At 56.4% G+C, this 56,285-nt stretch carries 55 protein-coding genes and 1 pseudogene (2 of these 56 cut by a window edge); 30 read left to right on the top strand and 26 right to left on the bottom strand.

Going from position 1 to position 56,285, the window contains the following annotated elements; genetic code table 11:
• Together K1718_RS25940 and K1718_RS25935 are read right to left on the bottom strand one after the other, a co-directional pair.
• Nucleotides 1-346: the 5' portion of a GNAT family N-acetyltransferase gene (locus tag K1718_RS25940; RefSeq protein ID WP_265680319.1), read on the bottom strand. The gene continues 161 nt to the left of window position 1, outside the view; the window shows 346 of its 507 coding nt (coding positions 1-346); it begins with the start codon at nucleotides 344-346; its stop codon lies beyond the left edge, outside the window.
• A gap of 94 nt (nucleotides 347-440) precedes the next feature.
• Nucleotides 441-2,714, bottom strand: coding sequence for a nitrate- and nitrite sensing domain-containing protein (locus tag K1718_RS25935; RefSeq protein WP_265680320.1), 2,274 nt, complete (start codon nucleotides 2,712-2,714; stop codon nucleotides 441-443).
• Between the two features lie 519 nt (nucleotides 2,715-3,233).
• Here K1718_RS25935 and K1718_RS25930 point away from each other — a divergent pair.
• From K1718_RS25930 to K1718_RS25915, 4 genes are all read left to right on the top strand, one after another.
• Nucleotides 3,234-4,244, top strand: coding sequence for an ABC transporter substrate-binding protein (locus K1718_RS25930; protein WP_265680321.1), 1,011 nt, complete (start codon nucleotides 3,234-3,236; stop codon nucleotides 4,242-4,244).
• 42 nt (nucleotides 4,245-4,286) lie between these two features.
• Nucleotides 4,287-5,081: an ABC transporter ATP-binding protein gene (locus K1718_RS25925; protein ID WP_152503821.1), complete on the top strand. Its 795-nt coding sequence runs from the start codon at nucleotides 4,287-4,289 to the stop codon at nucleotides 5,079-5,081.
• Nucleotides 5,078-5,845, top strand: coding sequence for an ABC transporter permease (locus K1718_RS25920; protein WP_152503820.1), 768 nt, complete (start codon nucleotides 5,078-5,080; stop codon nucleotides 5,843-5,845). Before K1718_RS25925 ends, K1718_RS25920 begins: the two co-directional genes overlap by 4 nt.
• A 239-nt stretch (nucleotides 5,846-6,084) precedes the next feature.
• Entirely contained in the window at nucleotides 6,085-7,479 is a 1,395-nt protein-coding gene (locus K1718_RS25915) for an adenylate/guanylate cyclase domain-containing protein (RefSeq protein ID WP_152503819.1), read from the top strand.
• 55 nt (nucleotides 7,480-7,534) lie between these two features.
• Here K1718_RS25915 and K1718_RS25910 read toward each other — a convergent pair whose 3' ends face one another.
• From K1718_RS25910 to K1718_RS25900, 3 genes are all read right to left on the bottom strand, one after another.
• Nucleotides 7,535-7,915: a VOC family protein gene (locus tag K1718_RS25910; protein WP_152503818.1), complete on the bottom strand. Its 381-nt coding sequence runs from the start codon at nucleotides 7,913-7,915 to the stop codon at nucleotides 7,535-7,537.
• A gap of 71 nt (nucleotides 7,916-7,986) precedes the next feature.
• Complete coding sequence (locus tag K1718_RS25905) at nucleotides 7,987-8,730, bottom strand: helix-turn-helix domain-containing protein (RefSeq protein ID WP_265680322.1); 744 nt, start codon at nucleotides 8,728-8,730, stop codon at nucleotides 7,987-7,989.
• Between the two features lie 182 nt (nucleotides 8,731-8,912).
• Complete coding sequence (locus tag K1718_RS25900) at nucleotides 8,913-9,722, bottom strand: CE1 family esterase (protein ID WP_265680323.1); 810 nt, start codon at nucleotides 9,720-9,722, stop codon at nucleotides 8,913-8,915.
• Nucleotides 9,723-9,955: 233 nt separating this feature from the next.
• Here K1718_RS25900 and panC point away from each other — a divergent pair, with 233 nt between their 5' ends.
• The 3 genes from panC to K1718_RS25885 all read left to right on the top strand — a co-directional run bounded on the left by panC (nucleotide 9,956) and on the right by K1718_RS25885 (nucleotide 12,796).
• Nucleotides 9,956-10,804 carry a pantoate--beta-alanine ligase gene (gene panC, locus K1718_RS25895; protein ID WP_265680324.1) on the top strand — a complete coding sequence of 283 codons (849 nt, stop codon included), beginning with the start codon at nucleotides 9,956-9,958 and terminating at the stop codon, nucleotides 10,802-10,804.
• Nucleotides 10,805-10,848: 44 nt separating this feature from the next.
• Entirely contained in the window at nucleotides 10,849-11,658 is an 810-nt protein-coding gene (panB, locus tag K1718_RS25890; RefSeq protein ID WP_265680325.1) for a 3-methyl-2-oxobutanoate hydroxymethyltransferase, read from the top strand.
• 73 nt (nucleotides 11,659-11,731) lie between these two features.
• Nucleotides 11,732-12,796, top strand: a complete 1,065-nt coding sequence (locus K1718_RS25885; protein ID WP_265680326.1) for a bifunctional transcriptional activator/DNA repair enzyme AdaA — start codon at nucleotides 11,732-11,734, stop codon at nucleotides 12,794-12,796.
• A 29-nt stretch (nucleotides 12,797-12,825) separates the two neighbouring features.
• Here K1718_RS25885 and K1718_RS25880 read toward each other — a convergent pair whose 3' ends face one another.
• Nucleotides 12,826-13,434 (bottom strand): hypothetical protein, encoded by a 609-nt coding sequence (locus tag K1718_RS25880; protein WP_152503812.1) that lies wholly within the window; start codon nucleotides 13,432-13,434, stop codon nucleotides 12,826-12,828.
• Nucleotides 13,435-13,829: 395 nt separating this feature from the next.
• On the opposite strand from K1718_RS25880, the gene K1718_RS25875 reads away from it, so the two are divergent.
• Entirely contained in the window at nucleotides 13,830-14,501 is a 672-nt protein-coding gene (locus tag K1718_RS25875; RefSeq protein WP_247649306.1) for a response regulator transcription factor, read from the top strand.
• 61 nt (nucleotides 14,502-14,562) lie between these two features.
• Here K1718_RS25875 and K1718_RS25870 read toward each other — a convergent pair whose 3' ends face one another.
• Together K1718_RS25870 and K1718_RS25865 are read right to left on the bottom strand one after the other, a co-directional pair.
• Nucleotides 14,563-15,921, bottom strand: coding sequence for an ATP-binding response regulator (locus K1718_RS25870; RefSeq protein WP_265680327.1), 1,359 nt, complete (start codon nucleotides 15,919-15,921; stop codon nucleotides 14,563-14,565).
• Nucleotides 15,918-17,114, bottom strand: a complete 1,197-nt coding sequence (locus tag K1718_RS25865; protein ID WP_265680328.1) for an FIST N-terminal domain-containing protein — start codon at nucleotides 17,112-17,114, stop codon at nucleotides 15,918-15,920. Before K1718_RS25865 ends, K1718_RS25870 begins: the two co-directional genes overlap by 4 nt.
• A gap of 181 nt (nucleotides 17,115-17,295) precedes the next feature.
• On the opposite strand from K1718_RS25865, the gene K1718_RS25860 reads away from it, so the two are divergent.
• The 4 genes from K1718_RS25860 (at nucleotide 17,296) to K1718_RS25845 (ending at nucleotide 22,098) form a co-directional block, all read left to right on the top strand.
• On the top strand, nucleotides 17,296-18,018 hold the full coding sequence (locus K1718_RS25860; protein ID WP_265680329.1) for an SRPBCC family protein: 723 nt from the start codon (nucleotides 17,296-17,298) through the stop codon (nucleotides 18,016-18,018).
• A gap of 124 nt (nucleotides 18,019-18,142) precedes the next feature.
• Nucleotides 18,143-18,634 carry a (2Fe-2S)-binding protein gene (locus K1718_RS25855; protein ID WP_152501626.1) on the top strand — a complete coding sequence of 164 codons (492 nt, stop codon included), beginning with the start codon at nucleotides 18,143-18,145 and terminating at the stop codon, nucleotides 18,632-18,634.
• Between the two features lie 219 nt (nucleotides 18,635-18,853).
• Entirely contained in the window at nucleotides 18,854-21,214 is a 2,361-nt protein-coding gene (locus tag K1718_RS25850) for a xanthine dehydrogenase family protein molybdopterin-binding subunit (protein WP_152501627.1), read from the top strand.
• Between the two features lie 83 nt (nucleotides 21,215-21,297).
• On the top strand, nucleotides 21,298-22,098 hold the full coding sequence (locus K1718_RS25845) for an FAD binding domain-containing protein (RefSeq protein WP_265680330.1): 801 nt from the start codon (nucleotides 21,298-21,300) through the stop codon (nucleotides 22,096-22,098).
• Between the two features lie 104 nt (nucleotides 22,099-22,202).
• Here K1718_RS25845 and hemA read toward each other — a convergent pair whose 3' ends face one another.
• Nucleotides 22,203-23,426 (bottom strand): 5-aminolevulinate synthase, encoded by a 1,224-nt coding sequence (hemA, locus tag K1718_RS25840; protein ID WP_265680331.1) that lies wholly within the window; start codon nucleotides 23,424-23,426, stop codon nucleotides 22,203-22,205.
• Between the two features lie 194 nt (nucleotides 23,427-23,620).
• Here hemA and K1718_RS25835 point away from each other — a divergent pair, with 194 nt between their 5' ends.
• Both K1718_RS25835 and K1718_RS25830 read left to right on the top strand, forming a co-directional pair.
• Nucleotides 23,621-24,328, top strand: coding sequence for a Crp/Fnr family transcriptional regulator (locus K1718_RS25835; RefSeq protein WP_152503806.1), 708 nt, complete (start codon nucleotides 23,621-23,623; stop codon nucleotides 24,326-24,328).
• The gene (locus tag K1718_RS25830; RefSeq protein WP_265680332.1) at nucleotides 24,325-24,885 is read left to right on the top strand and encodes a DUF4202 domain-containing protein; all 561 of its coding nucleotides are present in this window, start codon (nucleotides 24,325-24,327) and stop codon (nucleotides 24,883-24,885) included. The genes K1718_RS25835 and K1718_RS25830 overlap by 4 nt, the downstream gene beginning before the upstream one ends.
• Here the strand turns inward: K1718_RS25830 and K1718_RS25825 are convergent.
• From K1718_RS25825 to K1718_RS25800, 6 genes are read right to left on the bottom strand one after another with little or no spacing between them, the layout of a single operon-like run.
• Nucleotides 24,875-25,147 (bottom strand): nitric oxide reductase F protein, encoded by a 273-nt coding sequence (locus K1718_RS25825; RefSeq protein WP_152503804.1) that lies wholly within the window; start codon nucleotides 25,145-25,147, stop codon nucleotides 24,875-24,877. The genes K1718_RS25830 and K1718_RS25825 overlap by 11 nt on opposite strands.
• Nucleotides 25,148-25,154: 7 nt before the next feature.
• Nucleotides 25,155-25,721: a cytochrome c oxidase subunit 3 family protein gene (locus tag K1718_RS25820; protein ID WP_265680333.1), complete on the bottom strand. Its 567-nt coding sequence runs from the start codon at nucleotides 25,719-25,721 to the stop codon at nucleotides 25,155-25,157.
• Between the two features lie 2 nt (nucleotides 25,722-25,723).
• The gene (locus K1718_RS25815) at nucleotides 25,724-27,661 is read right to left on the bottom strand and encodes a nitric oxide reductase activation protein NorD (RefSeq protein WP_265680334.1); all 1,938 of its coding nucleotides are present in this window, start codon (nucleotides 27,659-27,661) and stop codon (nucleotides 25,724-25,726) included.
• 10 nt (nucleotides 27,662-27,671) lie between these two features.
• The gene (locus K1718_RS25810) at nucleotides 27,672-28,481 is read right to left on the bottom strand and encodes a CbbQ/NirQ/NorQ/GpvN family protein (RefSeq protein WP_152503802.1); all 810 of its coding nucleotides are present in this window, start codon (nucleotides 28,479-28,481) and stop codon (nucleotides 27,672-27,674) included.
• A 5-nt stretch (nucleotides 28,482-28,486) separates the two neighbouring features.
• Nucleotides 28,487-29,857, bottom strand: coding sequence for a cbb3-type cytochrome c oxidase subunit I (locus K1718_RS25805; protein WP_152503801.1), 1,371 nt, complete (start codon nucleotides 29,855-29,857; stop codon nucleotides 28,487-28,489).
• 23 nt (nucleotides 29,858-29,880) lie between these two features.
• The gene (locus K1718_RS25800; protein ID WP_152503800.1) at nucleotides 29,881-30,333 is read right to left on the bottom strand and encodes a c-type cytochrome; all 453 of its coding nucleotides are present in this window, start codon (nucleotides 30,331-30,333) and stop codon (nucleotides 29,881-29,883) included.
• A 332-nt stretch (nucleotides 30,334-30,665) separates the two neighbouring features.
• Here K1718_RS25800 and K1718_RS25795 point away from each other — a divergent pair, with 332 nt between their 5' ends.
• The 15 genes and pseudogenes from K1718_RS25795 to K1718_RS25725 all read left to right on the top strand — a co-directional run bounded on the left by K1718_RS25795 (nucleotide 30,666) and on the right by K1718_RS25725 (nucleotide 43,611).
• Nucleotides 30,666-32,342, top strand: a complete 1,677-nt coding sequence (locus tag K1718_RS25795; protein ID WP_152503799.1) for a cytochrome D1 domain-containing protein — start codon at nucleotides 30,666-30,668, stop codon at nucleotides 32,340-32,342.
• A gap of 180 nt (nucleotides 32,343-32,522) precedes the next feature.
• Nucleotides 32,523-33,077, top strand: a pseudogene (locus K1718_RS25790) (NapC/NirT family cytochrome c); the annotation flags it as partial.
• Nucleotides 33,078-33,515: 438 nt separating this feature from the next.
• Nucleotides 33,516-34,334 carry an ethylbenzene dehydrogenase-related protein gene (locus K1718_RS25785; protein ID WP_470424751.1) on the top strand — a complete coding sequence of 273 codons (819 nt, stop codon included), beginning with the start codon at nucleotides 33,516-33,518 and terminating at the stop codon, nucleotides 34,332-34,334.
• A 57-nt stretch (nucleotides 34,335-34,391) separates the two neighbouring features.
• Complete coding sequence (locus K1718_RS25780) at nucleotides 34,392-34,811, top strand: cupredoxin domain-containing protein (RefSeq protein WP_265680335.1); 420 nt, start codon at nucleotides 34,392-34,394, stop codon at nucleotides 34,809-34,811.
• Between the two features lie 212 nt (nucleotides 34,812-35,023).
• A complete protein-coding gene (gene cobA, locus K1718_RS25775; protein WP_265680336.1) occupies nucleotides 35,024-35,818 on the top strand; it encodes a uroporphyrinogen-III C-methyltransferase in 795 nt (264 codons plus the stop codon).
• On the top strand, nucleotides 35,811-36,116 hold the full coding sequence (locus tag K1718_RS25770) for a c-type cytochrome (RefSeq protein WP_265680337.1): 306 nt from the start codon (nucleotides 35,811-35,813) through the stop codon (nucleotides 36,114-36,116). Before cobA ends, K1718_RS25770 begins: the two co-directional genes overlap by 8 nt.
• Entirely contained in the window at nucleotides 36,113-37,261 is a 1,149-nt protein-coding gene (locus K1718_RS25765; RefSeq protein WP_265680338.1) for a cytochrome D1 domain-containing protein, read from the top strand. Before K1718_RS25770 ends, K1718_RS25765 begins: the two co-directional genes overlap by 4 nt.
• Before the next feature lie 3 nt (nucleotides 37,262-37,264).
• Nucleotides 37,265-38,254: a siroheme decarboxylase subunit beta gene (ahbB, locus tag K1718_RS25760; protein WP_265680339.1), complete on the top strand. Its 990-nt coding sequence runs from the start codon at nucleotides 37,265-37,267 to the stop codon at nucleotides 38,252-38,254.
• Nucleotides 38,251-38,706: an Lrp/AsnC family transcriptional regulator gene (locus K1718_RS25755; RefSeq protein ID WP_265680340.1), complete on the top strand. Its 456-nt coding sequence runs from the start codon at nucleotides 38,251-38,253 to the stop codon at nucleotides 38,704-38,706. The genes ahbB (K1718_RS25760) and K1718_RS25755 overlap by 4 nt, the downstream gene beginning before the upstream one ends.
• Nucleotides 38,703-39,191, top strand: a complete 489-nt coding sequence (gene ahbB, locus K1718_RS25750; RefSeq protein ID WP_152503792.1) for a siroheme decarboxylase subunit beta — start codon at nucleotides 38,703-38,705, stop codon at nucleotides 39,189-39,191. The genes K1718_RS25755 and ahbB (K1718_RS25750) overlap by 4 nt, the downstream gene beginning before the upstream one ends.
• 3 nt (nucleotides 39,192-39,194) lie before the next feature.
• Nucleotides 39,195-40,415, top strand: a complete 1,221-nt coding sequence (gene nirJ, locus K1718_RS25745) for a heme d1 biosynthesis radical SAM protein NirJ (RefSeq protein ID WP_265680341.1) — start codon at nucleotides 39,195-39,197, stop codon at nucleotides 40,413-40,415.
• On the top strand, nucleotides 40,390-41,922 hold the full coding sequence (locus tag K1718_RS25740) for a nitrite reductase (protein WP_265680342.1): 1,533 nt from the start codon (nucleotides 40,390-40,392) through the stop codon (nucleotides 41,920-41,922). The genes nirJ and K1718_RS25740 overlap by 26 nt, the downstream gene beginning before the upstream one ends.
• Nucleotides 41,879-42,868 (top strand): hypothetical protein, encoded by a 990-nt coding sequence (locus tag K1718_RS25735; protein ID WP_265680343.1) that lies wholly within the window; start codon nucleotides 41,879-41,881, stop codon nucleotides 42,866-42,868. Before K1718_RS25740 ends, K1718_RS25735 begins: the two co-directional genes overlap by 44 nt.
• A gap of 42 nt (nucleotides 42,869-42,910) precedes the next feature.
• Nucleotides 42,911-43,159, top strand: coding sequence for a hypothetical protein (locus K1718_RS25730; RefSeq protein WP_152503788.1), 249 nt, complete (start codon nucleotides 42,911-42,913; stop codon nucleotides 43,157-43,159).
• A 53-nt stretch (nucleotides 43,160-43,212) separates the two neighbouring features.
• Nucleotides 43,213-43,611 (top strand): hypothetical protein, encoded by a 399-nt coding sequence (locus K1718_RS25725; RefSeq protein ID WP_265680344.1) that lies wholly within the window; start codon nucleotides 43,213-43,215, stop codon nucleotides 43,609-43,611.
• Between the two features lie 67 nt (nucleotides 43,612-43,678).
• Here the strand turns inward: K1718_RS25725 and K1718_RS25720 are convergent, their stop codons facing one another.
• The 8 genes from K1718_RS25720 to K1718_RS25685 form a co-directional block, all read right to left on the bottom strand.
• Nucleotides 43,679-44,689, bottom strand: coding sequence for an FAD:protein FMN transferase (locus tag K1718_RS25720; protein ID WP_265680345.1), 1,011 nt, complete (start codon nucleotides 44,687-44,689; stop codon nucleotides 43,679-43,681).
• Nucleotides 44,686-45,234, bottom strand: a complete 549-nt coding sequence (locus K1718_RS25715) for a nitrous oxide reductase accessory protein NosL (protein WP_152503785.1) — start codon at nucleotides 45,232-45,234, stop codon at nucleotides 44,686-44,688. The genes K1718_RS25720 and K1718_RS25715 overlap by 4 nt, the downstream gene beginning before the upstream one ends.
• Entirely contained in the window at nucleotides 45,231-46,061 is an 831-nt protein-coding gene (locus K1718_RS25710; RefSeq protein WP_265680346.1) for an ABC transporter permease, read from the bottom strand. The genes K1718_RS25715 and K1718_RS25710 overlap by 4 nt, the downstream gene beginning before the upstream one ends.
• 3 nt (nucleotides 46,062-46,064) lie before the next feature.
• On the bottom strand, nucleotides 46,065-46,970 hold the full coding sequence (locus tag K1718_RS25705) for an ABC transporter ATP-binding protein (RefSeq protein WP_152503783.1): 906 nt from the start codon (nucleotides 46,968-46,970) through the stop codon (nucleotides 46,065-46,067).
• Nucleotides 46,967-48,250, bottom strand: coding sequence for a nitrous oxide reductase family maturation protein NosD (locus K1718_RS25700; protein WP_265680347.1), 1,284 nt, complete (start codon nucleotides 48,248-48,250; stop codon nucleotides 46,967-46,969). The genes K1718_RS25705 and K1718_RS25700 overlap by 4 nt, the downstream gene beginning before the upstream one ends.
• Before the next feature lie 3 nt (nucleotides 48,251-48,253).
• Nucleotides 48,254-50,164: a TAT-dependent nitrous-oxide reductase gene (gene nosZ / locus K1718_RS25695; RefSeq protein ID WP_265680348.1), complete on the bottom strand. Its 1,911-nt coding sequence runs from the start codon at nucleotides 50,162-50,164 to the stop codon at nucleotides 48,254-48,256.
• Nucleotides 50,165-50,193: 29 nt separating this feature from the next.
• On the bottom strand, nucleotides 50,194-52,401 hold the full coding sequence (locus K1718_RS25690) for a NosR/NirI family protein (protein WP_265680349.1): 2,208 nt from the start codon (nucleotides 52,399-52,401) through the stop codon (nucleotides 50,194-50,196).
• Between the two features lie 139 nt (nucleotides 52,402-52,540).
• Entirely contained in the window at nucleotides 52,541-53,770 is a 1,230-nt protein-coding gene (locus tag K1718_RS25685; RefSeq protein ID WP_265680350.1) for an NnrS family protein, read from the bottom strand.
• Between the two features lie 213 nt (nucleotides 53,771-53,983).
• On the opposite strand from K1718_RS25685, the gene K1718_RS25680 reads away from it, so the two are divergent.
• Nucleotides 53,984-54,658, top strand: a complete 675-nt coding sequence (locus K1718_RS25680) for an NnrU family protein (RefSeq protein ID WP_265680351.1) — start codon at nucleotides 53,984-53,986, stop codon at nucleotides 54,656-54,658.
• Nucleotides 54,659-54,695: 37 nt separating this feature from the next.
• On the opposite strand, the gene K1718_RS25675 is transcribed toward K1718_RS25680, so the two are convergent.
• The 3 genes in view from K1718_RS25675 to ubiU are tightly spaced (at most 4 nt apart) and all read right to left on the bottom strand, a layout consistent with a single transcriptional unit that may run on beyond the window.
• A complete protein-coding gene (locus K1718_RS25675; protein ID WP_152503778.1) occupies nucleotides 54,696-55,076 on the bottom strand; it encodes a hypothetical protein in 381 nt (126 codons plus the stop codon).
• On the bottom strand, nucleotides 55,049-55,960 hold the full coding sequence (gene ubiV, locus K1718_RS25670) for a ubiquinone anaerobic biosynthesis protein UbiV (RefSeq protein ID WP_265680352.1): 912 nt from the start codon (nucleotides 55,958-55,960) through the stop codon (nucleotides 55,049-55,051). Before ubiV ends, K1718_RS25675 begins: the two co-directional genes overlap by 28 nt.
• 4 nt (nucleotides 55,961-55,964) lie before the next feature.
• Nucleotides 55,965-56,285: the 3' end of a ubiquinone anaerobic biosynthesis protein UbiU gene (gene ubiU / locus K1718_RS25665; protein ID WP_265682465.1), read on the bottom strand. The gene runs 666 nt beyond the window's last position; the window shows 321 of its 987 coding nt (coding positions 667-987); its start codon lies off the right edge, out of view — the gene reads right to left on this strand; it ends in the stop codon at nucleotides 55,965-55,967.

Below are 56,285 nucleotides of genomic sequence, written 5' to 3'. Positions count from 1 at the left end.
GGCTGCAAGCGGCAGACACGAATTCTGTTGCATAGCCTTGCCGCCAATGGTCCACATCAAGGGCGTATTTGATTTCAGGAGTTTTCTGATTGCCGGGATGCACCAGACCTCCAAAGCCGATCGTTGCGCTGGTGTCTTTTGCCGTCAGAGCCCACATTCCATACCCGCGCTTTTCATAGTTGGTCTGGGTAACCGACAACCATGCCCTGGCCTCGTCCGCGGAGAGTGGCGATCCGTCATCAATGTATCTGCAGACTTTCGGGTTGCCGTAGACAGAAAGCAAGGTGTCAAAGTCGTCGCGCCGCCATTTCCGGACCTTTAGTCGCGAAGTCTCAAAAACAATCATGAAGAGGCACTTCTATTGGAAAGGCGTCAAATCGCTTTTACGGTGTGGGTCAATGCGTGTCTTGTGAAAACGTCCGACCTTTATTTGTGATGATCTAGATCTTGGCAATCCGCTGGTCGACATGATCGATCAGCTCCTCCTTGACCCTATCAAAATCGACGGTTGGCTGATCTGGAACTTCCTTGGCCAAATTGGCTATGGTGACCTGGTTCCGTCCAGCCGCCTTTGACTTGTATAGGGCATCGTCGGCCGTCTGCATAAGATCCTGCGGCAGTGATCCGTGCTCAGGATAGGCTGACAGTCCGACGGAGATGGTAATCTTCGGCAGTGACTTTTCGCCATAACGCACGGTGATCTTTTCGATCAGTTGACGGATTTCCTCGGCGCGGTTTTCGGCTGCCTCCAACGTCGTGTCGGACAGCAGCAGCATGAACTCCTCACCGCCAATACGACACGGCAATTCTTCAACACCACATGCCTGTTCCAGCGTCGACCCGACAGCGCGCAGAACCATGTCGCCTGCGTCATGCCCGTGATTGTCGTTGAACCGCTTGAAGTGATCGACGTCTATCGATGCCAGCACAAAGGGCGCTTTCGTGCGCTTTGACGTCTCGACATTTCGCCTCAGAACTTCAATGAAATGCCGCCGGTTAAAGAGGCCGGTCAGTGGATCCCGAATGGATTGCTGGTGCAATTGATCACGCATCTTGCTGTTGGCAATGGCAAGGCTGATTTGTTCTGCGGCAAGCTGGGCGAGGCGGTAGCTTTCGAAAAAAGTATCCGTCGAAATGTCCGGCAAAGGTTTCAGATGCATCATGCCAACGGTTTCGCCATGCGCCAGGATCGGGATGCAATAGTAAGGGCCGTCGTCATGAGGCTGCGTGTGTTCACAGGCGAACTTGATATCATCGGTCTTGAACGAGTAGCCGCGTCCACGACGCAGCGACCAGCAGTCGTCGGGACGAATGTGCTCATGCAGCTCTCCGCCATTCCATGCGCAGGTCCCGTCCAGAACGTCGCGCGAATTGGAAAAGACGTAGACGCTGCCGCTGCTCTCCGGAAGCAGCTTCGCCATGAATGTTTCAATCATCGCGTAAAGTTCGTCGGTTGATGTGCTCGACTGAAGCCATTCATTGAGATCGGAAAGCAGCTTCATTTCTTGTGTTTGTGCCCGCTCCCGGGCATTGCGTTCCAATTCGATCTTCCGTGTGTCCTCCAACCGGTGACGCAGGTCGTTCAAGGTACGTGCAAGCTCGCCGATCCCATCCCGACGCTGCGCTTCTTTTAGATCGGGAATAGCTCCGTCACTTGCCCAGCTGGCCATCGATGAGTTGATACGCGCGATTGGTGGTTGGATTTCCCGATAAACCAGCAGCGAAACGAGAGCGGCACCAGCCACGAGTGCAACAAGAAACGCCGTCAATGTAAGGAATGAAGTCCAGGCCTTTTGACAAGCTTCCAATGCCCAGTCATGCAGCGATCGGGACAACCGGTCTTCGATGGATTTGAGCGCGTCGATGCGGGCAGTCGTTGCGTCCCACCAGTCCTTCCCGGATACGAGCGCCGAACTGGTGCCGTAGGGACTCTGCTGCGCGATTTCCCGATACTCCTGGACGCGTGTTTCCAATGGTCCGTGCTGCAGCTTGCTCAAGAGGACGAGAGCTTCGGTCGGCGCATTCTGGCGGAACTGAGAAAACATGTAGTCCTGTTGCGCGACGAGGCTCAAAAAGCGCTGGTAGGTCTCGGGTTCAAAGTTCCCTGATCCAAAGCCGACAGCACCCATGGCGCGTTCAAGACCCGCATGTTCCTTGGCATGCTGAAGTGCGATATAGGCCGAGATCTGGTGCAGAACTTCCGCATTGTCGACCGAGAGCTTCATTTTTTCTATTGCTTCGAGAAGCTGAGCGACGATGCCCGTATAGTAGTTTGCAATGTCCGGCACTGTAATCTGAAGAGCATCGACTTCCTGTCGAATCTTCGTCAGGTTCTGAAGGTCAGCGAGCGCCCCGTTGTAAGGGTCTGTGAAGTTGGAGGCGGCAAGTTTACCGGAGGGCGCTCCAACTGTCGCCTGGAGCCTTTTCAGGTCGGCATCTGTTTCGGATCTTTCATCTTTGATCGACTGCTTGAACGCCAATCCTCGAGAGCCGACTAATCCAGCAGACGTTCCCCTTTCGCGCTGAATATCGTGAACCAGATCTGACAATATTGGTGCCACATTGAGAACTTCTCCGATGGCTTCTGCCCTTTGCCAGGCTTGATATTCAACGTGGATCTTCTGTGCGCTTATGGCGATCAGGGCCAAGACCGGTACCCAGCACACAAGGGCGAGCTTGAATGCAATCGATCGATTGGCAAGAAATGATGACATAAGGCGCCTCTTCACGATGAATGCCTCTGATTGTGGGCGACAGATCTACAATTTGGGTAAAGCGCGGCCGATTAATGTCAGCTGATTGCCCAAATGAGGCGTCTGGTATGGCAAGAGGTGAATTTCCAGACACACTCATGCTGGGGTCATCTGGATAGTGGATTGAGAAACAACAACTTTAAGAAGCGGCGGCTCCAGGTAGCATTTGGTTAAGTAAAACCGGAGAAAGCGCCTTTGATGGAGCCGAGGTTGGCAAATCTTCAGTCGGTGTGGCCGGCTCCTGGTTGGAGCACCCTTCCCAGGCGAGGTAAAGTGGGGCTGCAACTTATGGAATTTAAGCGTGTTTTGGCCCTCGAAGCACTTTCCGATCCGGCTCTCGGACCCATCTGCTATTTCTGAGGGTGTGCTCAAAAAATAAACGTGCCAAAAAGATTTGCAAATCGCGATTTCACTCTCTAACGTTTGGCGCAGTAGAGACCCAGCTTATCGCTGGCACAGTTGAAGTAACGGGAGACGTTCATGTTCTACAGCAAAATCGTCGCGGCTGCGGTCGTGGCATTCGGAGCAACGGCCGCGGTGGCCAGTGACAAGACCTCTGTCCCTTTTGCTCTGGACTGGAAATTTGAAGGACCGTCCGCGCCCTATTTTGCCGCCATTGACAATGGCCATTTTGATGAGAAGGGCTTGAGCGTTGAGGTCACCGCGGGGTCCGGGTCCCTGGATGCAATTCCGAAGGTCGCAACAGGTGCATTTCCGATCGGGTTTGCGGATATCAACAGTCTGATCAAATTCCTCGACCAGAATCCGGGTGCACCCGTCATTGCTGCGATGATGGTTTATGACAAACCCCCTTTTGCCGTCATTGGGCGTAAGTCACTGGGCGTTGAAGGTCCGGCAGACCTTGCGGGCAAGGTTCTCGGCGCACCGCCACCGGATGGTGCCTGGGCGCAGTTCCCGATTTTTGCTGCCGAAAACAACATCAACATGGATGACATCAAGGTTGAGCCGGTCGGGTTCCCGACCCGCGAACCGATGTTGGCTGAAGGAAACGTTTCGTCCATCACGGGCTTTTCGTTCAGCTCCTATTTGAACCTCGTTCGTTTGGGTGTGCCGGAAGAAGACATTTCGACCATTTTGATGGCAGACCACGGTCTCGATCTTTACGGCAACGCGGTCATCGTCAACACGGAATTCGCAGCCGCGAACCCTGAGGTGGTCAAAAACTTCCTTGAGGCTGTTGCCATGGGCTGGAAAGATGCAATCGCTGATCCCGAAGCTGTCATTCCTGCGCTGGTCAAGCGCAACCCGGCAGCCGATGCCGCGCTGGAACAGCGCCGCCTGCAGTTGGCGATCGATGCCAATGTCGTCACGGACTATACGAGCGCGAACGGTATGGGCGGTATCGACGCGGATCGCATGGCCAGTGCCATTGAGCAGATCGGTACTGTCTATGACTTCCAGAATGAGCCTGACGCGAGCCTCTATTTCACGGACGCCTACCTGCCTGAAGGCGGTTTTTCTTTGAAGTAAAAAAGGCAGGGGGCTTCATGCCCCCTGGCCATCAAGGATCTCATGACAGCATTGATTGAAATAAAGGGCGTGCGGCATGCCTATCCGACGGCTGCCGGGCCACTGCCAGTTCTGGACGGACTTGAACTGTCGGTCGAGGAAGGCGGTTTCTGCGCCGTTGTAGGTCCTTCCGGCTGCGGCAAGTCGACATTGACGCGCCTCATTGCCGGACTGATGCGTCCTGATGAAGGCGAAGTCTGGCTTCATGGCGAACGCGTGCGAGGGCCTCGCTCGACAGTCGGCATGGCATTTCAAAATCCGGTTCTACTGGAATGGCGCTCAATCTTGAAGAACGTCATGCTGCCCCTTGAAATCGTTCCGAACGGCTTGAAAGGCGAAGCCGCGAAAGACCGGGCGCGGCATTTGCTGTCATTGGTCGGACTGGAAGGATTTGAGGACAAACGTCCGTCGGAACTGTCGGGAGGCATGCGGCAGCGCGCGTCTCTGTGCCGGGCTCTGGTGCATCAGCCGGAAGTGCTCATTCTGGATGAACCTTTTGGCGCGCTTGATGCCTTCACCAGGGAAGATCTTTGGCAAACGATGCATGACCTGAAAGCCAAGGAACCGTTCACCGGAGTGCTGATCACCCATGACCTCAGAGAATCCATTTTTCTGGGGGATCAGGTTGTTGTGTTGTCCGGTCGGCCCGCACGCACGCAATATGTCATGACCATCGACCGGTCAGCGCCCGCAAATCTGGAAGAACTCTACACGGCAGAAGCAGCCGAGAGGCTTACAATCCTGCGGCATCAGATTGAAATTGCCCAAGGGCGCGTTCCCGAAGAGGTTGCATCATGAACGGACGCTTGCGCAATGTGATCGTACCGATGTTTGCGATGCTGGTTTTCCTGCTGCTGTGGGAAGCGCTTGTCTGGGTGAATGACTGGCCCAACTACAAGATGGCGTCGCCGAGTGATCTATGGCCTGCCTATGTGCGGTACTGGGAACTGTTCCTTGTCATGGGCTGGCAGACGCTTTGGCGCACAATCGTGGGGCTTTTGCTGGCAGTTCTCGTCGGTATCGCATTTGGAATGGTGATGGGGTTCTCACGCACCATGAGGGATGCTCTCTATCCGCTGCTGGTCGGCTTCAACGCAATCCCGAAGGCAACGGTTGTTCCCATCGTCGCGCTTATGTTTGTCGGCGCCCACGACTTCAATACGGTTCTGATCGCCTTCATGATCTCCTTTTTCCCGATTGCCGTTTCTGTGTCGATCGGGTTGTCCACCCTGGAGCCTGAATATCGCGACATCCTGAGATCTCTCGGAGCATCGCAAACAACGATTTTCTGGAAAATCGCATTGCCGAAAACGCTCCCTGAGTTTTTCGGAGCTTTGAAGGTGTCGGTGACACTGGCTTTCATCGGGACCAATCTGATGGAGATCGTCAGCCCTCATGGAAGGGGACTGGGTGCGCTGTTCGACAGTGGGAAAACCAACTCGGACTATCCGCTCATGTTCGCGGTTCTAATTGCTTTGGCCCTGCTTGGCATCGTTCTCTATTACATCGTAGTCGGTCTGGAGAAAATTTTCGCAGGTTGGGCTGAGCGCACGCCAAGCTGAGCGGCTTGGCGCAAGTCTGCGCAATTTGCCGCCTCCCACGTGAACTTGGAGGCAGATCACTCACGCTGGCCGAGGGTGTGCGGGTCTGGCATGCGCTTCCGAAGCCGCAGCTTGCGATTATGTGCAACGCGGTTTCAATTCACTGACCGGCTTTTTCGGAACAGGGCATAGGAATTCCTTTCCTTCATTACCAATTGTGAGGATAGCTACTGGAACGATTGAGATGACACGGAGTGAGTATGTCGGCTCTCAGAATGCCCTCACCGTTCAGGTTTATCGCGCGTCTTCGTCAATTGCGCGACGATGAAAGGCAGCAGGCCAGTTCAAACCAGTTCCTGGCACAGGCTCTTGAAAACGAAAAAATGGAGGGGCACCGCCTCGCTGTGATTGCCAGAACGGTGGCGATGTCCATAGTCGCGCTCCTTCTGCCCTTCCTCAATCCGAGCCTGAGCGTGCTTTATTATGAAGCATGGGTCGCGGTGTTTATCGCTCTCGGCTGGCTGCAGCTGCGGCTGGCGCGCGTCGGTTATTCGCGCACGGAACTTGGCCTCATCTTCCTGGATGTTAGCCTGCTGACACTTCTCTTCATCACACCCAATCCCTTTTTCAGTGAGGACGTGCCGACCGCGTTCATCTACAGGTTTGACAATTTCATCTACTTTTTCATTTTCCTGGCGGCTGCCACACTGGCCTATTCCTGGCGGACGGTTTGGGCGATTGGCACCTGGGTGGGTGTGCTCTGGTTGGCCGGTTTCATCTATGTTGCGGTTTTCGGACAGAAAATTCCCGAGCTAAGCGAAGCGACTGCAATCGCTTTTGAAGGCCATTCGATTGTCGGAAGCGAACTGGATCCCAATAGCGTCCGCCCTTCAGTACGCATTCAGGAAATTGTCGTTTTCCTGATCGTTGCGGCCATGTTGGCGCTCAAGGGCTGGCGATCGAACCAGCTCCTGATGCGACAGGCCAATCTCGCGGCGGAGCGTGCGAACCTGTCGCGTTACTTTCCCTCCAGTCTGGTCGATGTTCTGGCCTCGACGGATCGCGATATCGGGGCTGTTCGAACACAGGAAGTGGCAGTGCTGTTCACGGACATTGTCGGCTTCACCCAGTTTGCCGAGCATCATTCACCTGAGGAAGTCATGGACCTCCTGCGCCATTATCATGCCTTCGTGGAACGCTCCATTTTTCAAAATGGAGGTACGCTTGATAAATACCTGGGTGACGGCGTCATGGCGACTTTCGGAACGCCGGAAACCAAATCCGGCGACGCCGCCAATGCGTTGAAAGCAGCGTTGCAGCTCATTGACGAAACCGAGGCCTTCAACAAGGACCTGCAATCCAGAGGCATTGAACCCATCAAGGTCTCTGTAGGTGTTCATTTCGGCCCGGTGATCCTGGGTGACATAGGACCGTCGAGACGGCTGGAATTTGCGGTTGTCGGCGACACAGTGAATGTGGCCAGCAGGCTGGAAGCGTCCACACGCGAACTTGGGTGCAAGTGCGTCGTCAGTGAAGAACTGATGCGCCGTGCGGGTCTTGACGAGAACGCGTCCAATCCGGACTTCAAGTTCTCGGCCAAAAATCAGATAAAGCTGAGAGGCCGGGAAACGTCGATAAACGTCTGGACCGTGTGAATTCTTTCCATGGCCGGTTTGCGGGGTCCTCGGGTATGCACCCCGCAAGCCAAAGTCATTTCATGGAACTGATGCCAAAGAAGTTGCCTTCGGTATCCTGACACAGGCTGACCCAGCCATAGTCTCCAATGGAGAATTTGGGTCTTATGATCTTGCCACCGGCAGCGCTGACGCGGCTCTCCTCGACAGCACAGTCTTCAGCTGAAAAGTAGACAACGGTACCACCAGGGCCCGGGGATGCGTTTTCAGATTTCGACAAGGCTCCACCGGCACCGTAGGCGCTCATGTCGGCTGGGAAACTCATCATCTGATTTTCGCCAGTCGGGTCGCCTATCGGCTCCAGCGTCTGGTCGAATACCCTCTCATAAAATGCAACTGCGCGATCCATATCCTCGACATAAATATCAAACCATCCAACGGCGTTCATCTTCGACATTTTCAACTCCATCCGGTCGTGTTGAACATGCCGGTTACCTAGCAAGCCGCTATTTGCCTGTATTGTAGATTTCAGACATCGAACTTGCGGGAATATCGGGCCGGCGTGTATCCGGTCGCCTTTCGAAAAGAATGAATGAAGTGAGATTGATCCGCATAAGACAGCGATGGCTCACCTTTCAATGACTGCTGCAATCGAAGCACTTTCAGAAAATCATGAGGCGCGAAACCCAATGTCTTTTTTAAGACGCGTTGAAGCTGCCGTGGCGACATTTGCGCAACCGAAGCCATATCGGCAACAGAGTGTATCTGTTCAAGCTGACGAAAGATCTTCTCGGTCACCGGGTTTGCAACAACGTGCTCGCTGACCAGAAGCCTCTCGACAAATTCGGTGAGCAATACGCGTTTTCCGGCAAAGTCACTCTGTTTGACAAGTTGATGGTTGAGTTCGGCCAGTTGAAGGTCGCCCGAATAAGGCTCCGCAATCATTCCGTAGGAACTCTTTTCCCTTGCGGATTGCCAGACACCCGGCAAAAAACGGATATTGACGTAGTGAAACTGTTTTCCAAGATTGAGTTCTTCGGAGGTCGCTTGCAGTCGCGTCACGCCGGAAATGGAACCATCAAGCTGGTCAAAGACAGCGTAGGTGCATGCATCGGGCAGGGCGTGAAAGCTGTAGTCCTCTTCAAGGCTCTCATTTGTTTTGAGCTCGAGGAAGCGATGCACAACATCTTGCAGGTGTTCCGGGGGTTCCACCTCGGTAAACGTCACGGATTGTACGGCCCTTGCTTTGCCGTTTCCTCTGGGCTCGTACATGATGGCGCGTTTCTCACGACTGGGGGAGTGCGATGTGTCTCATCATTTTAGCGAGCCAGCGTTCAATGAGAAAGACCAGTAACTGTCCTTCTTCGGATGTCACCAGCGCTGAAAGGCGCATCCAGACGTGTGCCGTTTGACATCTCATTAGCGCAGTTCAATTTGATGCAATTGTTTCGGCGTCATGAACCTTCGGGAAGGTTTTCAAGCCAATCTAAACCCTGCGCAACCCATTCGGCGGGAATCGAATGACCGCGTTGGTGAAGGCAAAGTTCAAGAACCCGTCCGCTGTCGCTTTTGTCCCAGCGTGAGCAAGTGAGCCGTTGATCGCCGCTCGCCACTTCGCGTGCTTCGCCCGCAACCCCGTTTGTTTGAGATAGAATGTCAAAGCCTTCGGTGATCGGCATGGAGTTGTAAATCCCGATTTCGTCAAAGGCGACCACCCCATCTGAGAGGCCGTGAATATGACGCAAATTGACCGGACCGGCCGGGCATGTCTCCGGATTCGATCGCCAAAAGCCACCGGCAATGGGCGCATAGGCACGGAAAAGATCGCCGCTGTAGCAGGCAATGTTCCAGACCATTGATGCTCCGCGTGAAAAACCGGAGGCCAAAGTCTGCCTTTCATCGATCGGCCAGCGTTTGCGAACGTCGTCGACAACAGCGCGAATATAGGCAGCTTCATCGCGTCCACTTTCAGCCCGACCCTCACCGATCTGACGCCAATATCCGGTTTCGGCAAACGGAGCCACAAACAGTGCATTGCGCAGGGTCGCACCATTGACCATGGCCTTGTTTCGAAAAGTTGCCTCGGGTGAGCTGTTCCAGCCATGAAAATAGACCACCAGACGAAGCGGCGTCTCGTTGTCCCAGTCTTCTGGAACCGCTGCCAGATAGTAACCGCCAGGAACTTCGCACGGCGTTTCAGACCCGCACGCATGCGCAGCCTGTGGCAACAGCAACAAGAGGAATGAAAACAGGAAAATACGCATCTATAAGCCTTGGTCACAACACGTGACGATCTTTCGCGCATGACATGAAGGCTGCAAGGCACATGTCCGTGAGCCGTTGAATTTATGTGGCTTCAGACACCGAATTTGTGGCAGGCAAACCTCATTTGGCTTGCTTCCTTTGGCCACTGGACCTTCCGAAACTGTCCCCCTATGTTGCACCTGCGAAAAGAAAGGTGCCGCGGAGAGCAGCCGTGGTCCAGGGAGGGTGCATAATGATCATCTGCCGGTCAAAGGCGGACATGCGGGCGACTGTGCGAGATTGGAAACGAAGCGGCCAGAGCGTCTCGCTGGTGCCGACGATGGGATATTTGCACGAAGGACACTTGAGCCTTGTGCGGATGGCGCTGAAAAGATCCGACAGGGTTGTTACCAGCATCTTTGTCAATCCCACGCAGTTTGGCCCGAGCGAGGATCTGGACACTTATCCGCGCAACGAAGAACGCGATCTGGCGTTGCTGACTTCCGAAAATGTGGATGCTGTTTTTGTACCGGATGTCAACGAAATGTACGGCGCTGGAGGAGACACATTTGTCGAGGTGCCCGGACTTTCGGGTATTTTGCAAGGCGCGTTGCGGCCGGGACATTTTCGCGGTGTTTCGACGGTCGTTAGCAAACTCTTCAACATCGTCGCTCCCGATATCGCGGTGTTTGGTGAAAAGGACTATCAGCAACTCACCCTGATCCGACAGATGGTCCGGGATCTCGACATGCCAATTGATGTTGTCGGCCACCCGACGGTGCGCGAACCGGACGGACTGGCAATGTCTTCGCGCAATGTTCGTTTGAACGCGCGGCATCGTCAGGAAGCCCTTGCCCTTTCGAATTCCCTTGATCTGGCTGAAGGGCTTGCAAAGTCGGCTCCCGACATTGCCGTTCTTGAAAAAACGATCCGGCAAGAGCTTTCAAAGGCACCGTCAGCGGAAATCAGGAGTGTCGACATCCGGGATGCTGAAACGCTTGCAGAACTGGAAGGACGCGTAGATCGGCCTGCAGTTGTGTTGCTGGCTGTTCGGTTCGACACGGTGTTGCTGATCGACCAGCGCGTGGTTGCTCCCGACTGAGAAAGCGTCCCCAAAAAGATCAAGCTCCTTCGAAAGGAAATCGTATGAGCGCGCAAAAACCCGTTCGCCGGATCACGGCTCCTCAGATAGCCAAGCGCAAAGGTGGCGAGCCCATCGTCTCTTTGACCTCTTATCATGCGCACACTGCCGCGATCGTCGACAAATACGCGGATTTCATTCTCGTCGGCGACAGTCTCGGCATGGTGATGCACGGCATGGAATCGACTGTCGGCGTGTCGCTCGACCTGATGATTATGCATGGAAAGGCCGTGGTGCGCGGCACCAGGCAGGCTCTCGTTGTGGTGGACATGCCCTTCGGCACTTACGAAGAAAGCCCGTCTGAGGCTTTCCGGAATGCTGCACGTGTCATGAAAGAGACCCAATGCGGAGCGGTGAAGCTGGAGGGCGGAGTTAGAATGGCAGAAACCATCCGCTTCCTTACGGAACGCGGCATTCCGGTCATGGCACATATCGGCCTGACCCCGCAGTCTGTTCATGTCATGGGCGGGTTCAAGACACAGGGGCGCGAGCAGGATGACTGGGAACAGCATTTTGAGGACGCAAGGGCGGTCACCGAAGCCGGTGCATTCGCGTTGGTGCTGGAAGGAATGGTGGAGCCGCTGGCTGCACAGATAACAAAAGACATTCCCATCCCGACCATTGGGATTGGCGCTTCCGCAACGTGCGACGGTCAGATCCTGGTTTTGGAAGACATGCTCGGCCTCAATCCGGCACCACCAAAATTCGTCAAGGTCTATGGCAATCTGGGGGGGCAGATCGAGGCAGCGGTCAAAGCGTATTCGGATGACGTCAAGGAACGCAGTTTCCCGGGTGAAAAGCAGGTCTACAGGTAGGGACAGTTCCAAGAAATCAATAAACGCCCGATTTCCGGCTGCATCTGCCGGATAGTCGGATTAGTCTCCCTGCATGTTGAAGTTCAATCCAGCTTTTGACACGCTTTATGAAGCACTTCTGGCACGAGATCCGTCTTACGATGGGCGCTTCTTCGTTGGTGTGTCGTCCACCGGAATTTTCTGCCGTCTGACGTGCCCCGCGCGGAAGCCGAAACGAGAAAACTGCACCTTTTATGAGACGGTCGCACAATGCTTTGACGCCGGTTTTCGGCCGTGTAAACGCTGCAAGCCAACAACACCAGAAGCGAGTGCGGACCCGGCTGTCAAACCGCTTGTCGAGGCCCTCGAAAAGCGACCTGCCTATCGTTGGGGTGAGCCGGATCTGATCGAACTGGGATTTGACCCATCCACCGTAAGACGGGCGTTCAAGCGGCATTTCGGCATGACATTTCTGGAGATGGCGCGACAGCGGCGCTTACAGGAAGGGTTTTCGACACTCGCTGGTGGAGGCAAAGTGATCGAGGCGCAGATCACAGCGGGATTTGGCTCGCCAAGCGCTTTTCGTGAGGCCTTTGCGAAAATTCTCGGACAGGCACCGGGTGCTTTTTCCAAAGACGCATTGCTCGCTGCCGACTGGGTGTCCTCGCCGCTCGGTCCATTGGTCGCCGTTGCTGACAAGTCGCAGCTGCACCTTCTGGAATTTCTCGATCGCAAGGCTCTGCCGGCCGAATTCAGAAAGCTTCAAAGCTATGCAAAGGGTCAAATCGGATTTGGCAGGACCGCGGTCACGGATCAGATCCAAGAGGAATTAAACCGGTTCTTTGAAGGACACAGCGGCGTCTTTGAAACCAGGCTTGCGCTGCATGGCTCCGCATTCACTCGGGATGTGTGGCGTGAGCTGCTGAAGATCCCCGCAGGCGAAACGCGAAGTTATTCAGAACTTGCCAGTGCCATCGGCAGGCCGGATGCCGTGAGGGCGGTTGCCAGGGCAAACGGCGCAAACCAGCTCGCACTCGTTGTCCCCTGCCACAGGGTGCTCGGATCAGATGGATCGTTGACGGGCTATGGTGGCGGGCTCTGGCGCAAGCAGCGATTGATCGAACTGGAGCAAAGCTACCGCCAAAGCCCGGGAGCCTGAGACCCCGGAGCCAACCGAACAATATCCGACTATTCGCTGTTTGGCAGCCGAACGGTGCCGGTTTCATTGTTGTAGCTGTGCAATGATGGATACCGCTGCTGCCAGCTGATGCGTCCCTGCGGGTCGTAGCTAAGTAACAATCCTTCGTAACTGTCGAGCTGGCCCCGAGGATAACTGGAGCGTTGACGCGCCGCGCTCTGAATTTCTGTCGGCGCAACGACATAGCACCCGGTCAGTCGGGCAAATGCACTGATAAAGGAGTGCCCGTTGCCGGAATTCAGTCCCCGAGCCTCCAAATAGGAACCGTCTCCGTGACTGGAAGTATGTTCACCGGCAATACGTGCGACAAGACAGCCGCGGAACCAGATTTTGAATACCTTGTCACGGACATCCGACCAGGGTGACATGGTGCTCGAACTCAATCCCGTGCCGATGTGAAATGTTCCGGGCGACCCATGCGCGTTGAGCACCAGGTTTTCAATTCTGCCGCCTCGGACACGGCCCGCCGCAGCAACAACCAGGTCGACAATATCGCGCTGAGTATCGGTCGAGCTGACCCTCTTGGTCTCGTCCATGGTGTAAATTCGGTTAGAACGCGTGTCGTTCAGGCACATCGAAGGCGAAGTTATCGTAATCATGACCCGGTCCCTTTCGATCGGTATTCAGTCTTCAGCCCACTCAGATGAGAATTGCCAAGCTATCGAGCGCAGAAGCAGCATTATCCAAGCAAAGTTTACCCTGGGGGGAGTGTGGAGCGATGTGATAGTCATCACAAATTCCGGTATTCGGGTTCTGAAATCTTGGATAATGGTTGTAAATTTAAGAAGTTTCGGGCCCAATGCGTATTGGATCGGAGCATCTAAGCTTCCGAATACAATTTAGAAACATTCGGGCGTATAACTGAACACAACGGATCACCACTCGAAACTGTTGGCAACCGTCTGCGAACAGGCCAAGATATTGCGGCTGAGAATTGTTTCCAGAAAACAACACCACAACTGAGAAAGAGGACCTGCGAGGCGGGACGTACAATGTGACCAAATTCCTGATCATCGACGATCACCCCTTGTTTCGCGAAGCTTTGCACAGCGCAGTCGAGCTTGCCTATCCCGGTTCCGATGCTGTGGGGGCAGCGTCGCTTGAAGATGCCTGCCGCTTTCTGGATGCGGAGCCCGGGTTTGATCTTGCTCTCCTCGATCTCTCCATGCCGGACGTGACGGGAATGGAGGGCCTTTTGCATCTGCGCACTCACTACCCGCAGCTGCCTGTCGTCGTTGTATCGGGAGTTGAAGATCAGGCGATCATTGCGCAGGTCATGGCCTATGGTGCGGCAGGCTTTATCCCGAAGTCTTCCAAGAAAACCGTTCTGGCCAAGGCCATTCAACAGGTCATGAGCGGTGCGGTCTATTTGCCTGAATCCTATGAAGACGGCGTGGAAGAACCGATTGACGAAGAGACAAGCCGGATGATCGAGCGGATGGCCAGTTTGACACCGCAGCAGATCCGGGTGCTGAACATGATTTGTGATGGCCTGTTAAACAAGCAGATTGCCTATGAGTTACAGGTCGGCGAGACGACCGTGAAGGCGCATGTCTCCGAAATTCTGCGAAAATTGGCCGTTTCAAGCCGGACTCAAGTGGTCATTGAGGTCAAGAAACTCGAGGCTCTGGGGACTGCTTCCCCGTTTGCACCTCCGCCCGACTGAAGGGCCCCCGTGACGGCAGCGCAAGGGTTGAACCTGTCATGCGTCCCCTCAGTTCTTTCCGTTAACCGGCCTTGTTGATCAGATGCGTTGCCAATGCGCGCAATTGTGCCGGTTTGACTGGTTTGGTCAGATGTTCGACCCCGAGCTCACGCGCTCTGTCGATGACACCTTGAGAGGCATCGGCAGTCGCAAGTATCGCGGGCACCCGAGACGGCAGGAGCTCAAACAGCTTTTCAAGTGTCGAAGTGCCGAGATCTCCAAAATCCAGATGATGGTCCGCAACAATCAGATCGGGCACCCAGGCTGCCGCATCGACCGCGGCAACGGCCTGGTCGCAAGAGCGCGCAATCTTGTAGATGCATCCCCACGTGGATAGCAGTCCTTCCATGGCCTCAAGGACGGCCGGATCGTTTTCAATGACCAGGATCTTCTTGCCCTTGAGACTGGCATTGACGGGAGTTGCAATGAGTTTGGTGCGTTCCGCACCGGTTGGTTCCGCTGGCGCTTCGGATCGCTTGGCCCTGATCCGGAAAACGCTGCCGTGGCCGGGATTGGATCTGACGCTGACGTCGTGTTTCAGAGCGGTCACCAACCTTCGAACAATGGCAAGGCCGAGCCCCAGTCCCGTTCCTGTGTCCGCATTGGCATCACCGCGTGAAAGCGGACCGCGGTGGAATTCCTCAAAGATCTTTTCCAGCTGGTCTTCGGGGATACCGCTGCCTGTATCGACGACCTCAATCGAAATCTCGTCTCCACGGCGCCTTGTGCCGATCAGAACTCCGCCGCGGTCAGTATACCGGATGGCATTGGCAATCAGGTTCTGAAGCGCCCGGCGCAACATCAGCCGGTCGGTGTAGACACAGTCATTGGTCACGGCCACGCGCAGTCTCAATCCCTTCTTTTCCGCAATAGGCCTGAGGTCGGAAAGCAGACTGTCGAGGATCGGAGGGATTGGCACCGATGTGAAGCGCGGTGTCGTAACACCGGCATCGAGCCGCGAAATGTCCAATAGGGTCCTGAGCAGCTCGTTCATTGTGTCGAGCGAGCGCTCGACCTGATTGACCATGGCGCGCGCCTGATCGGACACCTGCAGATCGTGAAGGGAGGAGATCGTCAGTTGAGCCGCATTGAGCGGCTGAAGAATGTCATGGCTCGCGGCAGCCAGAAACTCCGTTTTCGATCGGTTGGCCCGTTCAGAAATGTCTTTCTGGCGCGCCAGTTCAATGTTTGTTTCCTCTAAGCGTCTGAGCGCTGATGTAAGCTCGTCTGTTCGCCGCCGGATCTGCCCTTCCAGTGAAATGGCCGTTTGAAAAAGGGAAAAGGCGTTGCGCTGCTGGTCCATCGCCTGTTCAACACGGTCGACCAGCGCCGCATTTATTTTCTTGAGCCTGGCAGCATCGTCGATATCGGACAGGCTCATACCTTTTCTCCTGCGATTGCGGCCTGTTGGGCAAAGGCGATCCCTGTGAAGGTCTGGTTCAGATGCATCGACAGGTATTGCTCACCATAGGTGTTGAAGCCGACGACATTGTATTTTTCGTAGATCTTCTGGATACGCTGTGTCGCCTGCCTGTTCTGGGCATCGATCCGGCGCAATACGCAATCGAAGCCGAGGACGAAGTCGACCGGACCGATTTCATTTGCAACACCTTCAAAGGCCTCGTTCGTGGACCTTGTCATGCCTGTCGGTTCAGCAACTGTGAGCACAATGCCATCGTCGATAGCGCAGAAAAAGGACAGCGATCCGTCCGGGTTCACTTTTTGAACTGAACGGCAATAGTATTCGCCTCCCACACGAACGACGAGCGGATGAGAGGCGAAACTCATCGGTGACAGCGATCCCGGATCGATGCCAACGGCTCGGGCATATTCTCCGGCAGCTTCTGCTGCATTGAATTCATAGATGATGCGTTGTTCGGGGTCGGACCTTGTCACGACAAGCTTGCGTTCCGTCGGCACGAAATTGTCGGTTTTGAAAATCCGGAAAGGCACGGCTGTTCTGCAAAACAGTACGATCGCGCAATCATCGCTGATGTCGCCATTCAATATGAGCGAGGTCTTGTTGAAATGCATGCTGTCGCCGGCCGATCCTCCGAGCAGCGGAATATCGTCCAGCGCCCAGTGAAGCGCGGCGGTAATCATTTCCTCGACAACCGACAGTCCGTCTATCAGACAGATTGCGAAGCTGTCTCCCTGTTCGGCTTCAGTGGTATGGTTGGCCGCGTCGGCATCGAACACCTGCCGCGCGTCCTTGACCTGCGCAACGATGCGATCGAAGCCGATCGAGCGGATACCGTCTATGCGTACGGTGCTTATGGAAAATTGATCTTTCGGAAACAGAACCGCCAGGCACTGTCCTGTCCCTTCGGTCGACCCGCCAATTTCACCGGCCGTGGAACAGGCGGCATAGGCAAGGCCGTCGGCATGATGAGCCATTCGGTTTCGAATGATGTCGGCAGGGAACTGGTCTTGCGAAAAAAACAGCAAAGCCTGTGCATACCGACCGGTTCTGGCGGCTGCATCGATCTCGGTCCAGAAGTTTTCTTCATCCGGCAGGCCGGCCGATAATACGACCACCCCGCAGGCATATCGCGTCCCAGTTTTTGGGTTCAATTTTTCCTCCCAGGAGGCGGCGTCCCTGTTCCGGAACTACCGTCGCCAACACAAAATGTAGCTTCAGACAGGTGTGTTTGCAAAGCCGGGACGCCGACCCGACCTAAAGTACAGTGTACAGCTGCAGCCCTGTGTATTTTCCTGTTGGTTGCAATTTGCCGAAACGGTCAATGGGGAGCACATGGAGATTTCAGGCAGTCAGGTAATTCAGGCCTCCCGTTTGGTTGTTTGGTCTGCGTTGAATGACGCTGATGTTTTGCGTTTGTGCATACCTGGTTGTGAAGTTCTTGAGCGGGTTTCGGCTGATGAGCTGACGGCGTCGGTTACGTCGAAGATTGGTCCTGTCAAGGCGAAGTTCAAAGGTTCTGTTACGTTTGAGAATGTTGTTGCGCCTGAGAGTTACACGATTGTTGGCGAGGGCAAGGGAGGAGTTGCCGGGTTTGCCAAGGGGTCTGCGGACATTCGTCTGGTTGAAGATGGCGATGCGACGGTTTTGAGTTACGAGGCGAAGGCTCAGGTTGGCGGCAAGTTGGCTCAGCTTGGCAGCCGTTTGATTGATTCCACGGCGCGCAAGATGGCGGAGGAGTTTTTCTCCCGGTTTACCGAGCAGGTTGGGGGCTCAGCGGCGGCGGTGTCCGAGGTGTCTTCGGTGTCTTCGGATACGGGTCTTGCGGCTGATCTTGATGAAGGTGTTGCCGAGGAGGCGAAGCGGATCGCGCTTGAGGAGGCGCCGGGCGAGGTTCTTCATGCGATTGGCGAGGCGGAGCACAAGGTTGAGGAGGGTCTTCACAAGGCAGAGGAGAATTTGGAGGATGCTGCGGGTCGGAATGCGTTTGGCGGACCGATGGTGTGGGGTCTTTTGCTGCTTGGGGCGCTGATTGTTGTTCTTGCGCTTGCCAGTTGACCCTTTGGCGACAGATTTGGAATGATCCGGTTCTGGTGGCGTTTGCTGTCAGGACCCACAGAACACGGTGTTAAACCGGCTATTTGGGCTTTGGCCCGAGAGGTTCCATGAGGGAGAGAGATTTATGTCGAAAGTATCTTTGGTATTGAACGGGAAGACCGTTTCGTCCGAGGTCGAGGACCGGACGTTGCTTGTGTCTTTGATCCGGGATGTTCGGGGGCTGACGGGAACGCATGTTGGCTGTGACACGTCGCAATGCGGGGCGTGTGTTGTGCATGTTGACGGCAAGGCGGTGAAGTCCTGCACGATGCTTGCGGCCCAGGCGGATGGCAGTGAGGTGGTGACGCTTGAGGGGATTGGCAGTGCGGATGCGCTTCATCCTGTGCAGGCAGCGTTCCGGGAGCATCACGGTCTTCAGTGCGGATTTTGCACACCTGGGATGATCATGAGTGCGGTTGACATGATCAACCGTCACGGTGCGGGCAATCTTGATGAGGCAACGATCCGGCACGAGCTGGAAGGCAACATCTGCCGTTGCACCGGTTATCAGAACATCGTCAAGGCGATCAAGGCGGCGTCCGACCAGATGGCGGGCATGGCGCAGGCGGCCGAGTGAGGGCCCGGTTTTAAGGACATGACGGATTTAAGGGTCTGATGCGCGTGTGTTGTTCGCGCAAGGGCCTGATGAGGGTCAGGCGGGACGCAGTTGATCTGCCGGAGGGAGCCGGCAGCAGCGGTTCGAAGCCGACCTTTGAGACGAAACGGGCCGGGCAGACCGGTCGGAGGAGACCATCCGGAGTTTTTTTGATCCGGAGCAGTATTTGGGAGAGAGACGATGGCAGTTGAAGGGATTGGCGCCCGGGCTCTGCGCAAGGAGGACAAGCGCTTCATCACGGGCCGTGGCCGTTATACGGATGACATGGCGATGCCGGGCATGGGCTATGCGGCCTTTGTGCGCTCGCCGCATGCCCATGCGAAGGTCACGGGGATCGATGCCAGTGCGGCTCTTTCGATGCCGGGTGTTGATGCGGTTCTGACGGGCGATCAGCTTGTGGGCGACGGTGTTGGCAATCTGATCTGCGGGTGGATGATCCATTCCAAGGACGGCACGCCGATGAAGATGGGCGGCTGGCGGGCGCTTGAGCCTGAGATTGTGCGCCATGTCGGTCAGGCTGTTGCGGTCGTGATTGCGGACACGCAGGCCGAGGCGCGGGATGCTGCCGATGCCGTGGTTGTCGACTATGAGGAGCTTCCTGCGGTTGTCGATCCGCTTGCAGCCCTTGAGGCGGGCGCGCCGCAGATCCATCCGGAAGCGGAAGGCAATCTGATCTACGACTGGGAGATCGGGGATGCGGGAGCGACCGATGAGGCGTTTGGCCGTGCTGCGCATGTGACGCGGATGGAGATCCACAACAACCGCCTTGTTCCGAACGCGATGGAGCCGCGGGCCGCGCTTGCCGGGTATGATGCTGCCGAGGAGCATTATACGCTCTATACGACGTCCCAGAACCCGCATGTTGCGCGTCTGGTCCTGTCGGCGTTCTATAACATTGCGCCGGAACACAAGCTGCGGGTGATTGCACCGGATGTGGGCGGCGGCTTCGGCTCGAAGATCTATATCTATCCGGAAGAGATGGTGTGCCTTTGGGCGTCGAAGCGCGTCGGCCGGCCTGTGAAATGGGTATCGGACCGCACGGAAGCGTTCCTGACGGATGCCCATGGCCGCGATCACCGCTCGGAAGCCGAGCTTGCGCTGGATGCGGACAACAAGATCATCGGGCTTCGGGTGAAGACGGTTGCCAATCTGGGCGCCTACATGTCGCTGTTCTCGTCGTCGGTCCCGACCTATCTCTATGCAACGCTGTTGTCGGGGCAATACGACATCCCTGCGATCCATGCGAATGTGAAAACGGTCTATACCAACACGACGCCGGTGGATGCCTATCGCGGTGCCGGACGTCCTGAGGCGACCTATCTGCTTGAGCGGATCATGGAGACTGCGGCGCGCGAGGTCGGCTTGTCGCCGGCAGAGTTCCGCCGCAAGAACTTCATTCGCTCGTTTCCGCACCAGACGCCGGTGATCATGTGCTACGACGCGGGCGATTATGATGCGACGCTGGATGCGGCGCTGAAGGCGGCCGATTATGACGGGTTTGCCGCGCGCAAGGCGGAAGCGGCCGCGCGGGGCAAGCTGCGCGGGATCGGCCTGTCCTGTTACATCGAAGCCTGCGGGATTGCGCCGTCAGCGGCGGTCGGGTCTCTTGGTGCCGGTGTCGGTCTTTGGGAATCTGCCGAGGTTCGTGTGAACCCGGTGGGGACGGTCGAGGTTCTGACCGGTTCTCACAGTCATGGCCAGGGCCATGAGACGACCTTCGCGCAGCTGATCAGCGAGCGGTTCGGTCTGGACAGCGATGCGGTTGCGATCGTGCACGGGGATACGGACAAGGTCCAGTTCGGCATGGGCACCTACGGGTCCCGCTCGGGCGCGGTCGGCATGTCGGCTGTTGTGAAGGCGCTGGACAAGGTCGAGGCGAAGGCGAAGAAGATCGCGGCCCACCTGATGGAGGCCTCGGAAGGGGACATCCAGATCGAGGGCGGCGAGCTGAAAGTGGCCGGGACGGACAAGAAGCTGAGCTTCACGGAGGTGGCGCTTGCGGCCTATACGGCGCACAACCTGCCAGAGGGCATGGAGCCGGGGCTGAAGGAGGGGGCGTTCTACGACCCGACCAACTTCACCTTCCCGGCCGGGACCTATGTGTGCGAGGTCGAGGTGGATCCGGAGACGGGCCAGACGGAGGTTGTGAGCTTTGTGGCTGCGGACGACTTCGGCAACATCATCAATCCGATGATCGTGGAAGGTCAGGTGCATGGCGGCATCACGCAAGGCATTGGCCAGGCGCTGCTTGAGAATGCGGCCTATGACGAGAGCGGTCAGCTTCTGACGGCCTCCTACATGGACTACACGATGCCGCGTGCGGATGATGTTCCGTCCTATCAGCTGTCGACCCATGTGACGGCGTGCCCCGGCAATCCGCTCGGCATGAAGGGCTGCGGGGAGGCCGGAGCGATCGGGTCTCCGCCTGCGGTGATCAATGCGATCACGGATGCGATTGGCAGCAATGCCCTGTCGATGCCGGCCTCTCCGGAGAAGGTGTGGACGCTGTGCCAGGCTGGCCTGAGGCAGGCTGCCGAATAGGACTTGAGACGATGCGCGGGCGGTGTGGCCGCCCGCATTGGACCTGATGTCATTGGACACTTGAGATTTGGGGGAGACCCAACATGTATGAGACAACCTATCACCGTGCCGGTTCTGTGTCGGAGGCTGCCGAGAAGATGGCGGCGGCAGAGGACGGCAAGATCCTGGGTGGCGGTCAGACGCTTTTGCCGACGATGAAGCAGCGTCTTGCGGCGCCGTCGGACCTTGTTGACGTGACGAAGATTGCGGAGATGCAGGGCATTTGCGAAGGCGAGGGCACCCTCGTGATCGGGGCGGCAACGACCCATGCGGAGGTGGCTGCATCGGATCTTGTGCGGCAGAAGCTGCCCGGTCTTGCGGCCCTTGCCGGAGGCATCGGCGACCCGGCGGTCCGTCACATGGGAACACTTGGCGGTTCGATTGCCAACAACGACCCGGCGGCGGATTATCCGGCGGCCTTGCTCGGGCTTGGTGCGGCGGTGACGACCAGCAAGCGGACCATTGCGGCCGGGGAGTTCTTCACCGGCATGTTCGATACGGCGCTGGATGAGGATGAGGTGGTCGTGTCGGTGGCCTTCCCGCTGGCGGCAAAGTCGGCCTATGCCAAATACCCGAACCCTGCCTCGCGCTATGCCATGGCGGGCGTGTTTGTGGCCAAGGGCGCAGACGGATCGGTGAAGGTGGCGGTGACGGGCGCCGGGCAGAACGGCGTCTTCCGGATGAGCGACATGGAAGCGGCCCTGGCCGGCAACTGGTCATCGGACGCAGTTGCCGGAATTGCACCCGAACCAGGAGATATGCTCTCAGACCTCCACGGATCCGCAAACTACCGAGCAAACCTCGTGACCGTCATGGCCAAAAAAGCCGTAAATAAAGCCGGATAAACGTGACCCGAAAAGACAAACCGGCTGCCTTGTCATAGGCAGCCGGTTTCGTTTTTTCCTTGCATTGTCAAAGCAAAGAAGATGTCGGATTGGAGCGTTTAGCCCTATTCCGCCGCCATCGGCTGGCGTGCCAGCTGGCACTGGTTCCAGAGCGAATGCAGGGCGACGATCAGTCTGTCGACATCGCCGCTTGTGTGCACCGGCGAAGGTGTGATCCGAAGGCGTTCGGTACCCTTGGGAACAGTCGGGTAGTTGATTGGCTGAATGTAAATTCCAAAATCATCCAGCAGCGTGTCTGACAGGAATTTGCACTTTGCCGGATTGCCGACAATCACCGGAATGATATGGCTTGGGTTCGGCACATGAGGGATGCCGAGCGTGTCGAGCCGTTTGCGAACTTTGGCAACGATTGCCTGATGTGCTTCGCGCTCCGTATTGCTCCGCTTCAGATGCCGGATAGAGGCGGTCGCGGCCGCGGCGATTGCCGGCGGAAGGGCGGTCGTGAAAATGAAGCCGCTGGCGAAGCTTCGAACGAAGTCGCAAAGCTCGGTTGATGCGGCAATATATCCGCCAACCACACCAAACGCCTTGCCGAGCGTTCCTTCAATGACGGTCAGGCGATCCATGAGGCCCTCGCGTTCAGCGATGCCGCCGCCGCGCGGACCATAGAGCCCGACTGCGTGCACTTCATCGAGATAGGTCATGGCGCCATATTTGTCTGCCAGATCGCAGATCTCGGCAATCGGGGCGATATCGCCGTCCATGGAGTAGACGCTCTCAAACGCGATCAGTTTGGGCCGAGCCGGATCTGCCGATGCGAGCTTATGTTCCAGATCCTCAAGATCATTGTGTTTCCAGATGACCTTGTCCGCTCTTGAGTGACGGATCCCTTCAATCATCGAAGCGTGGTTCAGGCTGTCGGAAAAAACGATGCAGCCCGGGATCTTTGACGCAAGTGTTCCAAGGGCCGCCCAGTTCGACACATAGCCGGACGTGAAAACCAACGCAGCTTCCTTGTCATGCAGGTCCGCAAGCTCTTCTTCCAAAAGAACATGGTCGTGGGTCGTACCGGAAATGTTGCGTGTACCGCCGGCGCCTGCACCGCATCTGTCGACGGCTGCGTGCATGGCAGCAACCACATCCGGATTCTGGCCCATGCCAAGATAGTCGTTTGAACACCAGATCGTGACGTCGTCCTGGCCCTTTTTGTGGGTCCGGACGGCAGCAGGAAAATTACCGCGCTTGCGCTGAAGATCGATAAAGACCCGGTAATTTCCCTCTTGTTTGAGTTCAGCGAGCTGGTTTCGGAAAAAGGATTGGTAGTCCATGTGATCCCCGCTTTCTCATCTTCCTGACAAGACTAGGAGCGCCGGGCCTGGCTTGAAATGACAATAGTCAAGACACCGCGGCAAGTTCGTTGCCATATCAGCAATTCAACAGATGTGACCGTGACAACGGATTGTGTAATATCCCTAGGCCAATAGGAGGGGCAGGCTTTTGTGAAGCCTGACTAGGAAACCGAATGCCGAATGAACGCCGCAAGAAGATTGCGCAGAATTCTTTGTTGTTGCAGACCTTCCCGCAAGACACGCAGGACATGATCCTGTCACTGTCCAGCTGGCGCGAATACGATCGCGGCGAGACGCTGTTTCTGCAAGGGGAAACTGCCAAGGCGATCCACATCGTGACAGAGGGCTGGGTCAAGCTTTACCGGATAGCGCCCAATGGCGGCGAGGCCGTCGTGAACGTCTTTGCCAAGGGGCAAAGCTTTGGTGAGGCAGTGGCGTTCCGCGGTCACGCTTATCCGGTCTCTGCCGAAGCGGTCACTTCTTGCGAAGTCATGCGCATACCGAGCGTGGCGCTGCTGGAGGCGATGCGCAAGGATCCGGAGATAGCGGTTGCCGTTTTGGCGTCGACTTTCATGCACCTGCATTCGCTGGTCTCGCAGCTTGAGCAACTCAAGGCCCAAACCGGCCCGCAGCGCGTTGCCGAATTTCTGTTGGAGCTGTGCGAACAGGAAACGGGCAGTTGTGTCGTCACCCTTCCATACGACAAATTTCTGATCGCCGGCCGCCTGGGCATGAAGCCGGAAAGCCTTTCGCGATCGTTTGCCCGTTTGAAATCGGCTGGCGTCCATATCAAGCGCAACCACGCGGCGATCGAAGACATCGAAATGCTGCGTGAATATTCTGAAAGCGATCCGGTCGAGGCCTGGCACAAAGCACAATGACACACCTGGAAAAGGCCCTCGCGGCAATCGACGAAGCCAATACAGCCGATCCGAACCTGGAAGAAGGCAATCCTGCTGCCCGTCTTTATGGCGAGCGTATGAGTTCGGAGTTGAGCCGCTTGTTCCCGCAAGCATCCGATCCGTTGAAAATCGCCGCCCGTGGTCAGCACATCGAACGTTGGACAGTGCCCCGCGCAACCTTTCCGGAAGGCAAGGCGGGGTATCATGCCTGGCGCCGAAACCTGGCCGGACATCACGCGCAAAGGGTCGGCGAGATCATGGCCGCAGCCGGCTATGCATCAGAAGACATTGCAGCTGCCGAGCGGATGCTGCGCAAGGAGGGTATCAAGCAGCATGCGGATGTCCAGGCGCTGGAGGACACGATTTGTTTCGTGTTTCTCAAATGGTATTTTGCGCCTTTCGCTGCCAAGCATAGCGACGAGAAAGTACTCGGCATCGTTCAAAAGACTGCACGTAAGATGTCAGGGGATGCAAGACGTCGGGTGAGTGAAGAGTTTGATTTGCCCGAACCACTGGCTAGTGCCTTCAGGAGTTGAAGGCGGGTATGAGATAAAGCGCAAGCAGCAGGCTGCAGTAGAGCGCCAGGACCCAATTGAAACCAGACTGCCACACCGGAGCCTGCCATAGGCCCAGATAGCGCGAGAGAATGACCCGTGCTTTCATCCACGCAAGTGCAAGAACAAGCACGCCTGTGACACTTGGGTCCAGAAGTCCCGCAGCACCAGCAGCCAGAACGACGGACAAGCCACTTAAAAGCAGCAGTTGAAGCCAGGCATTTGTCGTCGGATTGCGCGTCATCTCCGTCTCACGCCAGCAGGTAGATGACCGGGAACAACAGCACCCATACCAGGTCCACCATGTGCCAGAAGGCTGTTCCGACTTCCATGTTTCGGGGTGTGTCTTTCCAGGCGACCAACGCGAGAATGACAATTCCCGCAATAACATGCATTGCGTGAAAACCGGTCAGCAGATAGTAGAACGTAAAAAACGGGTGGGTTTCCGTCGAGATGCCCTGTGCTGCCGTGTCAGCATATTCAATTGCCTTGATGACCAGAAAAACGACACCCAGCGTCATCGCCCCGGTCAGCGCAATGCGTGCCGTCTTTCGTCGATCCTGCTGCCGCAGATCGACCGATCTGGCAGCGAGAAAACCGCTGGTGATCAGGACAACCGTATTGATGCCGGCAAGCGTTGGATGAAGGTAGGTTCTGGCCTCTGCAAAACCTGCCGGGTCGGATATCCGCACTCCCAGAAAGGCTGCCAGGCCCGCACCAAAAACCAGAAGCTCACTGATGATGAGGACCCACATCATCAGGTCGCCGGGCAGGTCATCCAGACCTCCGGGCGACGGGTTTGCCGTGGTTCTTACCATGGTCAGCCGCCAATCAATTGCCGATAGATTTCCGGCAGCGCCTGGGTCAGCTTGTCTGGATGCGGAATGACCGCAAAGCCGCCCTGACCGAAAAGTCTTGGAAACCACGACTTGCCCGTTTTGTCGATTGTTACGCCAAACACGGATTGACCGGCCCTACGGGCTTCGCGCACGGCCATGCGCGTATCCTCGATCCCGTGCCGGCCCTCATAATGATCGAGATCGTTCGGTTTGCCATCAGTGATGACAAGCAGAAGCTTGCGTTTGCGTGACTGCTCGGCCAGTTCGCTCGATGTATATCGGAGCGCAGCACCAAGCCGGGTGTAAAACCCTGGCCTCAGTCCGCTGATACGGTGCTCAACCTTGGCGGACATCGGCTCATCGAACCGTTTGCAGGACTGCAGATAGACACGATGCCGTTTGAGCGAGGAAAACGCGTTGATTGCAAAGTCGTCGCCGCAGGCATTCAGGCCCCAGGCGAGCGCTGTCAGTGCCTCCCGCTCAATATCGATAACAGCCCGGCCCGTGACCGCACTTTCAGTGGACCGGGACACGTCGAGAAGGATGGAAACCGCAAGGTCGCGCGCCTCCGGCCGGGTCTGGAGCCAGACCCGGTCATTGCCTGAACCGGTTGCAATCCGTTCGACCTCGGATCTGACAGCAGTGTCCATGTCCAACAGGTCGCCTTCCATATGCCCGCGCGTTGTCACACGGCCGGGGCGAAGCGCTTCGAATTGTTTCTTGACGGATCTGATGCGCCGCGCAGCGCGGGGATCCTTGGCGGCCACATCATTGTCCGGGTCGGCATCGGCTACACTTGTCAGGACACATACATGATCCGGCAGGTATCGGCCGCTTCGTGTGTCCCACTCGGGGTAAAGGATTTTGCCTGAAAGGCGTTCCCGGTCGACGTCTTCAGGAGCGAGGTCCAGATGCAATTTCAGGCGTGTTGCCGGTGATTTCGAAATTTGCCCGAGGCCGATTTCATCCTGATCATCGGCAGCTTTCTTGGCATCGTCGTTGTCGTCGTCGTCGACCCGCCGATTGAGGTTCAAAAACTCTGCCCAGCTCAGGATCGCTTCGAATTTGTGAAGGATCAGACTGTCATGGCGTTCAGCCTGGTCGGACTTGCGCCGACGTGCCCGCAGGGTTTTGTCGCCGGCCTCTTCTGGCGTACCGTCGGTTTCGCGGTTTTCAACTTCGTCGCCGCAAGAAAAGACAACCTCGCGCAGATCCGGCCAGACCGGAACCGGTCGAAATGGACGATACCCACGAGGGGCTTCGAATTCAGAAATGTCACCGCTTTCCAGTGCGTTCTGTACTTTCTGAACCTCTATGGAAAGTTCAGCGGGGTCGCCAAGCATGTGGCGGACAAGTGCTTCCAGATTTGCTTCCCAGCGAGGCAGGGACGCGGCCGGTCGTTGCAACAAGCTCCCATGGCTCAAGACCGAATAGAGTTCATTCAGGCCTGGAGCATGGAGAAGAGTTTCCCGAACCATCTGGCCGATTGCGCGCAAAACCTGCAGGTCCGCGCGCAGTGGATCGGTCTCGACCGTGTAGCTTGGCGCATTTGCCGCCAGAGCGGTCAGCCAGATATAGAGCGCTGCATTTGCTTCCCGGGTCGGGAAGACAGCAAGGGATGCCGGCAAACGCAGGATTTCACCGTCAAAACTGGCGCGAGGTACGGTTTCAACCTCGGTCCCGAGCCGCCTCAGAAAACTGAGGCGGTGACGCGACACCTCTTCCGAAACCGGACGGAGTTCCACATTGTGGTTGCCGCCCAGGCCTCGGAAAAGAACTGCAAGCCGCCCGCCGACCTCAGAAAGGCCGACCGCGGCTCCGTGATGCACCTCAGGCGCATCGAGGCGGCTTGCAAAAGCGTGCCACAGTTTCCCGACCGTTTCTTCGGGTTCCCATGGCTCGAAGTCGATCTTGCCCATCGGTCTGGCCTCACCCAAACACGGCCGTGACAAGATCTAGGAGCCCGCGTTTCACGTCTTCATCATCTGTCAAAGGTTCAATCATTGCTGCCAGCACGGCCCGGTTTACAGGCATACCCTGTGCAATGAGCGTCGCGGCATAGACAACCAGGCGGGTTGAAACACCTTCTTCCAGATCCTGGCCTTTCAAAGCACGCAATTTGCCTGCAAGCCGGACCAGCGCGGCAACACGCGACCTGTCCAATCCGCTTTCTTCGGCAACAACGTCGCATTCAAGATCGGGGGGTGGAAAGTCGAATTCCAATGATATGAAACGTTGCCGTGTGGACGGCTTCAGCGTCTTCAGGATGTTCTGATAGCCGGGGTTGTAAGACGCCACCAGCATGAAGCCCGGGGCCGCCTGCAGCTCTTCACCCGTCCGGTCGATCGGCAGGGTTCGGCGATCATCGGTCAGCGGGTGCAGAACGACGGTCACATCCTTGCGCGCTTCAACGACTTCATCGAGGTAACAGATTGCACCTTCCCGGACCGCACGGGTCAGGGGACCGTCGACCCAGACGGTCTCGCCACCCTTGAGAAGATAGCGCCCGATCAGGTCGGCGGCTGCCAGGTCGTCGTGACAGGCGACTGTGTAGAGCTTGCGGTTGAGCTTTGCCGCCATATGGGCGACGAAGCGGGTCTTTCCGCAGCCGGTCGGTCCTTTCAGCAAGACCGGAAGTCCGTTCTTGTGCGCAGCCTCAAAGACTGTGCATTCGTCTGACTGGGCTAGGTAAAAAGGGGCGTCAGCCGCCCCCTTTGCCAATGATACGCTACCTTCCATAGGTCTTACTCCGCCGGAACGTTGGCTGCGTCACCGGGTTCGATGACTTCGCTTTTCGGCATTGCCACCGCATAGATGAAGAGCAATGCGCCGATGACGAAGGCTGCGCCTGCGCCGAAGCGCATCCAGTAGAACAGCGCCAACTGGTCCTGGACATCCATGAAGTAATCGCCGTTAACGCGTTGCAGGTGCGTTTGGATGGTCCCTGCAAATGTCAGGACGAATGTCATGAACGCCATACCGCCCGACATCAGCCAGAAGGAGGCCATGTTGAGCACCTGGTTGTATGGGTCACGGCCACGCAGGATTGGCATTGCGTAGGTGATGATTGCCAGGTTCAGGGCGACATAGGCTCCGAAGAAGGCCAGGTGACCATGGGCGGCCGTGATCTGAGTGCCGTGCGTGTAGTAGTTCACACCATGCAGCGTGTGGAGGAAGCCCCAGACGCCGGCGCCGAAGAAGGCAAGCGTCGCACAACCGAGCGACCACAGAAGCGCAGCCTTGTTCGGATGATCGCGGCGGCCTTTCCAGACCATGACGAAGGCGAAAGCCATCATCGCGAAGAACGGGATCACTTCCAGTGACGAGAAGATCGAGCCGATCCACTGCCAATAGCTTGGTGTTCCGATCCAGTAGTAGTGGTGACCTGTTCCTAGGATGCCGGAAAACAGCGCAGCGGCGACGATGACATAAAGCCATTTCTCAACGACTTCACGGTCCACGCCGGTGAGTTTCAGCATCAGGTACGCCAGGATCGACGCCATGATCAGTTCCCAAACACCTTCAACCCAAAGGTGGACGATGTACCACCAGTACTGCTTGTCCAGCGAAAGGTTGCTTGGATTGTAGAAGCTGAACAGGAACAGCAGCGCCAGGCCCCAAAGACCAAGCAGAAGGATGTTTGTGATGGCGGTTTTCTTGCCCTTCAGCACCGTCATGGTGACGTTGTAAAGGAACATGAGCGCAGCAACCACAATGCCGACCTTCACCCATTTCGGCTGTTCGATGAATTCGCGTCCTTCTTTGCCGAGCAGGAAATTTCCTTCAAACAGGTTGAAGGTGTAGGTGACAACGACACCAAGCGTGCCAACCACAAGAATGATCAGCTGCAGGTAAGCGAGCTTTGGCGAATGGATTTCGCGTTCCGCTTCTTCCGGTATCAGGAAGTAGGCGGCACCGAAAAAGCCGAGCAGCAGCCAGACAATCAGGCTGTTTGTGTGCAGCATGCGGATAATGTTGAAAGGCAGAACCTCGGACAGGAAATTCGGCTGGACGTAAACCCATCCTGCCAGCAATCCGCCGAGAACCTGGACGGCAAAGAGGGCCAGGGCGACACCGAAATACGCCAGGGCTATCTTTTGAGACTGGTACTTCATCTTAGTTTCCTTTTGCGTTCGGATCAGCCGGCTTCATTCGGCGGCCAGTCTTGGGCGTCGATGTTGTCGGTCCAAATCAGGAAGTTCGCCAGATCGCGAATTTCTTCGTCGGTCAGATCGAAATTCGGCATTTGGCGGCGGCCTTCGATGCCTGTCGGCATGGATTCCATCCAGCCTTTCAGAGTGTCGAAAGCGGCGTCCGGATCGTCGAGAACGCCCCAGCGCGTCATCACGTTTGCAAGTTCAGGTGCGAAGTAGGCACCTTCACCCAAAATGGTGTGGCAGTTGATGCAGGCCTTGTCTTCCCAGACACGCTTACCTGCGGCCACACTTTCGGTGATGCCGGCATGATCGGTCGAAGTTCCTGTGATGTAGAAGTGACTGTGAATGGACAGCCCTACAAAGATGATGATGAAGAATAATGACCCGCCATAAAATATATTTCGGGCCATGCTTTTGGTCATGACTTCGCGCATCGCGCGCTCCTTTACCCCGAGTTGATCGTAGTCTCGAGGGTGGCAGCGCGGGCTGTCATTTCCTTAACCAAAGTCAAGCAGGCATTTGCGGTCTCGTCAGACGGCAAAACAGGACGAAAAATCGGTCCTTCAATTTCAGTCTGTTCTGATCAAAGTCTGAAAAATTAGCCGGCTAAATTAAAATTGGTAAGACTGGTGAGAAAAGCCACGTCAGTGACGTGCGCCTTCGCGAGCACACAAAAAACGCCACGATCATCTTAACGAAAGTCAAGGAAGCGAACTCGCGTTTGCTCAAGTCTCGCGAATGCCTCACCAGCATTTGGAGTTTGAGAATGTCACATCCAAGACTGAAAAAAAGGACGGGCCCCGCGTTAGCGGCAAGTCTTGCGCTGTTATTGGGCAGCGCGGCGGTGCCTGCCCTTGCTGAGGGCCCGACGCTGAGCGAAGAGGCCTTCGAAAGTTCCAAGCAGCTCTATTTTGAAAGATGCGCGGGTTGCCACGGCGTACTGCGTGTAGGTGCAACAGGCAAAAACCTGGAGCCAAGCTGGAAAAAGACCGCTGCTGATGGAACGGTAACAGAAGGCGGAACGTTGAAGCTTGGCCAGGAGCGGCTTGAAAAAATTATCTCCTGGGGCACCGAAGGCGGCATGAACAACTTCTCGGACATCATGACCGAGCAGGAAATCAAGGACATGGCCACCTACATCATGATGGAGCCGCCCAAGCCACCGGAAATGTCGTTGGCTCAGATGGAAGCGACCCGCAAGGTCTATGTCGAGCCCAAGGACTATCCGACGGAACCGCTGCATGGCCGGAACTGGGAAAACTTCTTCGTCGTTATCGAGCGTGACGTAGGCAAGGTCGCCGTCATTGATGGCGATACGAAGGAAGTTCTGGCGCATATTCCAACCGGATATGCTGTCCACGTTCTGAAAGCATCCGAGCACCACTCGGTAACCGAGCCTGAGCATCCCGGCCGCTTCTGGTACACAATGGGTCGCGACGGCAAGATGACCAAGATCGACCTCTGGCAGAACCCGGAGAACATGTTGGTCGCCGAAGTGAAAATCGCTTACGACGCCCGCGATGTTGCGGTGTCAGGTGACGGCAAATACGTCATCGGTGGCGGTTACTGGCCTCCGCATTTCGCAATCGTCGACGCAGAGACTATGGAGCCGAAGAAAGTCGTTTCCACTCGCGGCGTCAATGTTGATGGCGACTATGTCGAAGAAAGCCGTGTGGCTGCAATCTACACCACTCCGAATGAGCCGACATGGATTGTCGCGGTCAAGGAACTTGGCCAGCTTTGGCAGGTTGATTACACCGACCTCGACAACTTGCGTATCGACAAGATCGATTCCGCAAAGTTCCTGCATGACGGGTTCTTCGACCCGACAGGCCGCTACTTCCAGATTGCCGCAAATGCGTCGAACAAGATGGTTGTGGTCGACACGCAAACGCACAAGCTTGAAGCGATGATCGACACAGCTGCCCTGCCGCACCCGGGCCCGGGTGCCAACTGGGTAGATCCGAATTGTGGACCTGTTGGTGGCACCACTCACCTTGGTGAGGGGACTGTGACAGTCTGGGGTAACGATCCGGAGAACCGTCCGGACGATGCCTGGAAGGTTTGCTACGAAGTAGAGACAGACGGTGCTGGCCTGTTCATCAGGACCCATCCCGACTCGAAATACATCTGGGCTGACCAGACCAAGCATCCGGAACCCGAAATTCAACAGTCGGTTCAGGTCATCTCCAAGGAGACTGGTGAAATCGTGAAGACGATCCAGATCACCGATGAAGAAGGCAGTGCCGCGGTTCACTTCGAGTTCAACCAGGATGGTTCCGAAGTCTGGGTATCCAAGTGGAACCGCTCAACGTCACTCGAACCGAACGGTGAAATTGTCATCTTCGACGCAGAAACGCTCGAAGAAAAGGCCCGGATCAAAGGTCTCTTTGCTCCGACCGGCAAGTTCAACGTCTACAACCGTTCGAACCACGTCACTTAACGATAACAAGCAAGCGTCTGAAGGGCGGGCATATCGCCCGCCCTTCTTTTTTGCCAGCGGTGTCGGGACTGCATCGACGGATGGTCGCCCGGAAACTCGGAAACGTTCCCTGCATCCTGCAATCAGATCGCTGCCAGCGCTCAGCCGGCTGGCGGAGAAACATGAAAACGGAGCCTGGACATGACTGAGAGCAGCCAAGGTGACAAGAAAAAGCCGATCTGGCGCAGATACCTTCTATGGGGCATGCCGATCGGGGGTGTTGCGGCAGTGTTTGTCGGCGGCATCATTTTCTGGGGTGGCTTCAACACCGCAATGGAAGCCACGAACACCAAGCAATTCTGTATTTCCTGCCACGAGATGCGGGACTACGTCTATGAAGAATACAAGGGAACCATTCACGATGTGAACCGGTCGGGTGTCGGTGCCATGTGCTCTGATTGCCATGTGCCGAAAGACTGGACCCATAAGATTATTCGCAAGGTACAGGCGACCAAAGAGCTTTGGGGCAAGATGGTCGGGACGATCAACACGCCGGAAAAATTCGAAGCCAAGCGCCTTGAACTCGCGATGAACGAGTGGGAGCGCATGAAGGCCAACGATTCGCGCGAATGCCGCAACTGCCATGATTTTGAATCCATGATGCCCGAGTTCCAAAGACCAAGGGCAAGACAGCAGCACCTGAACGCCATGGAAGCCGGTCAGACATGCATCGACTGTCACAAGGGCATTGCACACTCCGATCTCCGGGATCGCGCTGAAGAAGACTATCTGGAAAATCTCGAAGCGCCGAACCCAGCTTTCAAGCGCGAGGTTCCGCACGAGTATATCGTCAGCCTGGAGCGCATTGTCGCCAAGGAGGCGGATGAGGCCGCTACTGCCAAGGCTGCACAAAAGGCTCAGCAGGAAGCTGTTCAGGCCCAGATCGCAGCAGCTGTTGAAGCCGCTGTCGCAGAAGAAAAGGCCAAGGCGGCCAATTCCGGCACAGACACTGATGGTGGCAGTGCTGCAGATACCAGTGCCGCTACGGGAACTGTTGCAGCCAATGTTGACTGGAACGCTGTTCCGGCAGCGGATTTGACGCTGTTCTATCCGGGACAGGCCTCGTTCGAATGGGTCCAGAACGGAAAGACCCATGGCGGAGCGCGGCCGCTGACGAAAGGCGGCGATTCCTGCATGACCTGCCATGCAGCGGAACTGGAGGCGATCGGCAACAAGATTGTTGCTGGCGGTGAAACCGAACCGACGCCCATTCCGGGGAAACGTGGGATTATCAACACAACAATCCAGGCCGCACATGATGATGAAAATCTATATGTACGTGTTCAGTGGCCCGATGCTCCACACAATCCCGCCCCGTTTGTAGACGGTGGGAAGATGGATCCGGACAACCAGGTCAAGGTCGCCATGATGATCGCCGGCACGGGGATCGAAATGGGCGAGACCACAGGTTGTTGGGCCTCTTGTCATGCGGACAACACCTACATGCCATTTGACCCGGGTGCTGAGGCCATTGCTGGTAATGCCGACGTCGCGGGCCGACTGGAAGCAACAGATACGATTACGAAGTATCTGACCGAAAGCCGCACAAAGGTCGAAGTCAAGGGCCGGCGTGGCAAAGCGCAGGGCGGTTGGGACAAACTGAAAAGCGCTGACGAAATCAGCCAGCTGTTTGAAGATGGGACCTATCTGGACCTGTTGCGTGTCTATGCGGATGGAACCTCGAGCAATGGCTATCTTCTGGAGCGCCGGATCGTCAATGATGGCGAGATGTCTGCGGAAGCGAACCTTTCGGCGGGGATCTGGACGGTTGTTTTCTCAAGACCTCTGAATTCAGGAGCTCCAGGAGACATCCCGCTGGAACCTGGCAAGACCTATACGGTTGGCTTTGCCATACATGATGATTACGCCGCGGCGCGGTTTCACCATGTGACGTTGAATACCAGCCTCGCTCTGGATGACGACACGGCGCAAATCAACGTGACCAAGCAGTAACGGTTTCGGGGCGGCGAGAATTCGCCGCCCCGACCACTTCAGCCAGGGAGAATACATATGTTTGTTCAAGCCTGCGATGTTCCAGCAATTCTGGTGTCTGTCATGCTCACCCTTCCGGCTTGCGCTGAGGATGCCGAATTGAAGGCACTCTGTGACGAAGCAGAAAGCCGATACACAGAACTGTTCGGGCATCCCTCATCGGAAGAAGAAGGGGTGACGGTTGTCACGATGTACAAGTATCGCTTCTGCCCGCAGGACCTGACAGTCCCTGTCGGGACGACAGTCCGCTGGGTTAATGTAGACAAACGCACCAGCCACAGCCTTATCCTCAAGGACGAAGGCGAGCCTGAATCCGATCGCCTCTTCCCCGAAGAGACATTCGAATTCACGTTCCTGACCCCGGGTGACCAGACCTATTTGTGCGGGCCCCATTGGGAAACTCAGGAAATGATCGGCATGATAACTGTAAGTCCTTGAATAAAATAATGAAAAAATGCGCGATTAGAACTGGTTGACCTTGACTATTGTCAATCAGTTCGAGGTCAAAACGAGCAATCATACTTCTGCGAAGCGCCGATCATTACTGTCATTGCCGAGCCAACGCGTCCCTTTCTGCAAACGACAGGTGCCCCCGGCGCTTCGCACAGAACTGAAGCGTCCGGCAGTATTCAGCAGAAGCGAGGTCTCTCATGACGGGAAAAGTTTTTCTTATTGGAGCCGGCCCCGGAGATCCGGACCTCCTCACAATGCGCGCCGTACGCATGCTTCAGCAAGCTGACGCCGTGGTCTATGACCGTCTCGTCTCACCGGAAGTGCTGGCGCTTGCACCTGAAACGGCCGAGCGTGTGTCGGTCGGAAAATCTCCAGACCACCACCCTGTACCCCAAGAAAGAATCAACGAAATCCTTGCTGAACTGGCGTCACGAGGATTGACCGTGGCACGTCTCAAGGGAGGAGACCCGTTGATATTCGGACGCGGGTCTGAAGAAGCAGCTCACCTGCAGGCAAACGGTATTTTGGTCGAATACGCTCCGGGCATCACCGCCGCGCAAGGGGCCGCTTCTGCTTCTGGGGTGCCGTTGACGCATCGCGGGCTCGCAACAGGTGTGCGCTACGTGACCGGCCATCGTCAGGCCAATGGAACGCTGGACCTTGATTGGAAAAGCTTAGCCAGCGAAGAAACGACACTGGTCGTGTACATGGGCGTCGCGAATATTGGCCAAATAGCGCTCAGACTTGTTGCTGAGGGTCTGAGTGAAACAACGCCTGTCATGGCGATTGCCAACGCAACAACACCGCGCGAAACGCGGTTGTTCTCCCGCCTTGGTCAGGTTGCACTTGATGTCCGTGACGCGGAATTGAAAGCGCCAGTGCTCTTTGTCATCGGCAAGGTCGTTACACTGTGTGCCGAATGGCCTGCCGTGACCTCGGACCTTATAGATGCGGTAGAGCCGGCTGCCGCAGGGCAGCGCGCTCATGCTTAGACTTGTTGCCATTGGTCTTTTTTTCTGCAGTGCGGCGATTGCCGACGAGCACAGTTCCCCCGATGCGTTGATCAGACTGGTGCATCAGGATTGTGGGTCCTGCCATGGCCTCACACTGAAGGGTGGCCTTGGGCCGGACATCCGTCCCGATGCGCTTTCCCACTATGACGTCGAGACCCTCTCCGAAGTCGTTCTGGACGGTATCCAGGGCACTGCCATGCCGCCGTGGCGGCCTTTGATGAGCGAGACAGAGGCGAAGAAGATCGCTGAGTACCTCCTGCAAGGAGAATTGAAATGAAATGGATCGCCAATGCGCTCGTGGCGCTCGTGATGACAGGTAGCGTTCACGCCGAAACCATCCTCGCGACAGGCGACCTTGGCCTGGTTGTCGAACGGGCTTCGGGATCTCTGTTGCTCGTCGATCAATCTGAAAGAAAAATGCTGACGCGGATCTCCGGCCTTGGCGATCTTTCGCATGCCAGCCTGGTCTATTCACCGGATCAACGCTACGCCTATGTGTTCGGCCGTGATGGTGGACTGACGAAAGTCGATATCGTCGAGCGCAAGATCGCCAACCGCGTTGTCCAGTCCGGCAATGCAATAGGCGGTGCGATCTCCGATGACGGTTCGCTTGTTGCTGTTTCCAACTATGAGCCGGGAGGCGTGCGGATCTTCGATGCCGATACGCTGGATCTGGTTGCCGATATTCCGACGGGTTCCAAAACGATCGGCCTGGTGGATGCACCCGGGAAACGGTTTGTGTTCACCCTGTGGGATGATGGCGAAACCTGGATCGCCGATCTGTCGGCCGGGAAACCGCAGATCACCAAGGTCACGGGTGTTGGCACCAATCCCTATGACGCCCTGGTCACCGATGATGGCCGTCTCTATATCACTGGCCTTTTCGGTGAAGATGGACTGACGGCAATCGACCTTTGGGACGACAACCCCAAGCCTATTCGGGTTCTGCCTGAATACGGTCGCGGTCAGCAGGAAATGCCTGTCTATAAGATGCCGCATCTTGAAGGGTGGGCGCGTGCCGGACGCGAGTTTGTCTTGCCAGCGGTCGGCCATCATCAGGTGCTTTGGATCAATGCCGATGACCTGACCGAAACCGGTCGAACCGAAACCTATGGACAACCGGTCTTTGCAATGTCCCGGCCAGACGGTCGCCAGGTGTGGGTCAACTTTGCCCATCCTCTCAATGACACCATCCAGGTGATCGATACACCCAGCAAAGAGATCATTCACGCGTTCAAACCGGGCCCTGCCGTCCTTCATATGGAATTCACACCACGCGGACATGAGGTCTGGGTTTCGGTGCGCGATGCCGGAAAGGTGATGATCTACGACACGCACACATTCGAGAAACTTGCCGAAATCGACGCAGAAAGCCCGTCCGGGATTTTCTTCACCTCCCGGGCCCACAAGACGGGACTTTGAACCATGGAACGAATAGGCGACGCGACCGACATCACGCTGCTGGATGACTGGCAACGCGATTTTCCTCTGGAGCCGCGCCCCTTCTCGGTGATCGGCTCAGTCATCGGTTGCCCTGAGGAAGAGGTGTTGAAACGACTGGATGTGTTGCGCGCAAGCGGACGGATCACGCGGGTCGGCGCGACTTGTGCCCCAAACACGGTCTCGGCCAGCACCTTGGCGGCACTTTCAGCTCCAGACGAAGTCCTCGAGCAGGTTGCCGAATTCGTTGGCAGTCGTGTGGGTGTCAACCACTCATATTTGCGCGAGAACCATTGGAATCTCTGGTTTGTCGCAACCGGCCCGAACCGGGACCATATCGATGCGGTTCTGGATGAGATCCGGAACGAGACTGGTCTGGTTGTCCTCGATTTGCCCCTGGTTCGACCATTTAACGTCGATCTTGGATTCAAGCTTAGGGGCAATTCGCGAAAAACTCCGGTCGCTCGTCCGGTTGACCTCCGTCGCCTGAAAGAGGGCGACAGTGACATTCTCCAAGCGCTGACAACTGGAATGCCGCTCAGTTCACGCCCATTCGGCGACATCGCTGCAAATCTGGAACGCAGCGAACAAGACGTTCTGGACAGGGTGAAGGAACTGCAGGAGGCGGGCATAATTTCCCGCCTGGGCGTCATTGTGCGGCATAGGGCACTCGGCTGGCGGTCGAATGCGATGGTGGTCTGGGACATCTCCTCTGAGCGGATCGATGCGGCCGGCCCTGCGCTCGCCGCGCTTCCCGGCGTGACGCTTTGTTACGAACGCCGTCCGGTCGAAAATGTATGGCCTTATCGCCTTTATTGCATGATCCACGCACAGAGCCGGCGTCTTGCACTCGATACTTTGACAGAGGCAAGCGACCTCCCCGAGCTGCAGGGTGTGAAGTTCAAGACACTCTTTTCCAGCCGGTGCTTCAAGCAGACCGGCGCGATGATTGCTCGCTCGGGAGCTGCGGCATGACCGGTGAACTCACGGATCTGGACAGACAGCTTATCAATCGTCTTCAGGATGACCTTCCGCTCACTTCCCGTCCCTTCGCGACGTTGGCAGATGAACTCGGGATTGCAGAGGGTGATGTTGTCGACCGTATCAGACATCTGAGAGATGAGGGACTGCTGACCCGTTTCGGTCCGTTTTTCGATGCCGAAGCGCTTGGTGGTGCATTTTGCCTGTGTGCCATGGCGGTGCCTCAGGAGTGTTTCGAAGAGGTTTTAACCAAAGTCAATGCTCACCCCGAAGTGGCGCATAATTATGAACGCGACCACAAACTGAACATGTGGTTCGTGCTGGCAACGGAAAGCCGCTTGGCTATTCGCGAGACTGCCGGTGCAATAGAGCAGGAGACCGGTTTGAAGGTCCTCCAGTTTCCGAAAGAGCGCGAGTTCTTCATAGGTTTCCGGGTAAACGCATGACCTTAAATCCGACCGACAGGGCAATTGTTGAAGCGACGCAGGCAGGCTTACCTCTGGTCCCTGCTCCCTTTGCCGTGCTCGCGCAGACGCTTGGTTTGAGCGAAGACGATGTCCTGGAGCGTCTGAAGCGTCTCAAGAAACTCGGTGTCATTCGCCGGATCGGTGCTGCTCCCAATCACTACCGGCTTGGAATGACCGCCAATGGCATGACTGTCTGGGATGTTGACGATGAAATCGTCGACGACATCGGACCAAAGGTCGGTGCACTTGATTTCGTCACCCACAGCTATCGCCGTCCGCGGGCATTGCCGGATTGGCCATACAATCTGTTTGCAATGGTGCACGGAGCTGATCGTGACGAGGTGCTTGCAAAGCGTGATCAAGTCGCTGAACTGCTGGGCGACACATGCCGGGCGAGCGACATTCTGTTTTCCACCCGCATACTGAAAAAGACCGGAATGCGTCTCCGCAGGAAGGAAGGCTGAGCCATGTTTCGGCTGTCTGAATACATGCATCAGATCAACGACCCAACGCCGGTCAAAGGTCCGCGCGGGACAGGGCCGGTCAAGCCTGTTGTGATCTGGAACCTCACACGTCGCTGCAATTTGAAATGCCGGCACTGCTACACGGTTTCCGCCGACGTTGACTTCCCGGGAGAACTGACGGCCGGGCAGGCCATGGAAACCCTGGAAGATCTCGGTCGCTTCCGTATTCCTGCGCTCATTCTGTCAGGTGGCGAACCGCTCGATCGGCGCGATCTGTTCGATATTGCAGCACGCGCTCGCAAGCTGGTGCGTATGCTTGCGCTGTCGACCAACGGAACAAAACTGCACGTTGAGGCGGCCGACAAGGTTGCCGAAATCGGCTTTGACTACGTTGGAATTTCGATCGACGGGATAGGCAAGACCAACGACTGGTTCCGGGGTGTCAATGGAGCATTTCAAGACGCCCTTCGCGGTGTGCGTGAATGCAAGGCACGTGGGATCAAGGTGGGACTGCGCTTTACGCTGACGGAGGGCAATTTTACCAGTCTTCCGGACCTTTTGCGCCTTTGCGATGACGAGGGTGTCGACAAGTTTTATCTGTCCCATCTAGTCTATGCGGGTCGGGGTGACAAGCACCGCGGCGAAGATGCCGAGCACAAACGGTCGCGCTGGGCGATGGACCTGCTGCTGGCGCGGGCCTGGGAAGGTGTCGACGGAGGCACGCCTCTCGACATCGTCACCGGGAACAATGATGCGGATGCTGTCTATTTCCTGAACTGGGTGAGAGAACGGTTCGGAGCGGAGACTGCCGCGCATATCAAAGAGCACCTGATAGCCTGGGGCGGCAATTCTTCCGGTCTGGGTGTCGCGAATATCGACACGCTCGGCAATGTGCATCCGGATACCTATTGGTCCGACTACACGATCGGCAGTGTGAAAACGGATCCCTTTTCGAAACTCTGGACAGGCAGCGACGCCATGCTGGCGCAGCTCAGAACACGGCCCCGGCCGCTTAAGGGCCGTTGCGGAGCCTGTGCGTTCAAGAACGTCTGCGGTGGCAACACCCGCATTCGCGCGCTGCAGGTAACGGGCGACCCGTGGGCTGAAGATCCTGCCTGTTATCTCAGCGACGCAGAAATCGGCACGGACGGAGAAGGTTTAGAACGTCTCACCGTGACACCATTCCGAGGAAAACGCCATGACCCGGCTCATCGTTTCGCTTAGCGTTCTGGCCCTGACATTGACTGCACCGATGGCGGACCCGATGCAGAACTATGTCGAAAACTGTCAGGAGTGCCACGGCGCTGAACGGCTGGGCGGGTTGGGGCCGGCTCTGATCCCGCAAACGCTGGGTCGCATGCGTGGTCCCAATCTCGTCTCAGTCATACGCGACGGCCGGGAAGCAACGCAGATGCCTGCGTTCAGTGAAATACTGAGCAGCGAGCAAATCGACGAACTTGCTGCCTTTCTGAAACAGCCCCTGGCAGATGTGCCTCCCTGGGGTGAAGCTGAAATCATGTCCAGCCGCGTGATGAACGAGGATTACAAATCCGTTGAAACCCCGATCTGGTCATCCGATCCGATGAACATCACACTTGCGGTGGAGACCGGCGATCATCACGTCAGTGTTCTGGATGGTGATACCTTTGAAACGCTTGATCGTTTCGAGACACCGTTCGCGGTTCACGGCGGACCTAAGTTCTCACCGAACGGACGCTTTGTTTTCATCATGTCGCGCGACGGATGGGTGCAGAAATACGACCTCTATGCGCTTCAGGAAGTCGGTCGCATCCGAGCAGGCCTGAACAGCCGCAACATCGCCATCTCGCACGATGGCAAGTGGTTGGCGGTCGCCAACTATCTTCCGAACTCGCTGACGATCCTTTCAACAGACGATCTGAGCGTGGCGAAGGTGCAAACTGTCAAAGGCAAGGATGGCACACCCAGCCGAATTTCTGCTGTCTATCAGGCTCCGCCACGTGAAAGCTTCGTGCTCGCGCTGAAGGATGTTCCGGAAATCTGGGAAGTCTTCTACGGCCCGAACCCACCACAGATGGGGTTTGCACACGATTGGCGTAACGAGGGACCGATCAAGAGCGAAGACCCGTTCCCGATCCGCAAGATCACGACACCGGACTATCTGGACGACTTCTTTTTTGACCAGAGCTACGAATACGTCATGGGCGCATCCCGCAGTGGTGAAGGAGGACAGGTTATTGATCTTGTCATCGGGCAGAAGACCGCTGACCTTGATTTGCCTGGCATGCCGCATCTTGGATCCGGAATTACATGGAAACATGGTGACACCACAGTCATGGCAACGCCGCACCTGAAGGACGGCGCAGTCACCGTCATCGACATGTCGACATGGAAAACCGTAAAGCGGATCGAAACGCTTGGACCCGGCTTCTTCATGCGCAGTCACGAGAACTCCCGCTATGTCTGGGTGGATGTGTTCTTCGGTCCGAACAAGGACGTCATGCATGTCATCGACAAGGAAAGTCTTGAAATCGTGAAGACACTCCGCCCCGTCGAAGGAGCCACGGTTGCACATGTCGAATTCACGCGCGATGGCAGTCATGCACTTGTCTCTGTCTGGGAGGATGACGGCGCGGTGATCATCTACGACGCCGAAACTTTAGAGGAAGTCCGGCGTTTGCCGATGCGTAAACCTTCTGGGAAATACAATGTCTGGAACAAGATCACCTTCTCCGAAGGGACCAGTCACTGAAGCGATAATCGTCGCGCATGGGCAGCCTCTGGATCCGCAAGCGGGTGAGGATCAGCTCAGTGCTCTGGCTGAAAGAATAGCGCATGTCCTTCCGGGCTGGACAATACGCTCGGCCACTCTTGCAGCTCCAGGTATTCTGGAGCAGCAACTGGATACGTTTACCGGTGTGCCTTACGTTGTGCCGGTTTTCATGGCCGATGGCTGGTTCACGAAAAAAGCGCTGCCCGACCGTCTTGGTGATCGCAAAGTGCATCAGCTTTCACCTCTCGGGACTTTTCCCGGTCTGCCGCATCAATCGTTCAAATTGCTGAAACAGGAAGCTGAGCAGCGCGGATGGTGCTTCAACTCATGTGACATCATGATAGCTGCACACGGTTCTGAAACCGGCCCGGCGGCAGCGGAGTGTGCATTGTATTTTGCACGCAGATTGCAGCGCCTGACACCATTTAAAAAGAAGATCCGCACGGGTTTTCTTGCACAGGATCCGTTTCTGGCAAGGGTCGCAAGGTTCAGCACGCCCAGAACTCTGTTGCTGCCATTTCTTGCCGGGACGGGACCACATTTGACTGTCGATATCCCGCAGGAGCTGGAAGAAGGCCGTTTTCTAGGCGTGCTTCTGCCTTCCATCGGCGAGGCCGCGTTCGTACCGGGTTTGATTGCGCAAAGCCTCAAGAATGCTTGGCGCAGAACTTATGGTTTTGATCCGATGGATCGATCTCGTCTCGCCGTCAGTTTCTCGCCACCTCCGGTATCTTCAATCGAAGGGCAAACAAGAGACGGGGTTGAAGCGAACACGATTGATAAGGCTGCGCGTTACTCGGCTGCACCAGCAGGGTCGCGTTTCGCAACGATGCTCAAAAAGATCAAAACAGCTGTTCGGAACCGTTGCTCCTGGCCTTGGGCAACCCGTCGTAAGGACGGTGTGAATGCGCCGCAACGTGTTTGAGATGCGAGCAGTTCGCAAGTCACCTCGAAAGGGAACGGCCCAATGACACAGACTGACGGAACCTGGTCGGTAAGGAAGCTGGCAGTTGTGCTCTACCCTTTCTCCGCCGCCGCCGTTGCCATCAATCTTTTTTTGCTGAGCCTGATGGGCAAGTCCTTCGGCTTGCCCGTCCTGTCGCCGCTCACATCGATCTGGATCAGTATACCCCTTGGAATTCCGGCAACCTGGGCGGCCGCAAAATGGGTGCGCGGGCTGATGGATGAAGCAGACGGCAATCAACGTTCGGACTGACGCTCGAAAGTGACAAAGGATCAGAGATTTTTCGTTCCGACAGGGAGCTGACCATGACGGATACACAGTCAAAACGTCCCGCTTCAGCTTTTGTTGCACTCTTTGCAATTGTCTTCGGCCTCATGACTGTCCTGTCAGGCGGAATTGTTCTTTTCGGTGGTAGTGCAGCCATGGAGGCGGCTGGAAACGTTGTTCATTTTGTGCTGTGGTTCAATTTCCTTGCCGGCTTCTCATATGTAGTCGCAGGCTATGGACTATTGCAACGCCGCCGCTGGGCGTATTGGCTGTCGATTGCCATCTTTGCAGGCACTGCAATGGTGCTCACCGCCTTTGTCGCGCACGTGATGCTGGGTGGCACATACGAGTTCAGGACGGTCGTGGCCATGATGTTCAGAACGATTGTCTGGGCCGTGATTGCGAAGGTTGCAAGCGGCATCGCGTTGCGTGGATAGCTGTCATACAAATTGACACCCAAGAAAAGATTGCGGGCCTGCGTAGCCGTCTCGTTTTCATGAGTTGTTATGTTGCCAGCCAGGTTGTGGACCTGTCTTCCCGCACGATGAATGCACGTGCCTTTTGGAAACCGGTCAACGCTTGTCGCAATTGGGTTTCACCGCAGACGAGGGCGGCCGTCGACAGTCCGTCCGCCAAGGCCGCACTGGGGGCGACGACGCTTGTCGCGGCAAGACCGGTATCGACTGGATGGCCGTTTCTTGGATCCAGAATGTGTGAACGCGATCCACTCTGGTCGAATGTCGTCCCCAGCCGTGCCGAACTCGCAACCGCAGCGTTGGCTAGATGAATGTCTGCCTGTGCGTCGATCAAAGACGGGTCGGGACGAAGGGTGACCGGCCATCCGGTTTCTTCCCGTTGCTTCCGTGTGAAAGGAGTCCCGCGCGCTGCAATTTCGCCGATTTCCACCACTATGTCCCCGCAGCTTTCTCGTTCCAGAAGTGCGGTGATGCGGTCGGTGACGAAACCCTGCGCAATGCCGTTGAGTGTCATTGCCATGCCGGACTTACCAAACTTGATTTCGTCCGGCTGGATCTGGACGTGATTGAAACCGACACATGCGAACGCTTCAGCGAAATCACTTGTCTTATTTCCAGCAACCTGCCGCGCATAATGGCTCCACAGAGGCTGAACAGTTGGATCGAACGCACCTTCCGTCGCCCGGTGTAGCCTTTGCGACAGACTGAGGATTTCCAGCATTTCCAAAGACGGCGCAAACAACAGTCCCGTGTTGTTCAGACGGCTCAATTCGCTGTCTGGTTGATAGAGACTGAATATGCCTTCCAGCCGTCTGATCTCTCCTTCAATCGAAGAAAACAAGCGCCGGGCTCTGTCTGCGTCGGTGTGCAGCAGATTGATTTCCGCTTTCGCGCCAAGCGCGATCCCTCGCCATGTGTGAAGAGTGGGCTCAGCACTGGCCTCTCGCAGAGGAATGATCAATCCGGCAGTCGCGGCAGCACTTATGGCGATGAAACGGCGGCGGCTCAACGGCCTGGATGCAGCATTGGACCGGCTCATCGCTGCACCCCTTCAATTTCATTTCTCTTCAGTTGTGAGGCTGACGAGAGTTCGACCGGTGCAAGAACGTATTCAGCCGGGATATCAGCAAGGCGAAGGACGCGGCCTCCATTTGTCTCCGCGAATGCTTTTGCACCCTCTTCAGTACCGAACGGGATCGTTTCGGGCGCCCCCATTCCACCGGCCTGTTTGCTTTCGACAACAAACCATGCCTTCTCGGCTTCGATCCAATTGTCAAATCCTGGCTCCTCCCAGCTCTTTGCCTTGTCCATATCATTCACATAGATCGCGGCAATGTTTTTAGGTTCTTCCGGCGATAATTTGAACGCCACTGCATCTCGAACCTGGGTAAACCAGAACGGGAAAGGCATATCTGTCAGATGGATTTGCGCCTTGGGTCCGGTGTGTTCCAGAACGGTCATCTGACAATAATGGCCGGCAGCTTCGGGCGTAAGCGTGATCGCATCAGGTTTGGCGATCTGGACGTCTTCCTGGCAGGCCGCGAGAAGACAGGCTGCTGTGAATGCAAGTATCTGTTTTCTCATGGTGTTATTCTCCGAATGAGTAAGGCTGACAGGCCAAGTGCCAGAGCGGCGAAAGCCGTCAGGGAAACAAGCGCGAAGGCCGGGTCGAAGGGCAGGGAGTCTGATACGCCGGCCATACCGCCAACCAGTTCGCTCGCACCAAGCGCGGCAAGGTTGAACAGCCGGAACGCGTCCGCCGGGTTCAGTAGAACCGCATAAGGAAAGAGATCGGAGGCAAAGGTTCCTCCGGGGTCGGCGACAAGTGCTCCAAGCAGCGCCAGATCGTAAAGCACGACCATGATCAACCACGCGGCAATTGCTGCGGCAGCTGCTGTTCCTGGTTGCCGGGTCAGTGCGCTCAGGACATAGCCAATGGCAAGAAAGGAAACGCCCAGCAACACGGAGGTTGCAATCAGACGTGCAAAATCGGGCAGACCTGCAACGGACCCGGCACCCAGGGTGACAAGAAGTGCTGCGGTCAGACCATAGCCTATCACGAGCGCAAAGGTCAGCACGAGCGTATGACCAAGTGCCTTGCCGACCAGAAACTCGGTCCGGGAAATGGGACAGGACAACGTCATCAGCAGCGTGCCACGGTCGATCTCTCCGCAAATCGCATCAAAGGCAAGCAGGAGGGCGATCAGAGGAACAAGGTAGACAGAGAGGCTGGCGAGAGATGCGACGGTGATGGTCAGTCGATCGACCCCGAGCGTTCCTGCCGGCGCCGATCCGAGAAGCGCAAGGGCAAGTGAGAAAACCGCAAGGATCAGTGTTGCAAGCAGGATCCACCTGTTGCGGATGCCGATCCTGATTTCCTGAATGGCAATGGTCCAGATCCTGGAGAACATCGCTTAGGTCTCCTTTTGCGCGTTTTTTGAAAAGTGCCGATAGACGTCGTCAAGGCTGGGCGCATGCACATCGATATCCTCAACCAGACTTCCAAGGGCGCTGATGGTGGTGAGAGCTTTGATCTTGTCGTCAAGACCACAGTCGAATTCCACAGAGCGTCCGTTCATGCGGCCTCCGCCGAGTTGTGCAGCAACTTCCTGAACGGCACCGGGTTTTGTCCAGATTTTCATCCGGATTGGCAAACCTGCCTGCTCGCGCAATTTGCTGAGTGCGTCATCGGCGACAAGACGGCCTTTGGACATAATCAGGATTCTGTCTGTTCGGGCCTCGAGCTCGGTCAGGGCATGGGATGACAACAGGACAGTTGCGCCCTGGTCAGCAATCTCGCCAATGAGCTCATAAACGGTCTGGCGGGAAATGGGATCAAGTCCGGTCGTCGGTTCGTCAAGCAACACCAGCCGAGGCTTGCCGATAAGGGCCTGTGCCAGTCCAAGTCGTTGACGCATGCCCTTGGAATAGGTTCCTACACGGCGCCCGGACGCATCAGACAACCCGACCTTGTCGAGCAGCGGCAATGCCTGCGCAGGTCGCTGCCCTTTGAGACGGGCGTAAAACGACAGCACTTCTCTGCCTGTCAGCGACGGCGGAAAGGCGACTGCCTCGGGAAGGTAGGCGGTAACATTGCGCGCGGGCGCGCTGCCTGGACCCGACCCCAGTATGGAAATGGCACCCTCATCGCTTCTAAGGAATCCAAGCACGATCTTGAACAGCGTGGTTTTGCCGGCGCCGTTGTGACCGAGAAGTGCGACACGCTCTCCTGGCTCAAGCGAGAAAGAAACGTCGTCCACCGCCTTTTGTGCGGAAAAGCGTTTGCTGACACCTTGGACAGACAGACAGTTGCTGGTCATCCCTGTACTCCCGAATTTGGCATGGGCCGAACCGGCGGATGCATAAGAGGGGCGTTGTCGACAATGCCGCCCGGCAACAGGGCCGGAAACTGGGACTGGGTCCAGCGAAGCAATTGAACTGCGGGGCTGCCGACAAGCAATTTTGCCGAAGGTTGGGTCCAAAGGACCTGGTCAACCAGATCATTCGGCCGGTAGGCAGTGTCCGCCAGGCCGTCGCCATTCATGTCGAAGGCAGCGTGATCGCTCCAGTAGTTGCCTTTACCGCCAGTGCTCCAGTCGAGCATGCGGCTGCCGACATATTTGACCTGGGTCTTGTTGCCGATGAATGCGTTTCCCTGGAAGGCGTTCTTGGCCGAACCAGCTGTGAAATGAACACCGATCGGGCAGCCTTCGAAACTGTTGTCGGTGACGGTGTTCTTGTTGGCATTATACATGAACAGGCATTTCTCACCGCCGGCGGAGACCTGATTGCCTGTGATTTCCGCACGGTTTGCGTAGTTCAGCATGAGGCCATGATTGCGGTCGCCAACCGAAACATTGTTTCGGACCGTCAGTCGGTCGGAAAACATCAGCGCGTAGCCGATGTCATTGCCCTTCGAGGTGTTGCCCTCAATCGTTCCGCTGTTGCCGTGCATGTAGTGAATGGCGAAGCGGAGGCCTTCAAAGTGATTGTATCGGAAAGTGTCTCTGTGACTGGTATTGACGAAAACGCCATCTCTGCCGAAACGGATGGTATTGTGTTCTGCCAGCAGGTCCGGAGCGTTCCAGACATAGATACCGTTCCCGCGCTCGTTCATGCGGAGGTCGCGGCGGCCTTCAATCAGGTTGTTCGAGACGATGGCGTTTTTGGCTCCATGCACATCGACGCCCGTCAGATTGTCCAGGATCGTGTTGTTACGCACGACCGCACCATGGGCTTTCTTGGTCAGTTTGACGCCGGCATCGAGCGTTTCTTGCGACAAACCCGACCCCGTAAGCGTCAGGCCCAGGATCTGAACATCGGGAACATGCACCGTAATGACACTGCCGGTTCCATTTCCGATGATCCGCGCCTTTTGGTCCCCGTCCAGCGTGATCGCTTTTTCAATCTCGACCGGGCCGGAATGGTCGCCAGGCGCAAGCCGGAGTATGTCCCCGGCCTGCGCATCTTTGAGGATCTCCTGCAAAGCGCCCTGTTCGGCCGGGACAAGCCATTCCTTTGCAGCAAGCGGTCCGCAGACCAGCAATGCTGCACAAAGAAGGGCTATTGATCCGACCGGTTTGGACAGGACGCGATGCATGGATCAGGCTCCTCGTGGTTCGACAAACATCCGACCGCGCATTTCCATGTGAAGTGCGTGGCAGAACCACTGGCAATAGAACCAGTGGACGCCGGGACGCTCGGCGATGAAGGTGACCGAAGCCGTCGCCTGAGGTCCGACTTCCATGGCGACACCGTAGTTTGCCAGGCAGAAGCCATGAGTTAGATCATCGATGTCATCAATATTGGTGACATAGACCGTCACTTCGTCGCCTTGCTTTACCGTGAATTTCTCAAGGCTGAAGGTTGGCGCGACCGAATGCATGTAGACGCGAACCTTGTTGCCGTCACGGATTACGTCAGCGCCATATTCCAGATCGACACCGTCTGCCTCGGCCTGTTTCTTCGCATCCTCGAAGCTCGGGTCATTGCGATCCCAGACAATTGCAGGATTTACCTTCGACCGGTGCACGATGATGCTGTCATGAGGCTCGGCGAATGTCGGTCCGTCATGAACGACCTTCATCTCGTCGCCCGATATGTCGATAAGCTGCTCGTTCTCCGGTTTCAGCGGGCCAACGTTCAAGAACCTGTCCTTGGAGAACTTGTTCATGGAGATCAGCCATTTGCCGTCCGCTTCCGCGGTTTCACCCATGGATGTGGAGTTGTGCCCCGGCTGATAATGAACATCGACTTTGGAGATGATCGGGTCGACATCTTCGCCCGCATAGGCACGGACGGCTTTGTCGATGTCCCATTTGACGACCTGACTGTCCAGAAACAGCGTGGTGAATGCACCGCCCTTGCCGTCAAATGCTGTGTGCAGTGGGCCAAGACCCAGTTGCGGCTCGCCGACAATCGCGGAACGCGGATCTGCATTGTCATTGAACAGGGCGTCCAGCTTCGTGACATCGATGATGGACACGGTCGGCGACAGCTTGCCGTTGATGACGATGTGCTTCTTGTCCGGTGCCGCGTTACAGCCGTGCGGGCTGTTGGGGATCGGAATGTAGCGGGTGAACTGGGAATTGGCTTCCTTACGGCCATCCACCACAGGAACGCCCTTCATTTCCTTGTAGTTCCCGGCTGCAACAGCTTCCTCGATTGCCTTGATGTTGAAGACGACGCAGTGATCCAGCTCGCTTTCGGTCATCTCGGCGAGGTTAGTCCCCATTTCCGAGTTGTAGCTGGTCGAGAAGGCGTATTTGCCCTGATAGTCGGCGTCTGTATTGTCGAGGTTGCCCGAGACGATCACCTGCCATGCGACTTTCATTTCATCGCCGTCGATTGCGGTGAAGATGCAGGCATATTGTGATGGGTCATCCAGGACGGAGCCATCATTGACCAACGGTGCTTCGTGCTCGCCATTGGCAAAAATGTACCCTGTGCGCGGATACTTCTGCGGCCGCATGCCATGGATATCGTGTGCGTTCGGGATCTCGATGATCTTGTCGCACTTCATCGTGGTGCAGTTGATGCGGGCAACGCGGGTGTTTGCCTTGTCGTTCGCAAAGATGTAGCGACCGTCATAAGTGCCGTCGGTGAAGGACATGTGCGGGTGGTGCAGATCGCCATTGTCGTAGGTGACCTTGCCTTGCGCAGCCAGATATTCCTTGGTTTCCGGAAGCAGGCCTTCGGTCAGAACTTTGAGCGACTCATTGGTCTGGCCCCACCCGGTTGCGGAGCAGCGGTTGAAAACCGGTATGCGCATCAGTTCACGCATTGACGGAACACCCAGAATGCGCACTTCGCCGGTCTGGCCCGAGGACCAGAAGCCGTAATACTCGTCGAGCTCACCTGGCGCGAGTGCGAACTTGTGATCGCCATCAGCCGCGAGGGCCGGGGTTGCGCCGCTCGCAGCGACGGCTCCCATGCCCGCGACAACCGCAGTCTTGGCCGTGCCGCCTAACAAGTCTCGGCGGGACATGCCCCAATGTTGTTCTTTCTCCTTCATGGCTGCTCTCCTTATTTGCCGTTTGAAGGTTATTCAGCCGGAAGTGGCTTTGCGCCTTTGGCGCTCTCCTCCGGTTTGCGCAGCCCGGTCTGCACCTCAAATCGCCGCCTTTTCGCAAGCTTTTTGATGCAAACGGGACATTTCTGATCGTGCTGATACAGCACCTGGCAATGCAGGCAGTTCAGGCACTCGTTGGGATTGATATTGCCTTCGGGATGAATGGCCTGGACCATGCATTCCTTGGCGCAGCGGTGGCATGGATTCCCGCATTCGCGGTAGCGCTTCAGCCAGTCGAACATTCTGAGCCGGGCCGGAATGGCAAGTGCGGCTCCGAGTGGGCAAAGGTAGCGGCAATAGAACCGTTCGATGAACAATCCGGCGACAAGCAGTGCCACTGCAAAAAGGACAAACGGCCAGGCCCGTTGGAACTTCAGGATAATGGCAGTCTTGAAGGGCTCGATCTCGGCATAGTGCTCTGCTGCGTCCAGCGAATAGAGCGACAGTCCGAAGAGGCCGAGAAAGATCATGTATTTGAGCGGCCAGATACGCTCGTGCAGACCCCAGGGCACCTCGATCTGAGGGATGCGGCAGAGCTTTGCCAACCGGTTGGTCAGCTCCTGCAAAGCGCCAAAGGGACAAAGCCACCCGCAATAGGCACCTCGGCCCCAGAACAGCAATGCTGCTGCCACCGAGAACCACAGCAGGAACACCAGGGGATCCATGAGGAACGCGTCCCAGCTGAATTGTGTCGTGAGAGAGGAAAAGAACGCCATCACATTCACGACGGACAGCTGAGCATTCTCCATCCATCCCAGCCAGACCAGCGTGAAGGTCAGGAAACCGATACGGAACCAGAATGTAAATTTCTCGTGCCGAGTGACCTGCATCTGGAAAAAGAAGACCAGCGTAAGAATTCCGATGGCTGCGGCAAGCACGATGATATCGGCCTGGCGGTCTTGCCAGATTCGCTTCCAAAGAGCCTGAACAGCTGCCTGATCGTCTGACAGGCCGGATTGCTGGAGTGTTGATGTATCGTTCGCACTTACTGCGATCGGTTTCAAATAGCGGTCAGGCAGCTGGTAGCCGAGGTCGAACGTCAGGAACACCTTGTCGATCGGCCCGACTGCACGCTGAACCAACAACTGTAAACGAAAATCCTTGGCCGGATCGAACTCGGTGTCGGCCGGAATGATGAACACGTCCATTTCAGTGAAGGCAGGTGCACCGTCAGCCGCAATTGCGCCTATCCGAGCTTGCTGCTTGTCGAAAAATCTGACCGAAATGTCGTCTTGAATGAGTTGGATCCTGTCGAAGATCCCGCCACGGACATAGCCTGATCCTTTGAAGGAATAGCGGCCACGTCCCATGACGACGAGGGCGTGTTCGCCGTCCTTCAGCCGTTTTTTCAGATTGTCGTATTCTGCTTTACCAAGCAGCGAGAGCCCAATTGAGGGCACATCGGCCAGGGCCAGATACATGTCGATGAATGTATCTGTCTCCGGCCCTGATTCAGGCCGGGCGATTGCGCGGGGATCGCCCTGTAGCTCGAACGAAGTGTTGATCTGGGCGATATCGAGCGACATGCGCCGCACTGATCCGTCGCCTGTCAGGGTCAACCAATCGGCAACCTCTTCCAGGTCAGGGTCGATTTCCCTTTGCGGCCCCTCATCGGCGAGTTCAGGCACGAGACCGCCAAGGCTCAGGGCGCGAGCCACTTTCAGTCCGGAGCGCACAATGGAATCGTCAATCACCATGATGGTGACGGTTGCACCGGAGATGATGTCCAGTTCGTGGGCCGAGCCACCGCTGGCAGCTTCCGCCTTCAGATCAAGACCCGCATAGCCTTCCGTAACGGCGCGGATTTTTGAATCGGGAATGCCGATCAGGACGATGGGTTCTGAGTGTTTGACCAGGCGAACGCCGGTCACGATCGCATTCAGATCGACACCGACCATCGTGTGAATTGGTTTGCCTGAATACCCGGTCGTCGACACGAAGTCGGAGGTCAGAAAGACCCAGCCGATCGTTTCACCTGCCTTGAGAGCTGGAACTATTGGAATGTCGTCCCGCAAGACACCGTAGCTGTCGGCGTCCGGAACAAGTTCATTCACCTGAACCTTTTCCAGGAAGCTTGTCACAAGGGCGCCAGCAGACTGTGCGGGAAGCACCTGGACCAGAAACAGGAGCAAGGCTACGCACAGTGTCTGAAAGCTGAAATGATAAAACAGTGGACGCACGAGAAGCGCTCCGACACACAATTTGTTTATTGGTGTCCCGATCTTCGGCGATGTCGCACGAAAGCTACTTGACGATAGTCAAGCTAGCCTGGGTGTTTTTGCACTCGCGGTTATGTGTTTGGAAATGCTGGAAGTCTCCCTAGCCGCCCCGGCGCGCGGGTCGTGGTCTGGTAAGGATTGGGAAGAAGACCCAGGCAAACACTGCAAAGGCCAGAAGCCAGAGGGTTCCCGATATCAACATCACGGGAAAATAGTCGATGAAGATCGTGCCGAAAGTTCGGAAAACAGCAGCCCCTATAACCATCAGGTAGGCAAAAACAATCGGGCCTGACACCAAGAGGGGTCTGCCACTGTGACCGAGGGACGCGCGTGTCATCATGGCGAGCGTCATGCATCCGATTGCACCGGCGGCAAGAAGGTGCAGCGATGCGGTTTCGCTCAAAATCCCGAAAACCAAGGTGCTGCCGTAAACAAGGTAGCCGGCTGAAAGCAGCAGATAGGCCACATGCAATATCCAGAGAATGGGGTTTCTTCGTGTTGCCAGACCTTGCCAGCCGGCGAGCCGTGCCAGATTGGCCGCGCCGGCAACCAGACACAGCGTGCCAAGCGCCCAGGACGGCACAAACGGAAGCGTTGCCAGAGCCGTCAGCACAGAGGAAAGTATGCCGACCCGGTCAAGCCAACTGAACGATCGAGGAAGCGCACCGGCGTAGCCGTCTCTGTTCAGGGCATTGCGGGTGAAGGCCGGAACAACACGGCCACCGATTATCGCGATCATGGCTGCGCTCGTGAATATGCCGAGGCGAACACCTGTTTCGGCAAGGTCGTTAGTCCATCCGATCCAGTCGAGATGCATCATGAGATTGCCGGCAAACAGCGTGCTCAGCAAAAGCAGAAAAACGGCGTTGCGCAGTTGGGATTTCTGCGTGAGTCGCCCGAGTATGGCGGTTGAAAGCACCGGAATGAACGCCAGATCGATCGCGGCCACGACAAGCGGATCAATCCAGGCGGAAAACCAGATTGCGATTCTGCCTGAAAGCCAGATCGCGCCGCATATCGTGACAAAGCGGGGTCCTGCTTCTTCGGTTGCGGTCCAGTTTGGAACCGCAGTCACAAAGAAACCCGCGATCACTGCGGCCGTATAGCCGAACATCATTTCATGCGCGTGCCAGAGATAGGGCATCATCCGCACAGGCAGGACTTCCAGCGTATCCCCGTCGGCAAGAGCGGCAAGCCAAAGGGTCCAGACGGCCATTGCGGCGACGGAGAATAGACCGGCGGCAAGAAAGAAGAAGCGGAAACCGGCGGTCAGAACGGTCGGAAAACGGCTCTTGTATTTGGGAGGTCTGGTGTGGACGGTAGCGGCCATGAAGCTGCCTCTTGAATGCACAACCGACAAAGGTCGGTTCCGGAGCCCTAAAGCGGATCGTTACAACAAAGCCCTATGGTCACAGGCCTGAGCCGTGAAGTTCTTGATCATCGTCAAGCTGATCTGAAACCGACGACTTTAAATTGGTGAAAGTTCTCTGGGTTCCGGGTATGCCGGAGATGAATGCAGCGCCTTTAAGGTATGGAAACGCCAATGACAGAGACCGGTTGGACCAACTATATCGTTGCCTTTGCTGTCTTTTTCGCGTCGCATATGGTTCTTGTCCGCCCGCCTGTCCGCCCCCTTCTTGTCAGGGCTTTGAGACCGGCCGGGTTCACGCTCTGCTATTCAGTCCTGTCGCTGGCGATCCTTTGGTGGCTGATTGTTGCTGCACGCGATGCCCCCTATGTCGAGATCTGGGCATGGTCTCCCTGGCAGAATTGGGTACCACTCATTGCGATGGTACCATTTTGCGTGATCCTGGCATTTGGCGTTGGCGTGCCAAATCCGTTTTCGTTTGGCGGCATGCGGAACGATCGGTTCGACGCCGCCAGACCCGGCTTGGTGAAATGGGTCCGCCATCCGGTTCTTGTTGCGCTCCTGATTTGGTCGGTTGCCCATCTGGTTCCCAATGGCAACCTCGCTCATGTGATCCTGTTTGGTGCATTTGCAGTGTTCTCACTGCTTGGCATGAAGATGATCGACAAGCGCCGCCAGCGTGAAATGGGCCCTGACTGGCAAAGGCTGGTGCGCGCGATGAACGAGGCTCAAGGTGCGCATGATGTTGATTGGCTGAGCCTTCTGGTCAGGGGGCTGGTGGCCGCCATAACCTATGTCGTCCTGGCAGGTCTCCATCCCTATCTCATCGGTGTTGATCCGTTTGCCTGAAGTGGCCGCTTGAACGGAACTATTCAGATGCGCGCTCTTATTTCATGATCTTGGAAATGGTCGACAGCCCGACGAGCCGATCCGCACACCGGTCCGCAAGGTCTGCCAGAAACTTCAGACTTTCGGCATGATCGTAAAGCTCTTCCGGTGTGAGTTCGAGCCGGTCGATATTTTCCAACTCGGTCAGGAACGAGATGCCGGAAACCAGGTTGTGATAATCTTCGCGAATGCTGTCGACAAGTTCCTTGCGCGCCTTGCGTTGACGCCAGGCCTCAATCGCCACGATCGTGCGATCAAGTTCGGACTTGCAGGTGCAAGGCATGTCCAGGCCCGACAGTTCGCGATGGATCTGCTCGATCAGATTGTGCTCTTTTTCATATGTTTCGGAATTCAGGCCGGAAGAGATGTCTTTTTCCATCCTGCTTCCCCTTTCAGATAAGCGTTACACAAGGGACCGGGCAGCGCCAGGCGTTCCAGCTGCGCATCGAGCTCTGCAGCATCCAGCGCTCCATCCAGAAATTCACGGAACGCATTACTGACGGCAACCATGTCCGACATGTGCGGCGAAAGGCGCAGTCTTTGGATCCCTGACGTGTGGAGATGGTCAGCGGTCAGCGCTGCCACGTGACAGGCATCGGAAAGCGTTTGAATGCCGTTCGCGGCCAGGAAGCGCTTTCCGTCAAGTGTTGCGACATCCATTCCATCCGGGTCGCGTTCACAAATAAATTGGCAGGAGTCCTTGCTGAGGCCGTGAGCTCTTGCATGATAGCAGCGGGAAGAAAGCGCCAGGGGCAGGCGGCCGAACGCGAATAGTTCAATCTCGACTTCAGGCACGAGAGCTGCAATTTGCTGAATGGAGTCCAAAGGAAGTTCAACAGGTGGGCACCAGGCGATCGCGCCCCGTTTTGAAAGAAACGCGAGGCTGGCCTCATTGTAGACATTCAAGAAAGGGCCGGCTGTAAACGGACGAGCTTCTCTGGACGGCAAAAGCGACATGTCGTTGATTTCAATCGGCATGTCGTAGTTTGCTTGCTGCTTCAAAATTGTGCGTTCACGTTTGTTGACTGGCTGCGCAAGGGTAGACAGCACAACGGTCTTGCCTGACTTTTCCAGTCGTTCGATAGCTTGCGGCCACACAGTATCTGTAAACGGCATGCGCTTGCCGCAGATAACTTCGCCCAAATAGACGCGGTCAATCTCGGCTTCATCGGCGATGCGAGCATAAAAATCGAGAAACTGGTCCACTGACCAGTTGAAGAAACAGGGGCCAAGGGCAAGTTCTATCCGTTTTGTCGCCGTCATATTGTCACCGCCAGGTCTTCTTGTAGGAACCGGAGGTCTGCCGTCCGCCTTCGGAAAACGATTTAAGTGCGGCAATGGCCGGACCCGCGTCTGCGCCGGTCGTAAGCCCGTCCACTGCGCGTCTGAAACCACTTACAACGCCTGCGATATAGGCTTTGCCCCGTTGTCTGCCTTCGATCTTCAGAGCTGTGACACCGGCTTTTGAGAGGTCTTCCAGCAACTCGAATGCGTTGAGGCTGACCGGGTCCTCAAAAAGATAGCCGGTCCGGCCTTCAGCAGAAAACTGCCCCTTGCACAGTGTCGGATAGCCTGCTGGTGCTCCCTT

Source organism: Roseibium porphyridii, from assembly GCF_026191725.2.
In the GTDB taxonomy this organism is placed as follows: Bacteria; Pseudomonadota; Alphaproteobacteria; order Rhizobiales; family Stappiaceae; genus Roseibium; species Roseibium porphyridii.
This window is presented reverse-complemented; position numbering and strand designations above follow the sequence as displayed.

Bases quoted from the DNA above. Each gene is read 5' to 3' on its own strand.
- K1718_RS25935 (WP_265680320.1), bottom strand. From the start codon at position 2,714: ATGTCATCATTTCTTGCCAATCGATCGATTGCATTCAAGCTCGCCCTT.
- K1718_RS25930 (WP_265680321.1), top strand. From the start codon at position 3,234: ATGTTCTACAGCAAAATCGTCGCGGCTGCGGTCGTGGCATTCGGAGCA.
- K1718_RS25925 (WP_152503821.1), top strand. From the start codon at position 4,287: ATGACAGCATTGATTGAAATAAAGGGCGTGCGGCATGCCTATCCGACG.
- K1718_RS25920 (WP_152503820.1), top strand. From the start codon at position 5,078: ATGAACGGACGCTTGCGCAATGTGATCGTACCGATGTTTGCGATGCTG.
- K1718_RS25915 (WP_152503819.1), top strand. From the start codon at position 6,085: ATGTCGGCTCTCAGAATGCCCTCACCGTTCAGGTTTATCGCGCGTCTT.
- K1718_RS25910 (WP_152503818.1), bottom strand. From the start codon at position 7,915: ATGTCGAAGATGAACGCCGTTGGATGGTTTGATATTTATGTCGAGGAT.
- K1718_RS25905 (WP_265680322.1), bottom strand. From the start codon at position 8,730: ATGTACGAGCCCAGAGGAAACGGCAAAGCAAGGGCCGTACAATCCGTG.
- K1718_RS25900 (WP_265680323.1), bottom strand. From the start codon at position 9,722: ATGCGTATTTTCCTGTTTTCATTCCTCTTGTTGCTGTTGCCACAGGCT.
- panC (WP_265680324.1), top strand. From the start codon at position 9,956: ATGATCATCTGCCGGTCAAAGGCGGACATGCGGGCGACTGTGCGAGAT.
- panB (WP_265680325.1), top strand. From the start codon at position 10,849: ATGAGCGCGCAAAAACCCGTTCGCCGGATCACGGCTCCTCAGATAGCC.
- K1718_RS25885 (WP_265680326.1), top strand. From the start codon at position 11,732: ATGTTGAAGTTCAATCCAGCTTTTGACACGCTTTATGAAGCACTTCTG.
- K1718_RS25880 (WP_152503812.1), bottom strand. From the start codon at position 13,434: ATGATTACGATAACTTCGCCTTCGATGTGCCTGAACGACACGCGTTCT.
- K1718_RS25870 (WP_265680327.1), bottom strand. From the start codon at position 15,921: ATGAGCCTGTCCGATATCGACGATGCTGCCAGGCTCAAGAAAATAAAT.
- K1718_RS25860 (WP_265680329.1), top strand. From the start codon at position 17,296: ATGGAGATTTCAGGCAGTCAGGTAATTCAGGCCTCCCGTTTGGTTGTT.
- K1718_RS25855 (WP_152501626.1), top strand. From the start codon at position 18,143: ATGTCGAAAGTATCTTTGGTATTGAACGGGAAGACCGTTTCGTCCGAG.
- K1718_RS25850 (WP_152501627.1), top strand. From the start codon at position 18,854: ATGGCAGTTGAAGGGATTGGCGCCCGGGCTCTGCGCAAGGAGGACAAG.
- K1718_RS25845 (WP_265680330.1), top strand. From the start codon at position 21,298: ATGTATGAGACAACCTATCACCGTGCCGGTTCTGTGTCGGAGGCTGCC.
- hemA (WP_265680331.1), bottom strand. From the start codon at position 23,426: ATGGACTACCAATCCTTTTTCCGAAACCAGCTCGCTGAACTCAAACAA.
- K1718_RS25835 (WP_152503806.1), top strand. From the start codon at position 23,621: ATGCCGAATGAACGCCGCAAGAAGATTGCGCAGAATTCTTTGTTGTTG.
- K1718_RS25830 (WP_265680332.1), top strand. From the start codon at position 24,325: ATGACACACCTGGAAAAGGCCCTCGCGGCAATCGACGAAGCCAATACA.
- K1718_RS25825 (WP_152503804.1), bottom strand. From the start codon at position 25,147: ATGACGCGCAATCCGACGACAAATGCCTGGCTTCAACTGCTGCTTTTA.
- K1718_RS25820 (WP_265680333.1), bottom strand. From the start codon at position 25,721: ATGGTAAGAACCACGGCAAACCCGTCGCCCGGAGGTCTGGATGACCTG.
- K1718_RS25815 (WP_265680334.1), bottom strand. From the start codon at position 27,661: ATGGGCAAGATCGACTTCGAGCCATGGGAACCCGAAGAAACGGTCGGG.
- K1718_RS25810 (WP_152503802.1), bottom strand. From the start codon at position 28,481: ATGGAAGGTAGCGTATCATTGGCAAAGGGGGCGGCTGACGCCCCTTTT.
- K1718_RS25805 (WP_152503801.1), bottom strand. From the start codon at position 29,857: ATGAAGTACCAGTCTCAAAAGATAGCCCTGGCGTATTTCGGTGTCGCC.
- K1718_RS25800 (WP_152503800.1), bottom strand. From the start codon at position 30,333: ATGCGCGAAGTCATGACCAAAAGCATGGCCCGAAATATATTTTATGGC.
- K1718_RS25795 (WP_152503799.1), top strand. From the start codon at position 30,666: ATGTCACATCCAAGACTGAAAAAAAGGACGGGCCCCGCGTTAGCGGCA.
- K1718_RS25785 (WP_470424751.1), top strand. From the start codon at position 33,516: ATGACCTGCCATGCAGCGGAACTGGAGGCGATCGGCAACAAGATTGTT.
- K1718_RS25780 (WP_265680335.1), top strand. From the start codon at position 34,392: ATGTTTGTTCAAGCCTGCGATGTTCCAGCAATTCTGGTGTCTGTCATG.
- cobA (WP_265680336.1), top strand. From the start codon at position 35,024: ATGACGGGAAAAGTTTTTCTTATTGGAGCCGGCCCCGGAGATCCGGAC.
- K1718_RS25770 (WP_265680337.1), top strand. From the start codon at position 35,811: ATGCTTAGACTTGTTGCCATTGGTCTTTTTTTCTGCAGTGCGGCGATT.
- K1718_RS25765 (WP_265680338.1), top strand. From the start codon at position 36,113: ATGAAATGGATCGCCAATGCGCTCGTGGCGCTCGTGATGACAGGTAGC.
- ahbB (WP_265680339.1), top strand. From the start codon at position 37,265: ATGGAACGAATAGGCGACGCGACCGACATCACGCTGCTGGATGACTGG.
- K1718_RS25755 (WP_265680340.1), top strand. From the start codon at position 38,251: ATGACCGGTGAACTCACGGATCTGGACAGACAGCTTATCAATCGTCTT.
- ahbB (WP_152503792.1), top strand. From the start codon at position 38,703: ATGACCTTAAATCCGACCGACAGGGCAATTGTTGAAGCGACGCAGGCA.
- nirJ (WP_265680341.1), top strand. From the start codon at position 39,195: ATGTTTCGGCTGTCTGAATACATGCATCAGATCAACGACCCAACGCCG.
- K1718_RS25740 (WP_265680342.1), top strand. From the start codon at position 40,390: ATGACCCGGCTCATCGTTTCGCTTAGCGTTCTGGCCCTGACATTGACT.
- K1718_RS25735 (WP_265680343.1), top strand. From the start codon at position 41,879: ATGTCTGGAACAAGATCACCTTCTCCGAAGGGACCAGTCACTGAAGCG.
- K1718_RS25730 (WP_152503788.1), top strand. From the start codon at position 42,911: ATGACACAGACTGACGGAACCTGGTCGGTAAGGAAGCTGGCAGTTGTG.
- K1718_RS25725 (WP_265680344.1), top strand. From the start codon at position 43,213: ATGACGGATACACAGTCAAAACGTCCCGCTTCAGCTTTTGTTGCACTC.
- K1718_RS25720 (WP_265680345.1), bottom strand. From the start codon at position 44,689: ATGAGCCGGTCCAATGCTGCATCCAGGCCGTTGAGCCGCCGCCGTTTC.
- K1718_RS25715 (WP_152503785.1), bottom strand. From the start codon at position 45,234: ATGAGAAAACAGATACTTGCATTCACAGCAGCCTGTCTTCTCGCGGCC.
- K1718_RS25710 (WP_265680346.1), bottom strand. From the start codon at position 46,061: ATGTTCTCCAGGATCTGGACCATTGCCATTCAGGAAATCAGGATCGGC.
- K1718_RS25705 (WP_152503783.1), bottom strand. From the start codon at position 46,970: ATGACCAGCAACTGTCTGTCTGTCCAAGGTGTCAGCAAACGCTTTTCC.
- K1718_RS25700 (WP_265680347.1), bottom strand. From the start codon at position 48,250: ATGCATCGCGTCCTGTCCAAACCGGTCGGATCAATAGCCCTTCTTTGT.
- nosZ (WP_265680348.1), bottom strand. From the start codon at position 50,164: ATGAAGGAGAAAGAACAACATTGGGGCATGTCCCGCCGAGACTTGTTA.
- K1718_RS25685 (WP_265680350.1), bottom strand. From the start codon at position 53,770: ATGGCCGCTACCGTCCACACCAGACCTCCCAAATACAAGAGCCGTTTT.
- K1718_RS25680 (WP_265680351.1), top strand. From the start codon at position 53,984: ATGACAGAGACCGGTTGGACCAACTATATCGTTGCCTTTGCTGTCTTT.
- K1718_RS25675 (WP_152503778.1), bottom strand. From the start codon at position 55,076: ATGGAAAAAGACATCTCTTCCGGCCTGAATTCCGAAACATATGAAAAA.
- ubiV (WP_265680352.1), bottom strand. From the start codon at position 55,960: ATGACGGCGACAAAACGGATAGAACTTGCCCTTGGCCCCTGTTTCTTC.